The sequence below is a fragment of the Hymenobacter algoricola genome (assembly GCF_039539525.1).
Taxonomy (GTDB): domain Bacteria; phylum Bacteroidota; class Bacteroidia; order Cytophagales; family Hymenobacteraceae; genus Hymenobacter; species Hymenobacter algoricola.
Window position 1 is genome coordinate 1 of sequence record NZ_BAABDH010000024.1, and the last position, 57,671, is coordinate 57,671.

45 protein-coding genes and 2 riboswitches (1 of these 47 running past the window's edge) are annotated in these 57,671 nt (G+C 63.5%); of the genes, 28 read left to right on the plus strand and 17 right to left on the minus strand.

Features of this window, described 5'->3' with window-relative positions:
* Positions 1–649 precede the first annotated feature (649 nt).
* Together ABD842_RS07815 and ABD842_RS07820 are read left to right on the plus strand one after the other, a co-directional pair.
* Positions 650–961 (plus strand): hypothetical protein, encoded by a 312-nt coding sequence (locus ABD842_RS07815; RefSeq protein WP_345112335.1) that lies wholly within the window; start codon positions 650–652, stop codon positions 959–961.
* A gap of 264 nt (positions 962–1,225) precedes the next feature.
* Positions 1,226–1,597, plus strand: a complete 372-nt coding sequence (locus ABD842_RS07820; protein WP_345112337.1) for a TetR/AcrR family transcriptional regulator — start codon at positions 1,226–1,228, stop codon at positions 1,595–1,597.
* A gap of 443 nt (positions 1,598–2,040) precedes the next feature.
* Here the strand turns inward: ABD842_RS07820 and ABD842_RS07825 are convergent, their stop codons facing one another.
* The 5 genes from ABD842_RS07825 to ABD842_RS07845 form a co-directional block, all read right to left on the minus strand.
* Positions 2,041–2,616 carry a hypothetical protein gene (locus tag ABD842_RS07825; protein WP_345112338.1) on the minus strand — a complete coding sequence of 192 codons (576 nt, stop codon included), beginning with the start codon at positions 2,614–2,616 and terminating at the stop codon, positions 2,041–2,043.
* Between the two features lie 82 nt (positions 2,617–2,698).
* Complete coding sequence (locus tag ABD842_RS07830) at positions 2,699–3,013, minus strand: hypothetical protein (protein WP_345112339.1); 315 nt, start codon at positions 3,011–3,013, stop codon at positions 2,699–2,701.
* 70 nt (positions 3,014–3,083) lie between these two features.
* Positions 3,084–3,608, minus strand: a complete 525-nt coding sequence (locus tag ABD842_RS07835; protein ID WP_345112341.1) for a hypothetical protein — start codon at positions 3,606–3,608, stop codon at positions 3,084–3,086.
* A 55-nt stretch (positions 3,609–3,663) separates the two neighbouring features.
* Positions 3,664–4,164, minus strand: coding sequence for a hypothetical protein (locus tag ABD842_RS07840; RefSeq protein ID WP_345112343.1), 501 nt, complete (start codon positions 4,162–4,164; stop codon positions 3,664–3,666).
* A 193-nt stretch (positions 4,165–4,357) separates the two neighbouring features.
* Entirely contained in the window at positions 4,358–5,410 is a 1,053-nt protein-coding gene (locus ABD842_RS07845; protein ID WP_345112345.1) for a prohibitin family protein, read from the minus strand.
* A 230-nt stretch (positions 5,411–5,640) separates the two neighbouring features.
* Between ABD842_RS07845 and ABD842_RS07850 the strand changes: the two genes are divergently transcribed.
* The 5 genes from ABD842_RS07850 to ABD842_RS07870 all read left to right on the plus strand — a co-directional run bounded on the left by ABD842_RS07850 (position 5,641) and on the right by ABD842_RS07870 (position 12,822).
* Complete coding sequence (locus ABD842_RS07850) at positions 5,641–7,125, plus strand: NADP-dependent isocitrate dehydrogenase (protein ID WP_345112347.1); 1,485 nt, start codon at positions 5,641–5,643, stop codon at positions 7,123–7,125.
* 92 nt (positions 7,126–7,217) lie between these two features.
* A complete protein-coding gene (locus tag ABD842_RS07855) occupies positions 7,218–7,892 on the plus strand; it encodes a TetR/AcrR family transcriptional regulator (RefSeq protein ID WP_345112349.1) in 675 nt (224 codons plus the stop codon).
* Positions 7,893–7,982: 90 nt separating this feature from the next.
* Positions 7,983–9,713 (plus strand): peptidase domain-containing ABC transporter, encoded by a 1,731-nt coding sequence (locus ABD842_RS07860; RefSeq protein WP_345112350.1) that lies wholly within the window; start codon positions 7,983–7,985, stop codon positions 9,711–9,713.
* Between the two features lie 134 nt (positions 9,714–9,847).
* Positions 9,848–11,257 (plus strand): HlyD family secretion protein, encoded by a 1,410-nt coding sequence (locus ABD842_RS07865; RefSeq protein WP_345112351.1) that lies wholly within the window; start codon positions 9,848–9,850, stop codon positions 11,255–11,257.
* Complete coding sequence (locus ABD842_RS07870; RefSeq protein WP_345112353.1) at positions 11,254–12,822, plus strand: TolC family protein; 1,569 nt, start codon at positions 11,254–11,256, stop codon at positions 12,820–12,822. Before ABD842_RS07865 ends, ABD842_RS07870 begins: the two co-directional genes overlap by 4 nt.
* Before the next feature lie 322 nt (positions 12,823–13,144).
* On the opposite strand, the gene ABD842_RS07875 is transcribed toward ABD842_RS07870, so the two are convergent.
* On the minus strand, positions 13,145–15,802 hold the full coding sequence (locus ABD842_RS07875; RefSeq protein WP_345112355.1) for a cation-translocating P-type ATPase: 2,658 nt from the start codon (positions 15,800–15,802) through the stop codon (positions 13,145–13,147).
* A gap of 62 nt (positions 15,803–15,864) precedes the next feature.
* Complete coding sequence (locus ABD842_RS07880) at positions 15,865–16,683, minus strand: universal stress protein (RefSeq protein ID WP_345112357.1); 819 nt, start codon at positions 16,681–16,683, stop codon at positions 15,865–15,867.
* Between the two features lie 223 nt (positions 16,684–16,906).
* Here ABD842_RS07880 and ABD842_RS07885 point away from each other — a divergent pair, with 223 nt between their 5' ends.
* On the plus strand, positions 16,907–17,929 hold the full coding sequence (locus ABD842_RS07885) for a 2-hydroxyacid dehydrogenase (RefSeq protein ID WP_345112358.1): 1,023 nt from the start codon (positions 16,907–16,909) through the stop codon (positions 17,927–17,929).
* Between the two features lie 370 nt (positions 17,930–18,299).
* On the opposite strand, the gene ABD842_RS07890 is transcribed toward ABD842_RS07885, so the two are convergent.
* Entirely contained in the window at positions 18,300–20,162 is a 1,863-nt protein-coding gene (locus ABD842_RS07890; RefSeq protein WP_345112360.1) for a CHRD domain-containing protein, read from the minus strand.
* A gap of 204 nt (positions 20,163–20,366) precedes the next feature.
* Here ABD842_RS07890 and ABD842_RS07895 point away from each other — a divergent pair, with 204 nt between their 5' ends.
* Positions 20,367–20,843 carry a nucleoside deaminase gene (locus tag ABD842_RS07895; protein WP_345112362.1) on the plus strand — a complete coding sequence of 159 codons (477 nt, stop codon included), beginning with the start codon at positions 20,367–20,369 and terminating at the stop codon, positions 20,841–20,843.
* A gap of 149 nt (positions 20,844–20,992) precedes the next feature.
* On the opposite strand, the gene ffh is transcribed toward ABD842_RS07895, so the two are convergent.
* Positions 20,993–22,339, minus strand: a complete 1,347-nt coding sequence (ffh, locus tag ABD842_RS07900) for a signal recognition particle protein (protein ID WP_345112363.1) — start codon at positions 22,337–22,339, stop codon at positions 20,993–20,995.
* 225 nt (positions 22,340–22,564) lie between these two features.
* Between ffh and ABD842_RS07905 the strand changes: the two genes are divergently transcribed.
* Both ABD842_RS07905 and ABD842_RS07910 read left to right on the plus strand, forming a co-directional pair.
* Positions 22,565–23,863 carry a glycosyltransferase family 4 protein gene (locus tag ABD842_RS07905; RefSeq protein WP_345112365.1) on the plus strand — a complete coding sequence of 433 codons (1,299 nt, stop codon included), beginning with the start codon at positions 22,565–22,567 and terminating at the stop codon, positions 23,861–23,863.
* Between the two features lie 47 nt (positions 23,864–23,910).
* Positions 23,911–24,189 carry a hypothetical protein gene (locus ABD842_RS07910; RefSeq protein ID WP_345112367.1) on the plus strand — a complete coding sequence of 93 codons (279 nt, stop codon included), beginning with the start codon at positions 23,911–23,913 and terminating at the stop codon, positions 24,187–24,189.
* Positions 24,190–24,216: 27 nt separating this feature from the next.
* Here the strand turns inward: ABD842_RS07910 and ABD842_RS07915 are convergent, their stop codons facing one another.
* Both ABD842_RS07915 and ABD842_RS07920 read right to left on the minus strand, forming a co-directional pair.
* Complete coding sequence (locus ABD842_RS07915; RefSeq protein ID WP_345112369.1) at positions 24,217–24,969, minus strand: SGNH/GDSL hydrolase family protein; 753 nt, start codon at positions 24,967–24,969, stop codon at positions 24,217–24,219.
* Between the two features lie 6 nt (positions 24,970–24,975).
* Positions 24,976–26,067, minus strand: a complete 1,092-nt coding sequence (locus tag ABD842_RS07920; RefSeq protein ID WP_345112371.1) for a hypothetical protein — start codon at positions 26,065–26,067, stop codon at positions 24,976–24,978.
* A 178-nt stretch (positions 26,068–26,245) separates the two neighbouring features.
* Between ABD842_RS07920 and pseB the strand changes: the two genes are divergently transcribed.
* Positions 26,246–27,265: a UDP-N-acetylglucosamine 4,6-dehydratase (inverting) gene (gene pseB / locus ABD842_RS07925; RefSeq protein ID WP_345112372.1), complete on the plus strand. Its 1,020-nt coding sequence runs from the start codon at positions 26,246–26,248 to the stop codon at positions 27,263–27,265.
* Positions 27,266–27,334: 69 nt separating this feature from the next.
* Here the strand turns inward: pseB and ABD842_RS07930 are convergent, their stop codons facing one another.
* Together ABD842_RS07930 and ABD842_RS07935 are read right to left on the minus strand one after the other, a co-directional pair.
* A complete protein-coding gene (locus ABD842_RS07930) occupies positions 27,335–29,029 on the minus strand; it encodes a hypothetical protein (RefSeq protein WP_345112373.1) in 1,695 nt (564 codons plus the stop codon).
* Between the two features lie 1,422 nt (positions 29,030–30,451).
* Positions 30,452–31,873 carry a T9SS type A sorting domain-containing protein gene (locus ABD842_RS07935; protein ID WP_345112374.1) on the minus strand — a complete coding sequence of 474 codons (1,422 nt, stop codon included), beginning with the start codon at positions 31,871–31,873 and terminating at the stop codon, positions 30,452–30,454.
* Between the two features lie 218 nt (positions 31,874–32,091).
* Between ABD842_RS07935 and pseC the strand changes: the two genes are divergently transcribed.
* The 16 genes from pseC to ABD842_RS08015 all read left to right on the plus strand — a co-directional run bounded on the left by pseC (position 32,092) and on the right by ABD842_RS08015 (position 52,101).
* Positions 32,092–33,255 carry a UDP-4-amino-4,6-dideoxy-N-acetyl-beta-L-altrosamine transaminase gene (pseC, locus tag ABD842_RS07940; RefSeq protein WP_345112376.1) on the plus strand — a complete coding sequence of 388 codons (1,164 nt, stop codon included), beginning with the start codon at positions 32,092–32,094 and terminating at the stop codon, positions 33,253–33,255.
* Positions 33,252–33,989 (plus strand): cytidylyltransferase domain-containing protein, encoded by a 738-nt coding sequence (locus tag ABD842_RS07945; protein WP_345112378.1) that lies wholly within the window; start codon positions 33,252–33,254, stop codon positions 33,987–33,989. The genes pseC and ABD842_RS07945 overlap by 4 nt, the downstream gene beginning before the upstream one ends.
* Before the next feature lie 38 nt (positions 33,990–34,027).
* Entirely contained in the window at positions 34,028–35,035 is a 1,008-nt protein-coding gene (pseG, locus tag ABD842_RS07950) for a UDP-2,4-diacetamido-2,4,6-trideoxy-beta-L-altropyranose hydrolase (RefSeq protein ID WP_345112380.1), read from the plus strand.
* A 31-nt stretch (positions 35,036–35,066) separates the two neighbouring features.
* Positions 35,067–35,639 carry a GNAT family N-acetyltransferase gene (locus ABD842_RS07955; RefSeq protein WP_345112381.1) on the plus strand — a complete coding sequence of 191 codons (573 nt, stop codon included), beginning with the start codon at positions 35,067–35,069 and terminating at the stop codon, positions 35,637–35,639.
* 12 nt (positions 35,640–35,651) lie between these two features.
* Complete coding sequence (pseI, locus tag ABD842_RS07960; RefSeq protein ID WP_345112383.1) at positions 35,652–36,695, plus strand: pseudaminic acid synthase; 1,044 nt, start codon at positions 35,652–35,654, stop codon at positions 36,693–36,695.
* Between the two features lie 3 nt (positions 36,696–36,698).
* On the plus strand, positions 36,699–37,994 hold the full coding sequence (locus tag ABD842_RS07965) for a glycosyltransferase family protein (protein ID WP_345112384.1): 1,296 nt from the start codon (positions 36,699–36,701) through the stop codon (positions 37,992–37,994).
* Positions 37,995–38,063: 69 nt separating this feature from the next.
* Positions 38,064–39,437: a DUF7033 domain-containing protein gene (locus ABD842_RS07970; RefSeq protein WP_345112385.1), complete on the plus strand. Its 1,374-nt coding sequence runs from the start codon at positions 38,064–38,066 to the stop codon at positions 39,435–39,437.
* 63 nt (positions 39,438–39,500) lie between these two features.
* Positions 39,501–40,985 (plus strand): lipopolysaccharide biosynthesis protein, encoded by a 1,485-nt coding sequence (locus tag ABD842_RS07975; RefSeq protein WP_345112386.1) that lies wholly within the window; start codon positions 39,501–39,503, stop codon positions 40,983–40,985.
* 160 nt (positions 40,986–41,145) lie between these two features.
* Positions 41,146–41,240, plus strand: a riboswitch (SAM riboswitch).
* A 286-nt stretch (positions 41,241–41,526) separates the two neighbouring features.
* On the plus strand, positions 41,527–42,282 hold the full coding sequence (locus tag ABD842_RS07980) for a phosphoadenylyl-sulfate reductase (RefSeq protein ID WP_345112387.1): 756 nt from the start codon (positions 41,527–41,529) through the stop codon (positions 42,280–42,282).
* Between the two features lie 150 nt (positions 42,283–42,432).
* Entirely contained in the window at positions 42,433–43,344 is a 912-nt protein-coding gene (gene cysD / locus ABD842_RS07985) for a sulfate adenylyltransferase subunit CysD (protein WP_345112389.1), read from the plus strand.
* Positions 43,345–43,509: 165 nt separating this feature from the next.
* Positions 43,510–44,787 carry a sulfate adenylyltransferase subunit 1 gene (locus ABD842_RS07990; protein ID WP_345112391.1) on the plus strand — a complete coding sequence of 426 codons (1,278 nt, stop codon included), beginning with the start codon at positions 43,510–43,512 and terminating at the stop codon, positions 44,785–44,787.
* Positions 44,788–44,961: 174 nt separating this feature from the next.
* Positions 44,962–45,753, plus strand: a complete 792-nt coding sequence (gene cobA / locus ABD842_RS07995) for a uroporphyrinogen-III C-methyltransferase (protein WP_345112392.1) — start codon at positions 44,962–44,964, stop codon at positions 45,751–45,753.
* A 226-nt stretch (positions 45,754–45,979) separates the two neighbouring features.
* Positions 45,980–47,809, plus strand: a complete 1,830-nt coding sequence (locus ABD842_RS08000) for an assimilatory sulfite reductase (NADPH) flavoprotein subunit (protein WP_345112393.1) — start codon at positions 45,980–45,982, stop codon at positions 47,807–47,809.
* Between the two features lie 485 nt (positions 47,810–48,294).
* Positions 48,295–48,645: a carboxypeptidase-like regulatory domain-containing protein gene (locus tag ABD842_RS08005; RefSeq protein ID WP_345112394.1), complete on the plus strand. Its 351-nt coding sequence runs from the start codon at positions 48,295–48,297 to the stop codon at positions 48,643–48,645.
* A gap of 36 nt (positions 48,646–48,681) precedes the next feature.
* The gene (locus ABD842_RS08010; protein ID WP_345112395.1) at positions 48,682–50,397 is read left to right on the plus strand and encodes an NADPH-dependent assimilatory sulfite reductase hemoprotein subunit; all 1,716 of its coding nucleotides are present in this window, start codon (positions 48,682–48,684) and stop codon (positions 50,395–50,397) included.
* A 180-nt stretch (positions 50,398–50,577) separates the two neighbouring features.
* Positions 50,578–52,101 (plus strand): TSUP family transporter, encoded by a 1,524-nt coding sequence (locus ABD842_RS08015; protein ID WP_345112396.1) that lies wholly within the window; start codon positions 50,578–50,580, stop codon positions 52,099–52,101.
* Positions 52,102–52,326: 225 nt separating this feature from the next.
* Here ABD842_RS08015 and ABD842_RS08020 read toward each other — a convergent pair whose 3' ends face one another.
* From ABD842_RS08020 to ABD842_RS08035, 4 genes are all read right to left on the minus strand, one after another.
* Positions 52,327–53,787, minus strand: coding sequence for an amino acid permease (locus ABD842_RS08020; RefSeq protein ID WP_345112398.1), 1,461 nt, complete (start codon positions 53,785–53,787; stop codon positions 52,327–52,329).
* Positions 53,788–54,079: 292 nt separating this feature from the next.
* Positions 54,080–54,172, minus strand: a riboswitch (SAM riboswitch).
* 294 nt (positions 54,173–54,466) lie between these two features.
* Positions 54,467–55,216 carry an EcsC family protein gene (locus ABD842_RS08025; RefSeq protein ID WP_345112400.1) on the minus strand — a complete coding sequence of 250 codons (750 nt, stop codon included), beginning with the start codon at positions 55,214–55,216 and terminating at the stop codon, positions 54,467–54,469.
* Between the two features lie 47 nt (positions 55,217–55,263).
* A complete protein-coding gene (locus ABD842_RS08030; RefSeq protein WP_345112401.1) occupies positions 55,264–56,751 on the minus strand; it encodes a hypothetical protein in 1,488 nt (495 codons plus the stop codon).
* 38 nt (positions 56,752–56,789) lie between these two features.
* Positions 56,790–57,671 carry the 3' portion of a Gfo/Idh/MocA family protein gene (locus ABD842_RS08035; RefSeq protein WP_345112403.1) on the minus strand. It continues 207 nt past the right edge of the window, so the window shows 882 of its 1,089 coding nt (coding positions 208–1,089); its start codon lies off the right edge, out of view; it ends in the stop codon at positions 56,790–56,792.

Sequence of the window (57,671 nt, forward strand, 5' to 3'; positions counted from 1 at the left end):
CTTACGCGGCCTCACGCCACATGAATTTGTGTGTGCCCAGTGGCAGAAAAACCCCGTTAACTTTACCCAGGACCCGACCCACCTCACGCTGGGACTATACAGCTAAGTGTTGGGTGTGCTGTGTCACCCTACAGGTCGGGACACCGAGGATTTGTGGTTTGGCTTGTTAAGCGCGGCCGTTTTTTACGGCATGTTTTACTTAGCTCAACAGCGTGGCATAAATCTGATTGCTGCGTACCTCATTGTAGGTGTGGTGTGGCTCGGTTTGTATCTGTTATTCCGCTCCTTTCGGTGAACGGCAGGAATCAGCTCACACCTAGTGGCCAGCTTGGCCCCATAGCGCAGGGCGAGTTTAAGAAACCCGTCTACGATTCGTCGTTCACGAAATGCTCCGCAGAGATGCGTTTCGTAAACGCCCAAACCTGAAGCCTTGTCCCCGGCAAAGTACCACGGCGGACGCGGCGGCGCGTCTCGCCGGCTGCTGAAGGAAACCGCCGGGGCTGATGAAGCTCATACCGGTGGGTGATGTTTGTCATGTGGGGGACGAAAAGGGGTCGGTAGTTTTGGGTCCATCCAATGGCGGTCGGCAAAATGGCTTTCTGAACCAGTAAGAAAGCCGCTTCGGCCGACCGCCACCACTCACCAGCCCATGACGCAGGAACTACAATTCGACCTGGAGAACAATGCCAAGGAATGGCTGGCCCTGTCGCTGGCCGTCTCCTCGGCGGAGCGGGTGTCGTTTGGCAACATCCACGACCGGTTTTTTGCGCGCTACGGCCCCAATTTCATGGCCCACGTGTACCGCACGGCCCTGGAGGAGGTGCTGCCGGTCCTGCCCGAGGCCGCCCGCAGTCAGCTCCTGGATTCTTTCCAGCACGCCATGGGCGAGGCCATTCAGAAGCAGGCCTACGCCCTGCCCACGCTCTCGGACTGCGCCGCCTGCCACGCCCAGAAGTTCTGATAGCGCGGGTCTGCTGTTGAAACAACCCCGGCCCCGTTGCGAAAAAGGCCGGCCGCAAGTATTCGACACTGAAAAAGCCAACGACTGGGGCCTTGCTACCAAAATGGTAAGCCGTGACCCGGCCGCCGCCAGTGCAGGTTCGCGGTCCGGACTCACACTATTTTTTTGTGATAGCAAAACCATTAACTGCAAAAGCACTTGTGCCTTTACCGCGTTCTGCTTGTCAGTTTTCCCCTTCCATTAACAGAAGCGACTGCCACCTCTATGGGCACTTCTCTTCGCCTTGACCTTAACGAAAAACTCTACCTGCGCGACCCCCAGGGCACCGATTTGGGCCGCCGGCTGGTGGCCGAGAGCGTGCTGCTGATTGATGAAATCGGCTTCGAGCAGTTCACTTTCAAGAAGCTGGCCCAACGGATGGAGTCCACGGAGGCCTCGCTCTACCGCTATTTCGAGAACAAGCACAAGCTGCTGGTGTACCTGGTGAGCTGGCACTGGGCCTGGCTGCGCTACCAGATCCGGTTTCATACCCACAACGTGCCCGATGTCCGCGCCCACCACGATGACCCGGCCACCACGGCACAGACGGTAAGAACGAGCAGGTTGAGGAAGCGGTGCCGGATGTGGTCAGCGTAGCGCGGGTCGGACATAATGGCGAAGGAAGCGACTAGGCAGCTGAGCATAAATACCTTGGTGCTGCCTGCAAAGGCAAAGATTGGCCGCTAGCACGTTAGCCTCAGTTTGATGCGTAAGCCCTGCACCCCAGGTAGACCACAATCTGAGCCTAGTGGCCGTACCAGGTATTGGACCGGGTCCGGTAGCCGTCCAGCACCTCGCCTGGGAGCTGGATCTGTTGCACCAGCATCTGCACCACGATGGCTGGTAGCTGCGGTAAGGTCCGGCAAAAAAGGCCCCCAGGTAGCGCAGCGTACAGCGTTGCACGGCACTCCTCAGCTAGAAAATGCCTGCCGGGGGAGACTGAGGTCGAGAAACCGGGTGAGTTGCTCCAGGCTCAGGCCGGTGTAGAAATTTCCGCAGCGGGCGGCCTGCTCGTTACTGAGAAATGCCCCAGGCATCGGCTAGCTACTTATGGGTTTGGCACCTGCGAGTGACCCGGGCTGCCTTTGGGAAGGAACCGGTAGCCGGCTCGGCCCGACTGGCCAGCCCACCTCCGCCCCATTGGCGGGACGCAAGGCCCGGTGCGCCATGTAAATGGCCAGCGGCGCTTCCACTAGCAGCAGCCCTTTCCGCACCCAGTCGCTGCGTAGCAGGCGCTCCATCAGGTCGGGCGAAAAGCTGCCCTGGCTCAGCGCGCCCTCCAGGGGCCACTGTACCAACACCGTCGACAGCCAGAACACGACGTGGCACGCCACGGCCAACCACAGCGCGGCGCGGGGCACGGCGGGGGGCAGGTGCCAGTAGAGCAGCACCAGCACCCCGCTCAGCAGAATAGCCGGGACCGTCAGAAAGGGCACGGTGTACTGGGCGGTGGCCAGGTGCCAGGCCGCGAAATCGGCCGAGCTCAGGTACGGGCTGAGGTCAGCCCAGCTCTGGTACTCCACAAACTCGTTCATGACGGCCGCGCCCAGGCAGTAAAACGTGAGGACCAGGTAGGCCAGGAAAATCCAGTGCGGGGGAAAGGGGAAGGTTTTCATGGGAATAAGAGAAAAGGGGAAAGAGGGGTCGTTAGCGCCTGGCCGGTTTAGGGAACCAGGTCATTGGGTTCAGCAGGCCAAATCAAACGGCGCAGAGCTGGCGCACCCGGTCGGCTTCGGCGTCGTTGACGTGGGTGACGGGCGTGGCATAAATGCGGAAGTCATTGCCGGGGAAGCGGGTCTGCAGCAGCAGCTCGATGCGGCGGTAGAGCAGGGCCTTGGTCAGGAACAGCACCCGGTACAGAGGCTGGGTGCCGATGGTGCCGTCGGCGGCCAGGCAGTGGTTGCCGATGGCCTCGTCGACAAACACATCCGTGGCCAGGCGCTCGGTTAGCACCAGGTGGGCAGCGGTTTGCGCGTGCTGCGCGCTCAACGTGAGCAGGTTGAACAATATCATGGAAGGGGCAAAAAATGGGTATTCAATGAGCAGGGATAACCGAAGGCCAGGTTCGGCAGGAGCCCGGCCGCTAGCGGCCGGACTCCCGGCGGGCTTTGTAAGGGGTCAGGCTGTGCAGGATGTGCTGCACCAAGGGCTCGTGGGTCACAAAGGCGTCGGGGGTACCCGAAACGCACACCAGCAGCACATGGCCCCGGTGCCGGGCGGCCAGCGCATCGTAGCGCAGCAGCTGGCCGTCGCGGCTGCCCGTACCGGTCGTTTCCAGGAACTGGATGCCGTTGTAGGTGGTAGCGAACTGCTTATTGACCGTGACGCCAAACTGCTCGGCCAAGTGGTGGAGGGCCTGATCGGGCGTCATGCGGGCAGCGGCCCCACGCAGTTGACTGATGTAGAGCATCATGTCCCGGGTGGGGCTTAAGTGAGTAAGGGCCACCATAGTGTCGTTGGCTTGGCGCACCTGGTCCCAGCCGGCCGGCACATGGTACTGCAGCTGGTACTGGGCGCTATGCACCGACTCGTAATTTATTTCGGGTTCAGATTGGGCCCGCAGGCCCAGCGGCAACAGGAGGGCGAACAACAAGAGCAAATTTTTCATGGCAGTCAGGGAATAAGGAGGAAGAAAAAGTGCAAAAGCAAGCTGGATAGGGCACTCACTTGCCCCGCAGCGGCGTGAGACTATCCAGTACCTGGTGCAGCAGCGGGGCCTGGGTGGTAAAGACGGCGGGGGTGGCGTAGAAATACACCACCAGCACGTGGCCCTGGTAAGTGGTGACCCGGGCGTCGTAGCGCAGCTCGCGGCCCCCGACGAAACAAGTGCCGGTGCTTTCCAAAAAGTCGAGGCCGTGGGACGACACCCGGTGCTCCTCGTGGCGGGTGGCGCCCAGGTGGCGCAGCAGCCGCTCCAGGGCGCGGGCGGGCGGCAGCGCGGCGTGACGGCCCCGGAGCTGGCCCACCCACAGCCGGGCGTCGTCCTCGGGGCTGTGGTAGCGGAGCACCTCCACCGAGTCGGTGCGCTGGTGCGTCACGGTCCAGTGCGGGGGCACGGCGTATTTCACCTGGAAGGCGCGGTTCTGAACCGGTATCAGGTCCTGGGCCGCGGCGGGCAGTCCGGGCAGCAGCAACGCGAAAAGCAAAAGAAGCAAGCGGCACATGGCGAAAATGAAGTAGGAGGTGAAACGGAACGAATGACGGCCAACTCAGGACGCGCCGGGCGGGGCATTGCCTTCGGCATGGTGTTCGGGCAGGCTCAGCCCGAACACCGCCCCGGCCGCCGGGCCAGCGCGAGCCACCCCGCCGGGGCGGCCCCGGGATACCGGCGGGCTCCGGTGAGCAGAGCGGACCGCATCATTGGGCCAGCATGTTGACGATAGGCGTGCTGCCACCGCCGGTAATAATGGTTTTCGAGTTCTGCGACTTCGCCAGCTCCCGGAACGCCTCGATGGACTTGTACCGGAGCACGGCCGGGCTCAGGTCGCGGTTGATGAGCTGGTTGGTGAGGCGCACGGCCTGCGCCTCGATGCGCATGGCCTCGGCCTTGCCCCTGGCCTGGATGATGGCGGCTTCCTGCTCGCCCGTGGCCCGCACCACGGCGATACGCTTCTGGCCCTCGGCCTCAATCACGCGGCGCTCGGCGTCGCGGGTTTCGCGCTGCTTGAGAAACTCCATGCGCAGGGCCTCCTGCTCCGATTCGAGCTTGTCCTCGATGGCCTTGGCCAGGCCGGCGGGCAAAGCAATGTTCTTGAGCAGCACGTTCTCAATCTCGAAGCCCCGCGCGGTGAGTACCCCGTTCATCTGCGTGAGAATGGCCTTCTCAATGACTGAGCGCTCGGCGCTGTGCATGTCCTTAGCGAAGTAGCGGGCGCACACATCGGCGGCGGCCGAGCGGAAGACGGGCAGAATCAGGATGTTCTCGTACGCGAGGCCGGTGGTTTGCAGGATGTTGGGCACCTGATCGGCCTTCACGCGGTAGAGAATGGAAATATCGGAGGCAATGGACAAGCCTTCCTTCGAAGGCAGGCTGGAGCGGATTTCCAGGTTCTGGGTCGTGACGGGCACCTTGATGATGGTCGTCAGGAAAGGGTTGAACGCCTTCGGGCCCGACACCACGATTTGCTGGTCGAGGCGGCCGAGCGTGCGCTTCACGCCCACCTCGCCCTGGCGCACCGTGGTGCAGCTGCTCAGCGCCGTGGCCCCGGCCAGCAGCAGCGCGGCCAGCGGCCGGCGGAGCGTCATCAGGGAACGGTGCAGACTGTAGGAGCGGAACGTTTCCAGCAGCACGCGCACCTTCTCGCGGCCCAGCAGGTTGTGCGCGGCCAGCGCCGGGAGCAGAAGAGTGGGGCGGAGCGTGGCGAACGGACGCCTTGGTAAGCGGGGGCGGAAAACCGGCAACTGTATCATGGCGGATGGAAATTAAGTTAAACTACCATTATTAGTAGTTTTACTATTACATACAAGAGCCGATATGTTAAGGTTGCAGCAGGAACCAATTATTTTTAGTAAAGCTATCTAAATGCATTAATGAGCTTCTTTTTTAAGAAGTAAAACTATTATTTTGAAAAGTATGTATAGATTTGCAGCCGCCGGGCCCGATTGAGCCATGGCTACTCCTCCCCTATACTTCACCCTCCATGCAGCCCAAAACCCTCATCACGGTAGCCGTCGGCGACGGCATCGGTCCCGAAATCATGACCCAGACCCTGCGGATGCTGGAAGCCGCCGGGGCGGCGCTGGAGCCGGAATTCATCGAAGTCGGCGAGCAGGTGTACCACGCCGGCTACAGCTCCGGCATTCACCCGGCCGCCTGGGAGTCGTTGCGCCGCACGCGGGTGCTGCTCAAGGCCCCCATCACCACGCCGCTGGGCGGGGGCTACAAAAGCCTGAACGTGACGCTACGCAAGACGCTGGGCCTGTATGCTAACGTGCGCCCCAACCGCTCACTACACCCGGCCGTGGCGACCCGCCACCCAAACCTGGACGTGGTCATTATCCGCGAAAACGAGGAGGACCTCTACGCCGGCATTGAGCACCAGCAAACGCCCGACGTCGTGCAGTGCCTCAAATTGGTGTCGCGGCCCGGCTGCGAGAAGATTGTGCGCTACGCCTTCGAGTATTGCCGGCAGCACGGCCGCCGGAAGCTCACGTGCATGACCAAGGACAATATCATGAAGCTCACCGACGGCCTGTTTCACCGGGTGTTCATGGAAATCGGGCAGCAGTATCCCGACATCGAGCAGGACCACCAGATTATCGACATCGGCACGGCGCGCCTGGCCGACACGCCCGAGCGCTACGACGTGGTGGTAACGATGAACCTCTACGGCGACATCATTTCCGATGTGGTAGCCCAGCTTACGGGCTCGGTAGGGCTGGCCGGCTCGGCCAACATCGGCGACGGCGGGGCCTTGTTCGAGGCCATCCACGGCTCGGCCCCCGACATTGCGGGCCAGAACGTGGCCAACCCCTCCGGGCTGCTGCAGGCCGCCGTGCTCATGCTGGGCCACCTGGGTCAGCACGACGTGGCGGCCCGCCTCCACAACGCCTGGCTGTGCGCGCTGGAAGACGGCCTGCACCCGGCCGACATCTTCCGCCCCGAAACCAGCCAGCAGAAAGTCAGCACCGTGGAATTTGCCGATGCCGTGATTGCGCGCCTCGGCCGGGAGCCGCAGCAGCTGGCGGCCATGCCCGCGCGGGAAGCGGCGACGCCGGCCCCTACGGTTAGCCCCGCGCCCTTGCACGGCAAGGCCCCCGTGCAGCAGCAGCTGGTGGGTGTGGACGTGTTCCTGCGTTGGGACGGCAAGCAGGCCGACGCGCTCGGCCAGCAGCTGGAAAGCCTCACTGGCCGCCGCATGCAGCTCAAGCTCATTACCAACCGCGGGGTGAAGGTGTACCCCGACGGCCACCCCGAAACCTTTTGCACCGACCACTGGCGCTGCCGCTTTGTGGCCGCCGATGCCTTGGTGAGCGGCTCACAGCTGGAATTTACCCCCGTGCCCTTTATGGACGTGTTATTTCTGCTGCACCGCTTGGTCGATTACCAGTTGTACATCATCAAAACGGAGCACTTGTATCTGATGGACGGGCAACGGGCCTTTTCGCTGGGCCAAGGCGAATAGCACCGCGCTCGGAAAAAAGATACTCCCGAACGCGCAGTAAACCTTTCCTTTGAGGTGGGGTTTCCTCTCACGCACACTAGTCTTCCTTCCGTATGCACGCCACCCTCCGCATCGACTTAAACGAAAAACTCTACCTGCGCGACCCCCAGGGCACCGATTTGGGCCGCCGGCTGGTGGCCGAGAGCGTGCTGCTGATTGATGAAATCGGCTTCGAGCAGTTCACTTTCAAGAAGCTGGCCCAACGGATGGAGTCCACGGAGGCCTCGCTCTACCGCTATTTCGAGAACAAGCACAAGCTGCTGGTGTACCTGGTGAGCTGGCACTGGGCCTGGCTGCGCTACCAGATCCGGTTTCATACCCACAACGTACCCGATGCCCGCGAGCGGCTGCGGCTGATTCTGGGTATTCTCACCCGGGCCCACGAGGACGACCCGGCCACCACCCAGCTCGACGAGGCCGCCCTCTACCGCATCGTCGTGCATGAAGCGTCCAAATCTTACCTGACCCGCGACGTGGACGGCGACAACCGGGAGGGGCTGTTTCGGGAGTACAAGCAGCTGGCGGCCAGCATCGTGGCCGTGGTGCAGGAAATTAACCCCGCCTACGCCTACCCCCACGCGCTGGTGAGCACCTTGCTGGAGTCGGCGCGCAAGCAGCTGTTCTTCGCCCAGCACCTACCTTCGCTCACCGATGCCATCACCGGCGACAAGGACAAAAACACCCTTCAAGCCTTCCTGGCCCAAGTGGCTTTTGCTACCCTGGCCTAGCGGCCGCACCCGCGCTCCGGGCCGGCCCTGCCCGGCCGGGAGGCCCGGCTCCTTTCTAAGTACCTGACTACTCCGACTCCTCCTTCCTGCATGGCAGACCCCAATGCTTCCTTTCTCACGCCCGGCCAGCGCCTGTGGCGGCTGCTGGCCTCCGAGCGGCGCGACATCACCTACCTCTACGTGTACGCGGCCCTGGCCGGGGTTATCAACCTGTCGCTGCCGCTGGGCGTGCAGTCGGTTATCGGCTTTGTCAGCAGCGGGGCCGTGAGCACCTCGCTGGTCGTGCTCATCACCTTTATTGTGGTCGGGACGCTGCTGGTGGGTGGCTTGCAGGTGATGCAGGTGTATCTGGTCGAATTCATTCAGCAGCGCCTGTTTGCCCGCATCAGCCTCGACTTTGCCCTGCGCCTGCCGCGGGTGCGCACCGAAGCCCTGGACGGCCAGTACCTGCCGGAGCTAATGAACCGCCTGCTCGACGCGCCCACCCTGCAGAAAGGGCTGGCTACCATCTTGGTAGAGTTTTCGGCCGCGGCGTTGCAGATTTTGTTCGGCCTGATCCTGCTTTCCTTCTACCACCCCATTTTCATTGCCTTCGGGGTGCTGCTGGTGCTGCTGCTGGCCCTGATGATTCGCGTGACGGGCCCCAAGGGCCTGAGCACCAGCCTGCAGGAGTCGAAGTACAAGTACAAGGTAGTGGCCTGGCTCGAAGACGTGGCCCGCACCGTGCAGACCTTCCGTCATCCGCCCCGGCAGGAGCTGGCCCTGGACCGCACCGACACGCTGGTGGAGGGCTACCTGAGTGCCCGCCAGAGCCACTTCCGGGTGCTGCTCACCCAGTTCTGGGGCTTTGTAGCGTTCAAAACCCTGATTACGGCCACCCTGCTCATCATCGGCTGCTGGCTGCTCATCAACCGCCAGATTAACATTGGCCAGTTCGTGGCCGCCGAAATCATCATCATTCTCACCATTTCGGCCGTGGAGAAAGTGCTGCTCAAGCTCGACGTGGTGTACGACGCGCTAACCGCGCTCGACAAAATCGGCCACGTGCTGGACCTCCCGGTGGTGACTGGTACCGGCGGTACCATGCTGCCGCTGCCGGCCGTGCGCGGCGGCCTGCGGGCTGAGCTGCGCCAGCTCAGCTACCAGTACCCCAGCGGCCACCGCCACCCGCTCGACGAGCTCACCCTCACCATCGGTTCGGGCGAGCACCTGGGCCTGGCCGGCTACGACGGCTCGGGCAAAACCACGCTGCTGCGCATTCTGGCGGGCTTGCTCACCGGCTACACCGGCGTGGTGGCCTACGACGGGCTGGCCCTGCAGGACCTGGCGCCCACCTCCCTGGGCGAGCACGTAGGCGACACCATCGCCCCCCAGCACCTGTTCGACGGCACCGTGCTCGACAACCTCGCCCTGGGTCAGAACAGTGTGGCGTCCGAGGACGTGGCCTGGGCCCTGGAGCTGGTGGGCATGCGCGACGACGTGTACGGCCGCCCGCTGGGGCTGAACACGCCGCTGGGCATCGGTACGCCGCTGGCCGACAGCACCCGCCAGAAGCTGCTGCTGGCCCGCGCCCTGGTGCGCCGGCCGCGCCTGCTGCTGCTCGACAATTTCCTGCCCAATGTGGAGCCCGCCGAGCAGCTGCGCATCCTGCGCCGCGTGCTGGCCCCCGAACACCACTGGACCGTGGTGCTGGCCTCCAACGATTTGCGCCTGCTGGGCCTGTGCCCGCGGCTGGCCGTGCTGCGCGAAGGCACCCTGGTCGCCGATGGCGCGTTTGCCGACGTCGCCCGGCAGGCCGAGCTACAGGAGCTGCTGGCGTAAATTTCAATTAAGAATGACAGGCGAAAGATTAAAAACGGCCGTTATGGCCAGCTCCATTACCGCTGGCTCAACCGCTTTTTGCTTACTCCTCCTCGTCGCTACTTCTTAAGTACTACTTCTTAATTCGAGAATACATGCCTTTCGCCGAACATCCTCTGGACGAATCCAACCCGCTGACCGGGCGCTTTCGCTCCTATGCGCGGGTGCAAACCCCGCGGGCCGGCCGCACGCTGGCCCGCTGGACGGCCGGGCTGGGCCTGCTGGTGCTGCTGGCCGGCTTCCTGCCCTGGACCCAGAACATCCGCTCGACCGGCTCGCTGACCACGCTGCGCCCCCAGGACCGCCCCCAGACCGTACCCAGCACCATTGCCGGCCGCATCCAGCGCTGGCGGGTGCGCGAAGGCCAGCACGTGCGCAAGGGCGACACGCTGGTCGACATCGTGGAAGTCAAGGAAAAATACTTCGACCCCAAGCTCGTGCAGCGTACCGGCGAGCAGCTCGACGCCAAGATTGGCTCCCTGGGCGAAAACCGGGCGAAAGGCACCGCCCTCAGCGCCCAGCAGACGGCGTTGCGCGCCGGTCTGCAGGTCAGTCTGAGCAAGGCCCGCAACTACGTGGAGCAAAGCCGGCTGAAGGTTAATTCCGATGCCGCCGACCTGGTGGCCGCGCGCAACGACTTCACCATTGCCGAGCGGCAGCAGCAGCGGCAGGAAGAGCTGTATAAGCAGGGCCTGAAATCACTCACGGAGCTGGAGCAGCGCCGGCTCAAGTTTCAGGAAAGTACCGCCAAGCTCCAATCCGCCGAAAACAAGCTGGCCGCCAGCCGCCAGGCCCTCACCAACGCCCAGCTGGAGCTGGCCTCGCTGGCGGCCGAATACCAGGACAAGCTCGCCAAGTCAGAGTCGGACCGGCGCTCGGTAACGGCCTACCAGTTTGATACCGAAGGCCAGATTGCCAAGATGCGCAACGAGCTGGCCAACCTCAGCATCCGGGCGGGCTTCTACCAGATTACGGCTCCCCAGGACGGCTACGTGGTGCGGGCCCTGAAAGAAGGTATCGGTGAAATCGTCAAGGAAGGGGAGCCCATCGTGACGGTGATGCCCGACGCGCCGGCGCTGGCCGCCGAGCTCTACGTGAAGCCCATGGACATTCCGCTGCTGCGCGTGGGCCGGCGCGTACGGCTGCAGTTCGACGGCTGGCCGGCCCTGGTGTTCAGCGGCTGGCCCGGCACCAGCTTCGGCACGTTCGGCGGCGTGGTGGCCGTCATCGACAACATCGACTCCCAGGGTCAGTACCGCATCCTCGTCACCCCCGACCCAGGCCATGAAGCCTGGCCCAAGCCCCTGCGCGTGGGCTCCGGCGTCTACGGCTGGGCCCTGCTCGACGACGTGCCCATCTGGTACGAGCTGTGGCGGCAGGTGAACGGCTTCCCACCCAACTACGTGGGCGGCCCCGTGGCTGACGCCGGAAAAGCGGGCAAAGGTGGGAAAGACGCCAACAAAGCCGCGAAGGAAGAACCCTCCACCGAAGAAGACGCAAAATGAAGCACTTGCGCATTTTCGGGCTGGGCTTACTGCTGCTGAGTATTGCTGCCGGGCAGGCGGGGGCGCAAACTACCCGGCCGGCCGCCCCGCTGCCGGGGCAGTCGTCGCGCACCCAGCAGCAGCTCCAGCGCCAGGCCCGGCAGGTCTACCCCACGGGCCCCCTGGGTGCGCCCGCCCTGGTAACCCGCCCGGTGGAGCTGGCCGATACCGGCCGCGTATTCAGCCTGGCCGATTTGCTGACCTTCGTGACGCTGCGCCACCCCGTGGCCCGGCAGGCAGGCCTGCTGCCCGAAAGGGCCCTGCAGGAGGTGCGCTTGGCCCGCGGCCAGTTCGACCCCGCGGCGACCAGCAAGTACTACGGCAAAACCTTCGGCGGCAAGGAGTATTTCCACGACTGGGACTCCCAGCTGCGGGTGCCGCTCTGGTTCGGGGCCGACGTGAAGGCGGGCTTCGAGCGGGGCGTGGGCACCTTCGTCAACCCCGAAAACTACACGGCCCCGGCGGGCCTGAGCTACGTGGGCATTTCGGTGCCCCTGGCCCAGGGTCTGTTGATTGATGAGCGGCGGGCGGCGGTGCGCCAGGCGCAGGCGCTACAGGGCCTGGCCGAAGCCGAGCGGCGCGGGGCCCTGAACAAGCTGCAGCTGCAGGCCGCCAAAGACTACTGGGACTGGACGCTGAGCTACCAGCGGCAGGAGCTGCTGCGCCAGAATGCCGAGCTGGCCGAGGTGCGCTTCCGGGCCGTGCGCGAGCGGGTCCGCCTGGGCGACCTGGCCGCCATCGACTCGGTGGAGGCCCTCACGGAGCTGCAAAACCGCCAGGCCCAGCTGGTGCAGGCCCGGGTGCAGTGGCAAAACGCGACGCTCCAGCTCAGCAACTACCTCTGGGACGAGCAGCAGCAGCCCCGCGAGCTGCCCGCCGATGTGCGCCCGCAGGCCCTGCCCGGCCCCGCCGGCTGGCAGCCCCTGCCCCCCGATTCGCTGGCGGCCCTCACCGAGCTGGCCCGGCAGCTGCACCCCGACCTGCAAAAGAGCCGCGCCAAGCTGGTCCAGCTGGGTGTGGAGCGCCGCCTGCTGGCCAATAAGCTGCTGCCCAAGCTCACGCTCGACTACAACCTGCTGCAAGCCGGCCAACCCTTCAACCCCGAAACCGGCGCCAGCTTCCAGGGCACGTACCTGCAGAACAACTACAAGCTGGGCGTGAGCTTCGCCTACCCGCTGCTGCTGCGCCAGGAGCGGGCCAAGCTCCAGCTCAACCGCCTCAAGCTGAGCGAAACCGAGCTGGCCCTGCAGCAGGATACCCGCAACATCCAGACCGGCGTGGAGACCGTGGCCAACGACTGGGAGGCCCTGCGCGAGCAGCTGGTCCTGCAGGAGCAGGTGGTGCTGAACGCCGGGCGCCTGCGCCAGGGCGAGCAAATCCGCTTTGAGAACGGGGAAAGCTCGGTGTTTCTGCTCAACACCCGCGAAGCCAGCCTGGTGGCGGCCCGCGTGAAGCTGGTCGAGCTGCAGGCCAAGTATGCCCAAACCCGAGCTACGCTGCGCTGGGCGGCCGGCGGCGTCGAATAAGCCGCAGTTCCAGTCGGGCGCCTGCCCCGCACCTCTTGGTCCAGATTCCCGGCTCAGGCCAGGCGCTGGGGTTGTCCCTTCAGATGAGCTGCGGCCAGCGTGCAGGACCGCCAGGACCGCAACCGGTGAAACCACGCACAACTGCCCCGTCATTGGGGCCGCAAGGTCGGCAAAGCGGCCCTGCGGCCGGACTCGGGCCGTGGACAATGGGGGACGGGCCGTCTCGGCAGCGCCAGTCAACAATGGCAAGTCGTTAAGTCAGAATCAGCTACCAAGCGGATAGGCCTGGGCTGTAGCTTGGGCAACCCGTTGAAAGGGGTGTTTACTGGTGGGCAGCGTTTGAAGTCGCCGCCTTCACGGGCAGGGCCATGTGAACTGTAGCTTCCGGAGCCGGCACCATCGGCCGGCCCCGGCGGCGGCTAATCAGCTTTTGCAGCTCTACCGCCCAGAAAACCACGCTCGACGCCGCCACCGTGATGCCCAATTCAAGCCAAGTTAGCGGCTGGGTGCTGAACAGGTCATTGAAAAATGGTGTGTAAAGTATCAGCAGGTGCAGGCCTACCGTCAGCGCCACGGCCCCCAGCAGAGGCTTGTTGGACAGCAGGCCAATGCTGAAAATAGATTCCTGCCTGGACCGAATAGCCAGCGCCAGGCCCAGTTGGCTAAAGCAGAGCACCGTGAAAGCCATAGTCTGCCAGTGCGCCACGCCGTTGCGCAGGGCCCAGGCCTCCGTCCCGATGGTCAGGCCCCCAACGAGCATTCCGACCAGGACGATAAACCAGCCCAGGCCGTTGGCGAAGATGGTTTGGCGCGGGTCGATGGGCGGGCGCAGCATGCTGTGCTTCTCGGAGGGCTCGTAGGCCAGCGCCAGGCCGGGCAGCCCGTCGGTGACGAGGTTGATCCACAGAATGTGAATGGCCAGCAGCGGCACGGGCAGGCCGAACAAGGGCGCAAAAAACAAGGCGGCTATTTCGCCCGCGCTGCCGGCCAGGATGTAGCGGATGAACTTGAGGATGTTGTCGAAGATGCGCCGCCCGTGCCGCACGGCGTGCACGATGGTGGCGAAGTTGTCGTCGAGCAGAATCATGGCCGCCGCTTCCTTGGCCACCTCCGTGCCGTTGATGCCCATGGCCACGCCGATGTCGGCGTTTTTCAGGGCCGGCGCGTCGTTCACGCCGTCGCCGGTCATGGCTACGAACTGGTGTTTGGCTTGTAAAGCACTAATGATGCGCAGCTTCTGGGCCGGGTCGACGCGGGCGTACACCCGCACTTTTTCCACCACGGCGGCAAAGGCCGCCTCGTCGAGCTGGGTCAGTTCCGGCCCGGTCAGCACCAGCTCATCGGGCTTGGATAAGATGCCCAGCTGCTCGGCAATGGCCTTGGCCGTGAGGGGGTGGTCGCCGGTAATCATGACGGCAATAATGCCGGCCGCCTTGCACTCGGCCACGGCCTGCCCAGCTTCCTGGCGGGGTGGGTCGATCAGGCCCGCGAAGCCGATGAAGCTGAGGCCGGTTTCGACGGTGGCGGGCGTGACTTTGGCCGGCAGCTCGGGCAGCAGCTTGCCTGCGTAGCCCAGCACCCGGAAGCCTTTGGCCGCCAACTCATCCACGCGCCGCCGCAAGTCGGGGATTTCAGCCTGCTGCTGCTGCCCCGCGTCGAGTTGGTCGAACAGCGCGCTCAACGCTCCTTTGGTAATACAGAGCACGCCCTGATCGGTCTGGTGCAGCGTCGTCATGCATTTGCGCTCGGAGTCGAAGGGCAGCTCGCCGATGCGCGGAAACCGGCTTTCGAGGGCGGTGCGGGCGTGGTCTTGCCCGGCGGCGTATTGCACCAGGGCCACTTCGGTGGAGTCGCCCAGCCAGTGGCCGGCCGGGTCCTGGGTTACGTCGTTGTTGAGGGCCATGGCCGCCAGCAGACCAGTTTGGTTATCCAGCACGGGCAGGGCAAACGCCGGCGCGGCGTACGTGTCCTCCACCGTCATTTTGTTGAGCGTGAGCGTGCCCGTTTTGTCGGTGCAGATGTAGGTGACCGAGCCCAGCGTTTCGACGGCCGGCAGCTTGCGAATCAGGGCCTGGTCCTGTATCAGCCGTTTGGCGCCCAGGGCCAGCGACACGGTGACCAGCGCGGGCAAGGCTTCGGGCAGGGCGGCAATAGCCAGCGAAATGGACACCAGCAGCAGGCTGCCCAGCGGCTCACCCCGCAGCCAGCCCACCCCGAAAAAGAGGGCCCCAATTACCAGCGCCACGGCCGATAAATACTTGCCCAACGTAGCCAGCCGCTTCTGCAGCGGCGTCATCGTTTCCTCAGTTTGAATGAGCGTCGCAATCTTACCCAGCTCGGTATTCATGCCCGTGGCCACCACATAAGCGGTGGCCCGGCCGTTGGTCACGAACGTGCCCTTGTAGCCCATGTTCAGCCGGTCGCCGAGCGGAAAGTCCCCCGCGGGCAGTGCCGCCGGGCTTTTCTCCACGTTGGCCGATTCGCCGGTCAGCGACGATTCATCCACTTTCAGCGCGTGGGTTTCGAGGAAGCGCACGTCGGCCGGGATGACGTCGCCGGCTTCGAGCACCGCCACGTCGCCGGGCACCAGGTCGGCCGCCGCGATTTCTACGGGCTGGCCGTTGCGCAGCACCTGGGCCTGGGTGGCCGCCATTTTCTGCAGGGCTTCCATGGCCTGGTCGGCCCGGTATTCCTGCACGAAGCCGATGACGGCATTAAGGGCAACGATGGCCAGGATGACGTAGACAGATTTCCACTCGCCCACGGCCCCCGATACCAGGGCTGCCACCAGCAGTACCAGAATCATCACATCGGCCAGCTGGTGCAGCAGCAGCTGCCACACGGTTTTCTTCCTGGTGTCGGCCAAGACATTGGGGCCGTGTTCGGCCAGCCGCTGCTGGGCCGTAGCTGCGTCGAGCCCGGCGGGCGCGGATTTTAGCTCGTGCGCGACATCGGCAACGGAGGCAACGTGATAATCCATAGGGTAGCGTGTTGGGGAAACCCGATGGGCCATTAATTTCTGCCCGAGCAGGATTTTGCAGCCTACTCCGCGGCCGGCAGCACCAGCACGGGCACGGCGCTGTGCAGCAACACCTGGGCCGTAACGCTGTGGTGAAACAGCTCGCCCAGGAAGCTGCGCGGCCGGGCAATGAGCACCACCAGATCAAAATCGGCGGGCCGAGCGACCTGCAGAATGCCATCGGCCGGGGCCGGGGCCACCACGCTGCGGCTACGGATGGGCGGCACCAAGTCGGTAGTGAGACCAGTGCGCTGAACGGACTGCAGCGCGCCGTCAGCATCGGGGGCCGGGGCGGCGGTTACGTGCACTACCGTCAGCTCCGCGTGCAGGGCGTCGAGCAGGTGCCGCATGGCTCCCGCGTGCTGGCCCAGGGAGAATTCCTCCCCGTCCACGGCCAGCAGCACGCGGCGCGGCGGGTGCGTAAAAGGCACGTTGTGGGGCACCACCAGCATGGGGTAAGGCGCGGTGCGCAGGATGTCCAGCGCCGTGGTGCTGACCAGCTCGTCGGGCGTGGCCTCCGTGTCGGGGCGCCCCAGCACCACCAGCGTCGGCTGGTGGCGGCTCACGGCATCCGCCACGGCGTAGGCTACGCGGCCGTGGCCTACTTCCGCTACCACCGGCACGGGCAGATTGCTGGTGATACTGCTCAGAGCCAGAGCGATGGCTTCGCTATTGAGGTTCGACAGGCCACCGGTAAACAGGTCCGGGTCAGTGAGGGCGTCGCGGCGCACGTGCAGCAGCACCAGCCGGGCGCCAAGGGGGCCGGCCAGGTTGGTGGCGTAGTCGAGGGCGCGGTCAGCAGCCTGAAAAAAGTCGGTCAAGATCAGCAGGGAGGGAGTCATAAACAGACGTAGCAACAAGGATGAAAGGGACGGTAAGGTACGCCGGACGGACTTACCAAACCCTGCTGAGAATTGCCCCCGGGCATGACGTATGTCATACCGCCGGAGCCGATAGCACCGCACCTTTGTCCGGTGCCCTCGGGTAGTCGAAACCCACCCCCGTTCGGGGACGTCCGCTTTGACTGCCAGGCCGCTTTCGGCGACACCTTCTGCCCCCTTCCTCATGCATATTACTGTTTTTAGTGCTCATCCTTTCGAGCAGCCGTTTCTGCGGGCCGCCGCGCAGAACCGCCACGAGCTGCTGTTCGTGGACGAGGCGCTGAGTCTGGCCACGGCCGACCGGGCGGCCGGCAGCCCGGCCGTGGCCATTTTCGTTGGGGACGATGCCTCGGCCCCGGTGCTGGAGCGGCTGGCGGCGCTGGGCGTGCGCTACCTGCTGGTGCGGGCGGCCGGCTACGACCAGGTAGACCTGCCCGCCGCCCAGCGCCTGGGCCTGCGCGTGGCCAACGTGCCCCACTACTCCCCGTTTGCCATTGCCGAGCACGCGCTGGCCCTCATGCTGGCTCTCAACCGCCACCTGCACCAGGCCGATGCCCAGGTGCGCCACGCCGACTTCCGGCTGGACGCGCTGGTCGGCTTCGACCTGCACGGCAAAACCGTCGGCATCGTCGGCTGCGGCACTATCGGGGGCACCCTGGCGGGCCTGCTGCACGGGTTTGGCTGCCGTTTGCTGGGCGCCGACGTGCAGCCGGACCCAACGCTGACGCAGCGCTTTGGGCTGGAGTTCGTACCGCTCGATACGCTTTGCGCGCAGGCCGATGTCATCAGCCTGCATGCCCCCCTCACCCCGGCCACCCACCACCTGTTTAATGCCGGGCAGCTGGCGAAAACGAAGCGGGGCGTCATGCTCATCAACACCGGCCGCGGCGGCCTGCTGGACACCCAAGCGGCGCTGGCAGCGCTGGATTCCGGCCAGCTGGGCTACCTGGGCCTGGATGTGTACGAGCACGAAAAGGGCCTGTTCTTCCACGACCACTCGCAGGTTCTGCCCGCCGATACCCTGCTGGCCCAGCTGCTGGCCCGGCCCAATGTGCTTGTGACGGGCCACCAGGGTTTCCTGACCCGCGAGGCGCTAACCAACATTGCCACCACGGCCCTCGAAACCCTCGACCAGTGGCTTGCCGGGCAGGCGGTGCCCAACGAGCTGACCGCAGCACCTGGGGCGGGCATCAGAATACCAGGCTAACGCGCCGCGGTGGCTGTGCCCGGCGGGCGAAATGATCAACGCGGGCAGGCGCGGCAGCAGCGTGGTGCTGCCGCTGGAAATGCGCCGTTCGCGCAACCCCGCCGTCGTTACCCGCCTTACCGGTACCGCTAAGCGTTGCCCAAAGGCTAGCGCTTTACCGGCCGTGCCACCTGTTGGCAGGAGGCTCCGAAGCGGCTACCGTGAGCTGGTGCTTGTCAGGCATAAAAAAAGGACGCCGAATCGACGTCCCCTTTTCCACAACCAAAACACCTAAAAAACTATTCTTTCAAGCGGAATCATAACAAGGTCTGTGCCAGAATTTAGTCATTCGTCTGGCCAGTCAAACTTTATTTTTCCAGCGCAGCAGAGGCTACTCCTTCACCAGGCGGGTCATCAGCCGGGAGCCTGCCGCTTCTACCGTTACCAGGTACAGGCCCGGAGTTAGCTGGGGCAGAGCCAGCGGCTGCACATTGCTTCCGGCCCGGATCTGCACTACCTGCATAGCCACAGTTCGTCCCAGCAGGTCAGCCACTTGCACCGTGCCGGGGCCGGCCGTGCGGGCTTCGAACGTCAGCGTCACTGCGGTCCGGAAAGGATTGGGGTAGCTGGCAAAGGTTTCGGCCGCCAGCGCCGCCGCCGTGGTACTCAGCACAACGCGCAGATTGCGGGCCCCGCGAAATACCTGCCCGCGGATTTCGCCGCCCGGAAACTGCGCCGTGTGCAGGTTCACGTACATACTATCCTTGCGGAACTGCAGGGAGCGGCGCACCGTGAAGGGCTGTGCGGCGTTGTCGGCGCGCCAGTAGCCGTAGGCCGCCGTGGGCGTGCCGGCATTGTCGAAGAAAGGCACGAGGTTGAACACCACCGGCCCGACCTGATTGCGCAGGCCGGTATGGAAATGACCGCCGGTGGGCACGCCCGTCAGGCCGCCCCACACCAGCATAAAGTGGGCGTTGTTCTGGTCCCGGTCGATGCTGACCAGGCCCGAGGCCAGGCCGGCGCTGCTGCTGGGCGCGGGCTGCTCCTGCACGCCACTCAGGGCAAAGGTGTAGCCTTCGCGGGCTACGCGGTACACCTGCCCGCGGATTTCGCCCTCGGGGTTGGCCGCCGTATTCAGCACCAGATTTACCTGCCCCGCCAGAAACGCGTTGGCAGTGGCCGGATTCAACCCGGGGAAAGTGACGGAAAAGGCTTTGCTCGTCAGCGTGGTCAGCCCTACCCGACTCAGGCGGGTGGCCCCGGTATTCGACTGGCCGGCATCGGCCAGGTACAGGTCCAGACTGGTGGGCGGACCACTCAGGCCGGTAAAGGACACGGTGAGGCGCAGCGTATCGAGGGCCGGATTCAGCTCGCCCAGCGCCACGGCTTTGGCCGTGGTTGTAACGGCAGGCACCATCTGCGCCCCGTCGAGGCGGGCATCGTGGGCTACCACGCGGGCCCGGCTTACCAGCTGCCCCCTTATCTCGCCGCCGGGATTATTGACGGTGTACACGTTGATGTAGATGTTGCCCGCTTCCAGCGCCGCCAGAAAAGCCGGCGTGACGGGCACCTCGCCCTCGATGACGTTGCCCGCCAGATACGGCTGCAAGTCCAGGATAACGGGGCCCACCGCGCCCGGGGCACCGTTGTGGAAGTGCGTGGCCGTAATGGCGCTGGTCATGTTGTCGAGCACGGTGCGGAACTTCAGGCGGGACTTGTCCTGGGCCAGCACAAAGCTGCCCACGCCCAGCCCGGCGGGCGTGACGACGGGCACTTCCTGGGCCCCGGTGAGCGTGCCGGCATACAGGTATTCCGTCTCCATCTCAATCTGCCCGCGGATTTCCCCCCCGGGGTTGGCGGCCGTGTGCACGTTGAGGTAATAGTCGCCGCGGATGAAGCGCCGCAGCTTGGTGTTGTCGAGGTCGGGGCCGGTCAGGAACCCCTGCAGGCGGTTGCCGCGCACAAACTGCAGCAAGCCCGTCACGACCGGGCCCGACACCCCGCGCCGGCCCAGGTGGGTGTGGGCATTGGTAATGGGTCCGCTCAGGCCGCTGAAGGTGGCGGTAATAAACAGCGTGTCGCGGGTAGCATTCAGCACGCAGCTGGCCACGCCCTGCGCGGGGGTAGCAACGGCGGGCACTTCCTGCGCCCCATCCAGCTTGGCCGACAGCAGCAGGTGGGGCCGCAGGTGGTCGGCCCATCCCAGTCCGGGCGCCAGCAGCAAGGCCAGCACTAGCGTAAGTTGTTTGCGCATAACAGCAGGAGTTTGGTGAAACAAAAAGTCCCCGGTTGGCAACCGCGGCCATCCTCATATTCGGAGCCGCGGCGCATTTGGTTGCTTGCCCTCAGGCAATTAGCGGCCGGCCCGCGCCTCCCCCCGGACTCGGGCCAGTCGGCGCGTTTGGTGGCGGGCCGGCCGGCCGCGTATCTTGCGGGCTTTACCCCTACTTACCTTTCTATGGAAGCTCCCCGCGACGAATTCATGCGCGAAGCCATTCGCCTTTCAATCGAGAAAATGCAGGCCGGCCACGGTGGCCCCTTCGGCGCCGTGGTGGTCAAAGACGGCCGCGTCATTGCCCGGGGTTTCAACCAGGTAACCAGCACCAACGACCCCACCTGCCACGCCGAAGTCGATGCCATTCGCAAGGCCTGCCAGGCGCTGGGCACGTTTCAGCTCGACGACTGCGACCTGTACACCTCCTGCGAGCCCTGCCCCATGTGCCTGGGCGCCATCTACTGGGCCCGCCCGCGCCGCGTGTTCTACGGCAACACCAAAGCCGACGCGGCCGCCGTCGGCTTCGACGACCAGTTCATCTACGAGGAGCTGGACAAGCCCCTGCCCGCCCGCCAGATTCCGATGCAGGAGCTGCTGCGCGACGAAGCCCTGGCCGGCTTCGAGGCCTGGACGAAAAAGGAAGGCAAAACCGAGTATTAACAGCAGTTTTGCGGCTTTAGCGGGGCTTTTCAACGGCCCTGACCTGCATCGGCTACCTCGCCCCTGTCCCAAACAGCAAAGGCTACCCCACGAGGGTAGCCTTTGCTGTTTGGAGACAAATCATCCGGAAATCGGCGCGGTGCCTTCTGCTACATCTTGCCTTTCATGCCCATCATTTTGGCCATCTGGGCCATGCCGCCCTTGGTGGTGCTCATCTTGTTCATCGTGCGCATCACCTTGCGCATGTCCTCAAACTGCTTCATCAGGTTGTTGACCTGCTGAATGTCGGTGCCGCTGCCCTTGGCCAGACGGCGGCGGCGGGAGCCGTTGATAACATCCGGCGAGGCCCGCTCCTGCGGGGTCATGCTCTTGATGATGGACTCAATCGGCTTGAAGGCGTCGTCGTCGATGTCGATGTCCTTGATCTGCTTGCTCATGCCGGGAATCATGCCCACCAGATCCTTCAGGTTGCCCATCTTCTTGATCTGCTCGAGCTGGGAGAGGAAGTCGTCGAAGTTGAACTGGTTTTTGCGGATCTTCTGGTTGATGCGCTTGGCCTCGTCCTCGTCGAACTGCTGCTGGGCGCGCTCCACGAGCGAGATTACGTCGCCCATGCCCAGAATCCGCTGCGCCATCCGGTCGGGATAGAACATATCCAGGGCTTCCATCTTCTCGCCCGTCGAGATGAATTTGATGGGCTTTTCAACCACGGCCCGGATGCTCAGGGCCGCGCCGCCGCGGGAGTCGCCGTCGAGCTTGGTGAGCACCACGCCGTCGAAGTTGAGGCGGTCGTTGAAGGTTTTGGCGGTATTCACCGCGTCCTGGCCCGTCATGGCGTCCACCACGAACAGGGTTTCCGACGGGTTGATGGCCCGCTTCACGGCCTCAATCTCCTTCATCATCTGCTCATCGACGGCCAGGCGGCCGGCGGTGTCGATGATGACGACCTTCTTGTTGTTTTTCCTGGCGTAGGCAATGGCATTCTGCGAAATCTCGACCGGGTTCTTGTTCTCCGGCTCCGAGTACACCTCCACGCCCACCTGCTCGCCCAGTACTTTTAGCTGGTCGATGGCGGCGGGCCGGTAGATGTCGCAGGCGACGAGCAGCACCGTGCGGTTCTGCTTTTTGATGAACGTGGCCAGCTTGCCGGCGAAAGTCGTTTTGCCCGAGCCCTGCAGGCCCGAGAGCAGAATGATGGCCGGGTCGCCCTTGAGCACCACGTCCTCCTTGGTGCCGCCCATGAGCTGGGTCAGCTCGTCGTACACGATTTTGGTCATCAGCTGCCCCGGCGACACGGTCGTCAGCACGTCGCGGCCCATGGCCTCGTCCTTGATCTTGTCGGTGACTTCCTTGGCCACCTTGTAGTTCACGTCGGCATCCACCAGGGCGCGGCGGATTTCCTTGATGGTGGCCGCCACGTTGATTTCGGTGATGCTGCCCTGGCCCTTGAGGGTTTTGAAGGCTTTATCGAGCTTGGTACTGAGGTTATCAAACATCGGTAGAGGTAGTGCTTGGTTGCGTGGGAATTGGGCCGCCAAGGCTGTTCAGCCCCGGGCAGCCCGCTGGTTGCGGGGGTAGCAAGGCGGCCAACCCGGCCGTTCTTGCCGACGGAATCCTCGAAATGCCGCCTTTTCGCTCCCAAAATTAGCCAGAAAACCGCGAAAGCCGATACCTGCTTACCTTCGCGCCGCCAAACGGTCTTAATCTGTCCCCAAGTTCTCATGCGCCTGCTCGTCATTACGTATTATTGGCCGCCTTCCGGGGGCGCGGGCGTGCAGCGGACGTTGAAATTTGTGAAGCACCTGCCCTCCTTCGGCGTGGCGTGCACCGTGATTACCGTCGACCCCGAGCAGGGAGCGTATCCGGTGCTGGATGCGTCGCTGGCGGCGGAGGTGCCCGCCGCGGTGCGGGTGATTCGCACGGGCACTTCGGAGCCTTTCGGCTCCTACAAGAAGCTCACCGGCCGCCGGCAGATTCCCTACGGCGGCTTCGCCAACGAAAGCCAGACCAGCTTCCAGCAGCGGTTTTTCAAGTTCGTGCGCGGCAACGTGTTTATCCCCGATCCGCGCCGGGGCTGGAACGCCCACGTGCTGCGGGCCTGCGCCGAGCTGTTTGCCGCCGGCGAAACCTTCGACGCCGTGCTCACCAGCAGCCCGCCCCATTCCACCCAGCTCATTGGCCTGGAGCTTAAAAAGCGCTATGGTCTGCGCTGGCTGGCCGACATGCGCGACCCCTGGACCGACATCTACTACGCCAAGGCGCTCAACCAGACGGCCCCCGCCCGCTGGCTCGACGCCTGGTACGAGCGGCAGGTGCTGGAGCAGGCCGACGAGGTGCTGGTGACCAGCCCCGACACCAAGCGCCTGTTTCTGGGCAAGTCGGCCAAGCTCACCGACGCCAAATTTCACGTGCTGCCCAACGGCTACGACGAAAGCGACTTCCGCGAGCCTTCGGCCCCGCCCACCGACGCGCTGCTGATAACCCACACGGGCACCATTTCCGAAATCTACCACATCGAGCTGTTTCTGGCCGCCTGCGGGGAGTGCTGCCGCCGCCATCCCGACGTGAACCTGCGCCTGCGCTTCGTGGGCCAGGTATCCCGGGGCGTGCAGACCTTGGTTGAGGACCACGAGCTCAGCGCCCGCACCGAGTTTATTGCCTTCGTGCCCCACGAGGCGTCGGTGGGCTACCTGCTGCGCTCCACGGTGCTGCTGATGGCCATTCCCGACGTCGACCACAACTTCGGTATTCTGCCCGGCAAAGTATTCGAGTACCTGGCGGCCAACAAGCCCATCATCTGCGTGGGTCCGGTGGGCTCCGATGCCGACACGCTGCTGGAAGAGTGCGGCGCCGGCCACGCCTTTGCCTACGTGGCCTACGGCGACATGCTCGACTACCTCGAAGCCCAGGTAGCGGCCTGGCGCCTGAACCCGAACCTGGATTTGCCGGCCCTGAACCACTCCCGCTACTCCCGCCGCGCCCTCACCGAAAAGCTGGCACGGCTGATCCAGCGCGCCTAGCCCACGGCTCAATCAGGCGGCGGCGGACAAAATTCATCCGCGCCCGGATGAAATTAACGGCCGGGCGGGTGAATTTCAAGGCAGGCGCCATGATTTTCACGGGAGCTCCTATGAAAATCATGCGAGGCCGGATGAAATTTATGCGGCACCGGGTGAATTTCACGGGAGGCCGGGTGAATTTCATCTTCGCTCGGATGAAATTCACCCGACCTCCCGTGAAATTCATGACCGGCTGGGTGATTTTTATCCGACTGGTCATAAAATTTATGACCAGTCGGATAAAAATCACGGTGGGGGCCTTAAACTTCATCCGGCTGCTCCTCTGAATTTTATCCGAGGCGGCGGCGGCCGGCCTAGCGCAGCTTCTGCCACACCCCGCGCAGCTTGCCGGGCACGCGGCTGGCCAGCTGGGCGCGGAAGTCGGCCCAGGCGGAGCGGGGCAGCTGGCGGCCCTGCCAGGCACTGAGGGCCGCGGCCACCCGCTGGGCCAGGGTGCGGTAGTGGGGGCGCTGGTAGTGGCGCAGGTTGTTGGTCACGTCGGCCGGGGTGCGCACAAAGTCGCGCACGTCGATGACAAAGCAGTTTTCGGCTTCGGCCACAAACTCCGCCAGGGCCTGGTTCATTGCGGCCTGGCGCTGGGCGGCACCGGTTTCGCCGGCGCCGGGCACGTCAATTTCGGCTCCGTTGAGGAAGAAGATGGGCACCGGGGCCGGCACCTGGGCGCGCAGCCAGCGCAGGTTTTCCCGGAAGCGGGCCGGCGTAATCTGGCCCTCACAGGTGAATTCGCGCTGAAACCGGCGCAGAAAGGCCTCGTCCATGCCGCGAAAACGGCGCTGGGCGTAGCGGGCGGCCTGGGCCCCGGGCTCCACGGCGGTCAAATCCTGGTAGCCGCCGAAGGGAATTTCGACGCCGGTCGCTTTTTCGCGGTACAGCTCCTGGGTGTAGTCCATCAGGGGGCTGTATACCAATGCATCAAAGTCGTGGCCCCAGAGCCTGGTGTCGAAAGCTTCGCGGCCCAGAAACGGCAGCTGCCCGGCCAGGCGCTGCTGCTCGGTGGCCGGCAGCTCCCGGCCCTGGCGCAGCAGCGCCGTATGCTCGACGTGCACCGGAATCTAGTTTTCATTCACGAAGTTGAACTCCTCGGCCACCTCCAGCTGAAAAGCCTGCAGAAACGGCGTCAGCTGGCCCAGGTCGCAGCCACCCTTGAGCAGCACCCGCAGCCGGCCGGCCACCGGCGCGGCGGGGTCCGCCGTCGTGGGGTCCGCCGCGGCTACCGCTATCCAGTCGGGCTGGTCGGTGGCGTTCAGCGCGGTGGCTACTTCGCCCTGCACCTCCAGGGCCGGAAAGCCCAGCCAGGCATAGGTAAACTGCTCGACGCCCAGGTGCAGAATGCGGCAGGAGAAGACGAGCTGCACCAGCCGGTTTTCGGGCCTGCTGATGCCGTACACGCCCACCAGGCCGTAGTTGCCGAACCGGTCGTGCACCCGCACGGTGCCCCAGCGCTGGGTGTCGTCGGCCAGGGCCGCGGCCAGCCCGGCTTTGGTTACGCGCTGCTTGGTGAAGTTGAGCTGATTGGAGCGGTTGATAAGCTCCTCGATACGGTCCAGGTCGGGCACCACGGCCGCGCCTTCCCGAAACTCGATGCGCACCTGGGCGTCGCGCAGAAAAGCCCGGTTGTCCTGATAGGTGGAGCGGGCCTGCTGCTGCCGTTCGAGCAGCTTGTACTGTTCCAGGCGGCCAAGCTGCGGGTCGGGCTTGCCGCTGGCGCGCAGCAGCGGCGCCAGCGCGGGCAGCTCGGCGGGGTCGGCTACCTGCAGGCCGGGGTTGTAGAACCGGGCTTCGGCCCGGTTGATGGGGTTGTCGTCGAGAAACAGGGCGTTGGGCGCCCGCAGCTGCATCTTCTCCAGCAGCTCCCGGATGATGGGCCCCTTGGGCTGCCAGCTGATCTGGGGAAACACGAACAGCTCCCGGATGCCCAGCGCCGTGAGCTGGGCCTCGGCGGCGGCAAAATCGTTCTTCGAGACGATGGTGTGCACGATGCCCCGGGCGGCGGTGTCGCGCACCAGGGCCAGGTTCGCCGCCACCGCTGCCACGGCGCCTTCCGAGAGCGTGCCTTGCCAGAAGGTATCGTCCAGGTCCCAGATAACGACCTTAACGGGCTCGGAGGATGGTTTTTCGTTTTTCGTTGGTGGTTTTTCGCTCATCGGTTGCCCTGAACAGCGGGCCGGCTTTCATTAGTTAGGGCAAAGGAATTGGCTTAGCCGGCCAAAAACCAAAAACCAGCCGGCTAAGAACCAACCACGCACAAAAGTACGGAAGCTCAACCCGGAATGCCTACTTTTGCGCTTTGCCAGCCCGACTGGCAACGGCATTCATTCCTCTATGGCCCTCGACTTAAATCACAAATCCATTCTGGTAACCGGTGGTACCGGCTCCTTTGGCAAGCAGTTCGTCGCCACCGTGTTCGAGAAATACCCCGACGTGAAGCGCCTCGTGGTCTTCTCCCGCGACGAGCTGAAGCAGTACGAAATGTCGCAGATATTTCCCCACAGCAAGTTTCCCGCCATCCGTTACTTCCTCGGCGACGTGCGCGACGGCGAGCGGCTCAAGCGCGCCTGCGAAGGAATCGACGTCATTGTGCACGCGGCGGCCCTCAAGCAGGTGCCGGCGGCCGAGTACAACCCGATGGAGTGCATCAAAACCAACATCTTCGGGGCCGAAAACGTCATCAACGCGGCCCTGGACTGCGGCGTGAAGGACGTGGTGGCCCTGAGCACCGACAAGGCCGCGGCGCCTATCAACCTCTACGGGGCCACCAAGCTGTGCTCGGATAAGCTGTTTGTGGCCGCCAACAACATGAAGGGCGGCCGCGACCTGCGCTTTTCGGTGGTCCGCTACGGCAACGTAATTGGTTCCCGGGGCTCGGTGGTGCCGTTTTTCCTGCAGCGCCGCCATTCCGGGGTGCTGCCCATCACCCACCCCGACATGACGCGCTTCAACATCTCGCTCGAGGAAGGCGTGGATTTGGTGCTCTACGCGCTGGAGCACGCCTGGGGTGGCGAGATTTTCGTGCCCAAGATTCCATCCTACAAAATCACCGAGGTAGCCGAAGCCATCGGCCCCCACTGCCGGCAGGAAATCGTGGGCATCCGACCCGGCGAAAAGCTGCACGAGGAAATGATAACCGAAACCGACGCGCTGAGCACGGTGGAGCTGAGCAAATACTACGTGATTCTGCCCTTCACCTCGCGCTGGAACGTGGAGGACTTCATCAAGCACTTCAACGGCAAGCGTGTCGCCGACGGCTTCCACTACAACTCAGCCAACAACGATGAGTGGCTGTCGGCCGAGCAGATCCGGGAGGAAATCCGCCTGCACGTGGATGCCGAGTTTAAGGTTTAGCCGCCGCCCTGTCAACCTGAAAAAAGCCTTCCGCACGGTGCGGAAGGCTTTTTTCAGGTTGACAGGGCCTTAGGCAGAGTACCGCAGGCGGCGGCGCTGGTTCATTCTGCCCAGCGTACTCAGCATCTGCACCACGTAGATGCCTTCGATCAGGCCGGCCAACGACAGCTCCAGCGCCGCCGTAGCCTGGGGCGACAGGGTGTAGTGGCGCACGGTTTCGTCCAGGAAGTTGTAGAACTCCACGCCCACGGCCTTCTTCACCAGCGCGGCCGGATCCGCAAACCCCGGAGCCTGGGCGTTGGATAGGTCGGCCAGCGGGCGCGGGGCAGTAAACAGCAGCGAGAAGCGCGGGCCCAGGGGCCGGGCCGGGGCCGAAAAAGAGTAGGCCGGCTGCTGCTCCAGGTTGATGCGGGCGCCGGTTTCGGCATCCAGCAGGTAGGCGATGGTGCCCGCGGGCAGGTGGAGCAGCTGCGTAGCCCGCAGCGTGTAGCGGCCGGCCCGCGGCACCAGCACCAGCAGCGGCACGGGTTCGTCCTGCGCTGTCAGCAAGGGCAGCGCCTGCACGGCCAGCGGCTCAGCGCCCCCGGCCACCGCCAGCTGCGCAACATCCTGGCCCGGGAGCTGGTAGGCATCGAAGGCGGAGTCGAAGCGGCGGGTGGCGCCGGCTTCGAAGTAGACCGCCACCTGACTGGCCCCGCCGCTGCCCTGCACTTCCAGCGTGAGCAGCGTCCGGGCTTCGGGGGCGGCCTGGGCTGGCGGACTGGAGTAGGTGCTCAGGCGGGCGGCATTGGTAAAGCGCAGGCTGGCCGTGGTTCCGGGCCGGCTGTTGCGCACGAAGAATGCCTGGCCCAGCGGAATGATGTTCGAGCCCCCATTTACGCTTACGCCCCGCACAAAGCTGGCGTACGTGCCCTCATAGCGCCCGGCCGATTGCAGGGTATACAGGGCGGCATCGAGGCCCGTAGCCCCGGGCAGCGTCTGGTCCCAGGCCAGGGGCGCCGGATACGGGTTGCCCAGCAGCCACCACCCCGAGGGCGTGGCCGCGCTGCGGGCAAGCCCCCCGGCCAGGTAAGGTCCATTGCCCAGCTCGCCGGTGAAAGTCAGTGTGGGGGGTGCCCCCGGCGCGGCATAGCCCACACCACTTACCAGCGGAGTAGCCGTTGCAGCCGGCAGGCTCCAGCCCGCCTTGAAATCAGCGGCGCTGCGGTAAGCAGCCACGGTGGTCCGGGTAGTAGCGGGTTCTGGTTCGGGCGCAGCGTCCGGCGTACCCAGGCCGCCTACCGTGGGTTGCTGCACCGGCGTGGCTACGTGGACGCGGCCGGTGCGGCCCGCCGGCTGGTAGCGCTGCACCGTCACGGCGCCCGTTGCCGTGCCCGCCCCATTGACCACCATGGCGGTACCATCGGCGTCGGCGAGCAGCGTGAGGGCGTGGCCGTCGGTGGTTAGGTTGCCATCGAGCCGCAACACGTGCTGCACCTGTACGGGGCCGGTCAGCCGGATGGTGGCGGCGGGGCCGGCCGTGAGGCTCCCGATGCGAAGCAGCGTGCCGCCCACCCGGTGCGGGCCGGCCCCGGAGCTGCGCAGAGTACCCGTACCGCCGAATGTTCCGTGGTTTATCAAGTCGCCCAGCACTGTCAGCGCCCCGTTGTCGGTCATCGTGGCGCCGGCTTCCACGGTAAACTTGCGGGCGGCGGCAGCGGCCGTGAGGACGGGCATCCGGGCGGCCCCGGCCGGAATGAATACATCATCATTGGCGGCGGGCACCGTCTTTTTGCTCCAGTTACCGGCTTCCGTGTAGGCAGTGTTTACGATGCCTCGCCATTCGTTGACAGGAAATGCGTTCGGAAAGTTAGGTAGCCCCAGTTGGCAGATGCTAGCACCTAAATTAACGCCGTAGTTATGATATAAGCAGGCCTGACCCAGGGCATTGGGGGCGTCAATAGCTCCTAAAAAATCGTGGTTAAAGAGAGCAGCATATATTTTACCATCAGGACCAGTCTGCAATGCCCCCATGTAGGCATTCTTAGGGCTGGTTCCCACTACAGTAGCCGAGGCGGCAATGGCAGCATCTGACCCGGCCAACAGGTTAAACTGGTATATATTATTACCATTCAGAGTAGTACCATACAGCCGGGAGCCATCAGGCGAAAATTCAACGCCGTAGCTACGATAAAACTGCGGCAGGGCTACATAGTGCGAAAATTCCCCGGTAGCAATATCAAAGTCGAAGAGTTCAAAGTTACTGTCCCGCTTGGCTACTGCCAGTCTACTGCCATCGGCTGAGGCCTTCATGTATCCGACGGCATTGGCATTGAAAAAGGCCCCGCTACCGCCTTTGTGTACCGAACCGATATTCGTTACAACTGGATTGGTGGCAACCCCAGCCCCCGACACCAGATATGAATAGAAGGTATTGGTTTCCCACCCATGTACTATCACCCAAAAGTCATAACCATTGGCATGCCGCACAGCCGTTACTTTTTCCGTCAGGGAAACGGCTGACAACTGATTATCCCGGGAAACTACTTCCCCTAAGTTATTCTGCCGGGTCAGGTCAATGAGGGCGTACTTTAAGCCGCCGGCCAGTTTATTATCGCAGCCATCTACAATAAACAAAAAGTACTGTCCGGCCTTACCGGGATGCGGCACAACGACAACGCCCTGCGTGGTGGACTCGTGGCCACCGAGGTTGTGACCGTTCACCATCACCTGATGGTCCCGGTTCCAGACGTCAACGCTGTTGGTGTAGAATTGCAAGTTGCCCGCCGCGTCAGAAACTGTAGCAGCGGCCTCGTATCCTACTCTGGCACCTCCGAGTATAGCCCGAGGCGTACCACCTGCGAAGCTCACGCCGGCGCCGGTCCCGAAGTACCAGTTTTGGCTCTCACGCTGAGCGAAAGCCGTGAAAGAGAGCAAGCAGCAGCACAGAGTAAACCATTGCTTCATAAGCCTTCTTTCTCTAATCACTTAACTACCACCTGGCGTAGCGGCAGTTGCCCGTCCAAATTTAAGGGTAATCCAGGGGCTTTGCCAACTACAATGAATATCATATTAATCCATGTCATTGATTACTATCTTTCCACAGCTTGCCACGCAAGTGTAGTAGCGCGCTGTTCCACCTTGTGGCAACCATAAAAAAAGGCCTCGTATTGCTACGAAGCCTTCGCTTTTATGAACCAGGAGTTGTTATTCGACAACCAGTTGCTTCATGACCACGCCCATGGTCCCGCTGATGCGCACTGTGTAGAGCCCTTTGGCTAACCCGGAAACAGGTATGGTCAGAGCTTTTTTATCATTCTGAGAGGCTCGCAAGGTGTAGTCCACAACCTTTTTCCCCAGGGCATCAGTTAGCGTTACCGTCACATTCTGCCGAATCATGGCATCCGGCAAAACAAGAGTAGTCTGGAATTGCGCGGGGTTAGGGTACAACTCAGCCTGCTGGTTTAGCGCAACAGACGAATTGGCAGCCGATACAATGGAGACAAATGCATTGGGAAAGTTAGGCAAACCCAGTTGGCTTAATTTGCCCCCCAGACTAGGCCCCGCATTACTGTAAGCACAAGCCGAACCCAAGGCGTTGGGGGCATTGATTATTCCCAACGTGGAGCTGTTGTATACAGCCAGGTAAATTTTGCCGTCTGGTCCTAGCTGCAACGCGCCAGCGTAATTGATAGGGTTTGTTGTCCCTCCCACCCTCGTGGCCGACGCTACAATGGCTGAAGCGGAGCCCGCCAACAGGTTGAACTGGTAAATTGAGTTGCCATCCAGCGTGGTACCATACAGGCGTGACCCATCCGGGGAAAACTCCACACCATAGCTTCGATAATCCTGAATCAGAGCAACGTTGTTTGAAAGCTGGCCAGTGGCCGTGTTGAAACTAAAAAGCTCGAAGCGACCGTCGCGCTGGGCTAGGGCCAGTTTGCTGCCATCTGGCGAAGCTTTCATGTAGCCCACCGCATTTGCATTGCCCAGGGCACCTCCTCCACCGCTATGAATGGAGCCAATGTTGGTTACAACCGGAGTAGAGCTAATCCCGGTGGCGGAAAGAAGGTAAGAGAAGAAGGCGTTGGTCTGCCAGCCATGAACGATAATCCAGGTGTCGGTACCATTAGCATGGCGTACGGCGGTCAGCTTCTCCGTTAGTGATACGGTGGAAAGCTGATTAGCCTTTGAAACTACGCTACCCAGCCCACCTTGCTGCGTCATGTCAATCAGCGAATACTTAAGTCCGCCCAGCAGCTGGTTGTCGCACCCATCCACAGCAAACAGGAAGTAGTGTGAAGCATTGCCCGGATGGCGCACGATGACTGCTCCCTGGGTGGCGGTTTCCTGCCCGCCTATACCTTGCCCATTAGTCATCAGCTGGTGGTTCCGATTCCACACTTTGTCACTGTTGGTGTAGAACAAAGTGGTGCCGGTTGGGTCCGAAACTGAGGCAGCCGCTTCGTAGGTAACCATGCTGCTACCAGTTAGCGGAGCGGGTGTGCTGCCGGCAAAGCTCAGCGCGGCGTTGTTGCCAAAGAACCAGTTTTGGTTTTCCCGCTGCGCGTACAAGGGGCTGGATACCAGAAAAAAGAGAGTTGTTAGGCCAGTAAACAGGTTTTTCATACTAAATGACTGAAAGGTAAACGTTTAGAATAAGCAGAGGAGATAGGGCAACTTGGCAGCTACTAGAGCAAAAGTAACCATTTAAAAGATTCTGCGGTTGTTTAGCTGCTTGGTTTCTGCGTGGTGCAGGAGCCGCGGCCACTATATTTGCGCGGTCAATACAGGTATTTTACCAGCGTTGCCCCAGCACCCTTTCTTTCATTTCTTCAGGTCTGTGAATGCCTTTTCAACCCGCTCACCCTATTCCATATGGCCGTCAGCACATTACTGATGAGGATATTCAGGTAGTCGCGGAAACGCTACGCTCCGATTTCCTGACTCAGGGTCCCAAGGTCTTGGAGTTTGAAGAGAAATTTGCCGCCTATATCGGGGCGCAACACGCCGTAGCCGTCAGCAACGGCACTGCCGCGCTGCACCTGTGCGCCCTGGCCCTGGGAGTACAGCCTGGCCAGCGCGTTATTACCACACCTATCACCTTTGCTGCTTCCGCCAACTGCGTGCGGTATTGCGGCGGCGAAGTGCACTTTGCCGATATTGATCCGGCCACTGCCCTAATCGATCTGCGGCTGGTGCGCAAGCTGCTGGAAAGCCACCCCAAAGGCTACTTCCACGGGCTGATTCCCGTTGATTTTGCCGGCCTGCCGGTCGACCTGGAGGAAGCGCGCAAGCTAGCGGACGAGTTCGGGCTCTGGATTATCGAGGACGCCTGTCATTCCCCGGGCGGCTTTTTTCAGGATAGTACCGGGCAGCGGCAACGGTGCGGCAACGGGCAGCTGGCAGATCTGGCCATCTTCTCCTTCCACCCCGTCAAACATATTGCCACCGGTGAAGGCGGCATGATTACCACCAACCGGCCCGACCTCTACGAAAAATTGCTGCTGCTCCGCTCCCACGGGATCACGAAGGACCCGGCTAAGATGCACCGCCACGACGGTGGCTGGTACATGGAAATGCAGACACTGGGCTATAACTACCGTATTTCTGATATCCTGACGGCCCTGGGTATCAGCCAGCTCGGGCGCGCCGAGGCCGGGCTGGCCCGCCGCCGGCAGCTCGCGGCCCGTTACGACCAAGCCTTTGCCAAAGTGGCGGCCATACGCCTGCTAGCCACCACGCCGGGCAATGCCTATCACCTGTACGTGCTCCAGGTAGAAGACCGCAAAGGTCTGTACGACTTCCTGCGTACTCGGCAGATTTTTGCCCAAGTACACTATATTCCGGTGCATACCATGCCTTACTATCAGCAGTTAGGCTGGCAACAGGGCGACTTTCCCCATGCCGAGGCTTACTACGACCATTGCCTGAGCATTCCGATGTTTCCGGCTCTCACGGACGACGAGCAGCAGTACGTTATCGACTGCATTCTGGAATTCGTAGCATGAGCAAGGTTGGTATCATCACGCAGGCCCGTATGGGCAGCACCCGCCTGCCGGGCAAAGTATTGCGGACGGCCCGCGGTATCAGCATGCTCGAATACCATATCAGGCGGCTACGGGCCAGCGGCCTGCCAGTGGTTATTGCTACCACCCGCTTGCCTGAGGATGATGCCATTGAGCAAGCCGCCACTCAGCTTGGCGTAGCCTGCTACCGCGGAGACGGGGAGGATGTCCTAAGCCGCTATTACGAAACTGCCGTGCAGTTCCAGCTCGACACCATCGTGCGTGTTACCTCCGACTGCCCCCTTATTGATGGGTCTCTCATTCGCTCGGCGGTCGACCAGTATGTGACGGCGGCCAATCCGCAGCAGTATATTTCCAATGGAATCCAGCGCACTTACCCCCGCGGGCTCGATTTTGAAGTATTTTCTTTCCAGCTCCTGGCTGAGGCGCAGCACCACGCGCGTAGTGCCTCCGACCGGGAACACGTTACCCCCTACATCCACCAGAACCGCTCCGGCTTGGTTGAGATTGAGCAGGTCGTGCGGGCCGCAGATGCCAGCCTCTACCGCGTTACGCTGGATACGGTCGAGGATTTTGCCTTGCTGAAAGTGCTGCTAGAGCAATATCACGCCGATACCCTAGCGACGGATGAGTTGATCAGGCTACTGGAGCAACACCCCGAGTTGGTAGCCATAAATGCCGCCACCGAGCAGAAAAAGTATGATTTTACAACGTAAAGGCTAGTCACTCATTCGCCTGTTATCCTAACCACTGCATGCGCATACTCTTCCGGGCCGACGGCAATGCAACCATCGGGTTAGGCCACGTGATACGCTCGCTGGCACTGGCCGAAATTGTACACTCGGTGGGCGAATGCTGGATGGCTATTCAGGAACCGTCGGCCGCCGTACGCAAGCTGGTTCAGCACGCGCGGGTAAAGCTGTGGGAGCTACCGGCACAGACTCCGACTGCGGAGGCTGACTATCTGCGGCCCCTGCTCCTGCCTACGGATGTGGTAGTTCTGGATGGCTATAGCTTTGCTACCAGCTACCAGCAAACATTGGCTGCCAGCGGCTGCCAGCTGGCGGCCATCGACGATCTACGGGCTTGGCCCATGGCCGTTGACCTTATCATCAACCACTCGCCCGGTATCACCTCGTCGATGTACCAGGTCGCTGCCACTACCCGCTTCTGCCTGGGGCCGGAATATTCGTTGCTGCGGCCGCCGTTTCTAGCCAACTTCCGCCTGCCTGAGCAACCTGCCGCCATTGAGCGAGTACTGCTCTGCTTTGGTGGCGCCGATCCGCTGCAGCTTACCCGCCGCTGCCTGACGATTCTGCTGGCGCTGCCAGCCCTGCGGGAAGTAGGGGTACTGACCGGTAGCGCGAATGAGCACGCCGACTCCCTGCAGCAATTGGTGGCGGCTTCGACCACGCAGCGCCGGTTTTACCAGAGTGCTTCGGCCAGCGAAATGGTGACGCTCTTGCAGCAGTACGATGCCATCATTTGCCCCGCCAGCACCATCTTGATTGAGAGTTTGGTCTTGGGCAAGGCTGCCCTCACCGGCTATTATGCCCTAAACCAGCAGCCCTTGGCGAACTACGTGCATCAACACCAGCAAGCGCATTCACTTGGCAGCTTCACTGCCCTTTCCGACGCGGCCCTTCAGGAAGCGCTGACCCGGGGCCTGCAGGCGCTGGCCCACGAACCCCGCCAGCCCTACGTGCAGCAGTTAATGCCCCAGAAGCTGCAAGCGGAGTTTGCATTGCTGCGCCAGGGCTGATTATGCCTGAGACTCGGTTATCTTTACCGGTATGGAAGAAACAGATCTGGTTCCGCTCAGCAAAGCCTACGCCTCCGCGCGGCTAGTGCTGCGCAGCCTCAAGCCCTCCGATATCGATGCTTCGTTCCTGAGCTGGTTTCAGGATGACGAACTAATGCGTTTCTACACCAATTCCCGCCAGACTCACTCCCGCGAATCGCTGCTGCAGAACATCAACCAGGGCATCCAGGCGGGCACTTCCTACGTTTTCGCCATTATTGGTCGGGAAACGAATGCGTGCATTGGTACCATCAAGTTGGGCCCCATCAACCATGACCACAAAATTTCTGATCTGGTCGTGCTCATCGGGGACCGGCGCTTTCATGGCCAAGGGCTGGCTATTGACGCCATTCGACTGGGCAATGCCATTGCCTTCGAGGAGTTTGGTATTCGTAAGCTGTTCGGTGGGATGTTCGAAACCAACCAGAGTTCCTTTAAAGCCTACACCCGCGCTGGCTGGGTGGAGGAAGGCCGGCTGAAAGGGCATTACCTGGTCGATAACCAGCCCGTGGACCGGATTCTGGTAGCCTGTTTCAACCCAGCATTCTTTCCTGAGCGCGCTTAAGTTTTCTTTTTCATGGCTACTCACTCCATTGGCGGCCGCCTTGTCGGCCCCGACCAGCCCCCTTTTATCATTGCTGAGCTTAGTGGCAACCACAACCAGGACTTGAGTCGCGGTTTGGCCATTGTCGATGCCATGGCCGCTGCCGGTGCGCACGCCATTAAGCTGCAGACTTACACGGCCGACACCATGACGCTGCCCGGTGTGCACCGCATTGAAGATCCTAACTCTCTCTGGTATGGCCGTGAGCTACACGATCTGTACCAAGAGGCCCACACGCCCTGGGAGTGGCATAAGCCGCTGTTCGAGCGCGCCAAAGCGCACGGCATGCTTGCTTTCAGTTCGCCATTCGATGAATCAGCAGTGGATTTTCTGGAAACGCTGGACGTGCCGGCCTACAAGATTGCGTCGTTTGAGAATACCGACTGGCCCCTGCTGCGGCGGGTGGCGGCCACCGGCAAACCCGTCATCATGAGTACTGGTGCCAGTACGCTGGCCGAAGTGGCGGAGGGCGTAGCAATTCTGCGCGAGGCGGGCTGCCACGATCTGACTCTGCTCAAATGCACCAGCACCTACCCTGCTACGCCCCAAAACACGAATCTGCGCACTATTCCCCATTTGGTGCAGCTTTATGCAGATTGCGTTATTGGCCTCTCCGACCATACCATGGGCGTGGGAGTGGCCGTAGCGGCTGTGGCACTGGGCGCAAGCGTGATAGAAAAGCACGTAACACTTCGTCGCGCCGATGGCGGGGTGGATTCTGCCTTTTCCTTGGAGCCAGCAGAGGTAGCTTCTCTCGTGGCCGAAACCGAGCGGGCCTGGCAGGCCTTGGGGCAGATCCAGTATGGCGTTCAGCGAGCCGAAGAAAACAGCCGCCTCTATAAACGCTCATTGTATGTAGCTCAGGATATTGCGGCTGGTCAGCTCTTCACCAAAGAAAACCTGCGGGTAGTGCGCCCCGGCGACGGGTTGCCTCCCCGCTATTTCGATCAGCTCCTCGGCAAGCCTGCCCGCCAAAGCTTGAGCGCCGGCAAGCCGCTGACCTGGGATGCCCTGTAGCCAATGAGCTCTGAAGCTGTCTTCGTGGCCCGCATCCGCAACCAGCTCCAACTGCGGTTCACTGACCTGTTTTTCTCGTTGCCCGAGCCGGTACTGAGTCCTATTTCACCCACCAGCCCCCTGCGCCGGCTCGCCAAAGTTGTCGGCTACGCGGCCCTGCGGCTCGTTGGCAACGTGTTCCGGCCCATCCGCAACCCCGAGCCACTGCGGGGCGCGGTGTGGCTGTACGTGGTGAGCCAGAATAACTACGAGGCGCTGCAGTTCATCCGCACGGCCCGGGCCGACAGCGTGCTGGTGGCGGGGCAAAGCAAGGAAATCGGGCGCTACAACGCGGCCGTCAACCGACTTTCGCTGCGGCGCAAGCTATTATACTACTGGCAGTTTCCGTTGGTACTGCTGGGCTTGCTGCACACCGAGGGCCGGCGGGCCTGGCGGTTTTTCGACCTGATTTTCAACGCCGTCGGCTACTACGAGGTGTACGGGCGGGCCCTGCGCCACTACCGGCCCCGGGCCATCATCTTCGCCAACGACCACAACGACGACAGCCGGGCCCTGCTGCTGGCCGCCCGGGCCTGCGGGGTGCCCACGGCCTACGTGCAGCACGCCAGCGTGAGCACCAACTTTCCGCCGCTGGGCTTCGATCTGAGCCTGCTCGAAGGCCAGGACGCGCTGGACAAGTACCGGCAGTGCGGCCCCGTACCCGGCCGGGTGGAGCTGGTGGGCATGCCCAAAGCCGATGCTTTTCTGGCCAAAAAGAACCTGAATCCCACCGTGCAGCGCGTGGGAATAGCGTGCAACTCGCTCGATGCCACCGCTGCCATTGCCGCCGTCGTAGACCACCTGTTCCGGGATTTTCCCGACCTCACCTTCACCTTCCGCCCCCACCCCGGCGACCGGCGCGACTTCCGCTTTCTGCGCCAACACCATCCGCAGTTGCTGGTTTCCGATGCCCGGCAGCAAAACGTATTCGAGTTTCTGGGCCAGCAGGACGCCCTGATTGCTGCCGACACCAGCACCCACCTTGAGGCCACCCTGCTGAACGTAGTCAGCCTCTACTACCGCTTCGGCACCCACGGCATTGCCGACGACTACTACGGCTACGCGGCCCACGGCCTCGTGGACCGCGCCCACTCCCTGCCCGGGCTAACGGCCCTGCTGCGCCAGTACCAGCACCACAAGCCCGCGGAGCACTACCGCCGCGCCGCCTACTACAACGCTACGCTCGGCACCCCCGACGAAGGCCACAGCCAGCAGCGGGCATTACGGTTGCTGGACGAATGGTTGAACCCCACTCCGTAGGAACAACTCTGCGTCCTCTGCGGGAACCATCGCCGGAACGCAACCGGCGCCAGAACCTTACTTTGCACCATGCTGCCGCCCCTGTCCGCCACCGCGCCCGTTACCGCCGAAACCCGACTGACCTACGTGCTCCGGCATTTCCGTCAGGCCTACGCCGACGTGCCCACTGTTTCGATAGGCTACCGGGACGCGCAGATTCAGGTAGCGGAAGCTGCCGGGCAGTTTTTCAGCCAGATCAACCTTTACCCGCCCGAGCCGGTCTGGCGGGACTGGCTGGGCCACCCAATTCCCTTCTTCTTCGGCCCGGCCGCCGACCAGCCGCTGCTGGAGCTATTGCCCGATGGCCGCGCCCACATCCACGCCGATATCATTTCCGCAGCTTTCTACCTGCTCAGCGGCTGGCAGGAATACCACTGCGACGAGCGGGACCGGCACGGCCGCTTTCCCTTCGCGGCCAGCGTGCAGCACCGCTACGGCTTCGTGGCGGTGCCCGTGGTCAACTACTATTTCGACCTGCTGAAAACGGCCGTGGAGCACGTCAGCGGCCAACCGTGTCAACTGCGCCGCTGGGCGGCTGATGCCCCTTTTGCGGCCTTCATCACCCACGATATCGACAACCTGTACAGCGCCTGGAAAGCGCCCGCCAAACGGGCCTTAAAGCGACTCGACGCGCCGGGTTTCGGTCGGCAGCTGTGGCAGCACTGCACCCGCTCCGACGCCTGGGACAACCTGGCGCTGGTGCAGCAGATAGTGGCGGAATACGGCGCGAAAAGTACGTTCTTCTTCCTCCTCAATCATCAGCCCACCAACGGCACGCCCAATGCCGACTACCGGCTGACCCCTGACTTAAAAGTCCGGATAGAAAAGTTAGCGGCGGACGGGGCGGAAATAGGTGTCCACGGAAGCTTGGGTACTGCCCGGCGAGCTAACGACTTGCGGCAGGAAGCGCAGCAGCTTCCCGTTGGGGCCCTTGGCAACCGGTTTCACTACCTGAGCTGGGAGCCGCGCCTTACGCCATCTGCTCTTGCCGCGGCAGGCCTCCAATACGACACCACCCTGGGCTTTGCCGAGCATTTCGGCTTCCGTAACTCCTACTGTCATCCGTTTCACCCGTTCGACTTCACGCAGAATCGGGTCACTGATTTCCTCGAAATCCCGCTCAACGTGATGGACGCCACGCTTTACCATCCTAACTACCTGCAGCTGACCCCCACCGAAATTCTGCCGGCCCTCACGCCGATGTTCGGGGAAATCGAGCGGTTCGGGGGCGTGTGCACGGTACTCTGGCACAACGAGAACTTCGACCCGGCCAACCTTCACAACGGCCCGCAGCAGTTCCACGTCCTCATGGACTACCTTCGCAGCCGCAAAACAGCCTTCGTCAACGGTCGGGACATTTGTTGCCGGTTGCCAGTTGCCGGTTCCCAGTTCGCTCAGTCCTGAAACCAGTAACTACCAACTCACAACCGATGACCGGCAACTGGCAACTCATAACTGACAACTGATTTGGGTATCGTTCAGCGGCAGGGGCTGCGCAACACCATTATTTCCTACCTCGGGCTGGCGCTGGGCTTCGTCAACACGGCCCTGGTGCTGCCCCACCTGCTGGCTCCCGAGAAGTTGGGCCTGACGACGCTGCTGGTGTCCAGCGCCACGGTGTACGCGCAGTTTGCCGCTTTTGGGTTTGCCAGCGTGGGCATCCGCTTTTTCCCCTACTTCCGCAACCGCGAGGCCGGCCACCACGGCTTTCTGCCCCTGCTGCTGGGCCTGCCCCTGCTGGGCTTTCTGCTGGTCACGCTGTTCTACGGGCTGGCCAAACCGCTGCTGCTGGCCCGGTACGCTCCCCAAGACGCGGCGCTGCTCGTGCCCTACTACTGGTGGGGCAGTGCGCTGGCGCTGTCTACGCTGCTCTATTCCCTGCAGGATGCCTACCTGAAAGGGCTGTACCACACCGCCTTTTCGGGCTTTCTGCAGGACATTGTGCTCAGGGTACTTATCGTGGGACTGGCTCTGCTGTATGGCAAAGGCTATATCGACTTTCACGAGTTCGTGCTCGGCTACATCGGGCTCTACGGCATCATCCTGCTGCTGCTGACGGCCTACCTGGGCTATATCGGGGAGCTGCACCTGCGGCCCACCCGGGCGGCGCTGCGGGTGCGGCCGGTGAGCGAAATTGTGCGCTTCGGCGGCTTTGCCCTGCTTTCCAGCCTCTCGGGCAGCATCCTGGGCTACATCGACTCGTGGATGGTGAGCGCGCAGCTGGGGCTGGCGGCGGCCGGCGTGTACGGCATTGCCTACAACATCAGCACGGCCCTGACTATTCCGGCCCGCTCGCTCAATAAGATTGCCTTCCCGCTGCTGGCCCAGTACTGGAAAGACCAGGACCTGGCCAAGATGGCCGACTTCTACCGCCGCACCACCCGCCTGAACACGGCCCTGGGCTGCTACCTCGCGCTGGGCATCGGGCTGAACCTGGACTTCATCTACTCCCTGATCAAAAACCCGGTGTACGCCACCGGCACCACCGCCGTGCTGCTGCTGCTGGCCGGCCGCCTGTTCGACGGCATCACCGGCGTCAACGGCCTCATCGTCGTTACCTCGCCGCGCTACCGCTTCGATTTGATTTTCAACCTGTTTCTGGCCGGCAGCACGGTGTTTATGAACTGGCTGCTGATTCCACGCTACGGCCTTACCGGCTCGGCCCTGGCTACGCTCCTGGCCATCGTCAGCATCAACGCGGCCCGCACCTGGTTTGTGTGGTATTCCTACCGCCTGCAGCCCTTCGACCGGCGCATTCCGCTCATCATGGCCGTGGCTGCCGTAGCTGGTTTCGCGGGCTGGCTGGTACCGTTCACCCACTCGTTTCTGGTCACCATGCTGGTGCGCTCCGTGGTGCTGACCATTGGGTACGCGGGGCTGGTGCTGGGCACCAATGCGGTGCCCGAAGCCCGGGATTTACTGCTCGGCCTGAAAAAACGTTTATTACCTTAGGTAATCAGGTATTACCTTAAGTAATTCATTATCAGCTACAAGAATTCCTTACCTATTCTATTCAACTAGCTTGTTTTAAGATAGATAAAATAATAATTAGGAAGTTCCAAAATCGGGCTACTACATTTGCAGCACCAATTCTTTACCCCCCAAAGGATTGTTTTTATACAGAGGCGTGGAGAGACAGGCTCGACGAAACGCCGGCAACCATCCGCAAACCCGCGGAAACGGTGCCAAGTCCTGACCATATAAAAACAAGTTGCCGTGAAAACTTCTGCCAACCCCCGCACCACCACTGCCACCCTCTCTGCTCTACAGCATGGATGTTGGGGCATGCTGCTGGGCGGCCGGTGTTGTTAGTCCGGCTCACCCCCGCCCTTTTTCCTGCCCGTGCCCTGTTCTTAGCTAGCTAAGGCAGTTTCCCGCACCTCTTTTTCGGCTCCCGCAGGACAGCCGGCCCGGCTTTGCGCCGCCTTATGGCGTCCGGGCGCTTCGTGTCGTCGGCCTTTTCTGCCCGGAAAAGCCCCATCCTTCCTTCATTATGCAAGTAGCCTCCCAGGCGCTGGTCCTCGACCTGCGCCGGCAGCTCGCCGGGCTTTCCGCGGCCGAAGTGCTGGCCGTCGTCGCCGCGCAGTTCCCCCAGCAAGCCGTTTTCTCGACTTCCTTCGGCCTCGAAGACCAGATCATCACCCACCTGATCTTCGAGCACAACCTGCCGATTACCGTCTTCACCCTCGACACGGGCCGCAACTTCCAGGAAACCTACTCCACCTGGAGCAAGACCCTGCGTCGCTACGGCCAGCCCATCGACACCTACGCTCCCCGGCCGGCCGGCGTGGAGCACCTGCTGCGCGAAAAAGGACCCAACAGCTTCTACGACAGCGTGGAAAACCGCAAAGAATGCTGCGGCATCCGCAAGGTGGAGCCGCTGAACCGGGCGCTCCAGGGGCAGCAGGCGTGGTTTACCGGCATCCGCGCCGAGCAGTCGGCCAACCGGCACGACATGCACGCGGTGGAGTGGGACGACACGCACAAGCTCCTCAAGTTTCACCCGCTGTTCGACTGGACTTTCGCCCAGTGCTGGGACTATGTGCACGCGCACAGCATTCCGTTCAATCCGCTGCACCAGCAGGGCTTCGTGAGCATCGGCTGCGCGCCCTGCACCCGGGCCATCAAGCCGGGCGAGGATTTCCGGGCCGGGCGCTGGTGGTGGGAAGACCAGACGGCCAAGGAATGCGGCCTGCACGGCACCCACAGCAGCCCCGATCCGGAGGTGGAGCCGATAACGGCTAACTAAAACCGACTGTCATCCTTCATCTGGCGTCCGCTTGCGAAGGACCTTATGGGATATGAACGATGGGTGTGACAACGACTCGCTCCAACGTGATAAGGTCCTTCGGCTTTCGCCTCAGGATGACAGGAAATCAAATACTGACATCCCGACCATATGAGTATCCTGCACTTCGATTACCTCGACCGGCTGGAAGCCGAAGCCCTTCACATCCTGCGGGAAGTGGCGGGCCAGTTTGAGCGGCCGGCCCTGCTGTTTTCGGGCGGCAAAGACTCCATCGTGCTGACGCGCCTGGCCGAAAAGGCCTTCCGCCCCGGCCGCTTTCCCTTCCCGCTGGTGCACGTCGATACCGGCCACAACTTCCCCGAGGTGCTGGCCTTCCGCGACGCGCTGGCCGCCGAGCTGGGCGAAAAGCTTATCGTGCGCAGCGTGGAGGATACCATCCGGCGGCAGCGCCTGCGCGAGCCGGGCGGCAAGTTCCCCAGCCGCAACCCGCTGCAAACCTACACCCTGCTCGAAACCATCGAGGAGTTTGGGTTCGACGCCTGCATCGGCGGGGCCCGCCGCGACGAGGAAAAGGCCCGGGCCAAGGAGCGCATCTTCTCGGTGCGCGACGAGTTTGGGCAGTGGGACCCCAAGCGCCAGCGTCCCGAGCTCTGGAACATCTACAACGGCCGCATCCAGCGGGGTGAAAACGTGCGCGTGTTCCCGATTTCGAACTGGACCGAGCTGGACGTGTGGCGCTACATCCAGCGCGAGAACATTGCCCTGCCCAGCATCTACTTCGGCCACCCGCGCACCTGCGTGGTGCTGCCCAGCGGCCAGCTGCTGGGCCTCAACGAGCACCTGCGCCTCGACGACACCGACGAAATCGTGGAGCGCCAGGTGCGCTTCCGCACCGTGGGCGACTCGACCTGCACCGCCGCCGTGGAGAGCGACGCGGCCACCATCGACGACATCATCGCGGATCTGCTGCTGGCCAAAGTCAGTGAGCGGGGCGCCACCCGCCTCGACGACAACATCTCCGAGGCCGGCATGGAAGACCGCAAGCGCAACGGCTATTTCTGAGTGGTGAAGATTTTTCAGAACGTCATGCTGAGCGAAGCCGAAGCATCTCGCCAGCGTGGTAATCATGAAGTACCAACCTGCCATCAGCACGCGAGATTCCTCGGCAAGCTCGGAATGACGTTCTGCAAACGCACCATTTCACAACCTCCCCAAGACCCCAAACCCATGGACCTTCTCCGATTCATTACCTGCGGCAGCGTCGACGACGGCAAGAGTACGCTGATCGGCCGCCTGCTCTACGACTCCGACTCCGTGTCCTTGGACGTGCTGGCGGCGCTGGAAAACCGGCCTACCGTGCACGGCACCGTGGATCTGGCCCTGCTCACCGACGGCCTGCGGGCCGAGCGCGAGCAGGGCATCACCATCGACGTGGCCTACAAGTACTTCACCACGCCCCGGCGCAAGTTCATCATCACCGACGCGCCGGGCCACGTGCAGTACACCCGCAACATGGTCACGGGCGCCTCCACCGCCGATCTGGCCATCGTGCTGGTCGATGCCCGCCAGGGCGTGGTGGAGCAGACCCGCCGCCACTCGCTGCTGGCCGCGCTGGTCGGCATCCGCCACTTCGTGCTGGCCGTGAACAAGATGGACCTGGTGGGCAACGACGAGGCCGTATTCGACCAGATCGTGGCCGACTATGCCGCCGTGGCCGACCAGCTCCGGCTGCCCCACGTGACGGCCATTCCGCTCAGCGCCCTGCTCGGCGACAACATCGTGGCGCGCGCCAAAAACCTGCCCTGGTACGCCGGCCCCAGCCTGCTCGAGCACCTGGAAAGCGTGCCGGCCTTCGAGGAAGCCACCAGTGGCGAGCCGCGCTTCCAGGTGCAGTTCGTCATCCGGCCCCAGACCGACGACTACCCCGACTACCGCGGCTACGCCGGCCGCATCCAGAGCGGGGAGTACCGCCGCGGCGACCGGGTATACGTGCTGCCCGGCGGCCGCGAGTCGGTGATTGAGGCCATCGAAGTGGATCAGCGGGAAGTGGAAGCTGCCGCCGCGCCCCAGGCCGTGATCCTGCGCCTGCGCGACGAGCTCGACATCAGCCGCGGCGACGCCATCGTGCCGGTGGGCAGCGCGGTGCGCGTGGCTAAAGAATTGGAAGCCACCGTGTGCTGGATGGACGAGCGGCCCCTGTGGCCCGGCCGCAAGCTGCTGGTCCAGCACCACTCGGCGGTGGTGAAGGCGGTGGTGTCGGCCATCATCTACAAGGTGAACGTGCGCACCTACGGCCGCGCGGCCACCGAGTCGGCCCAGCTCAACGACATCGTGGGCATCCGCCTCAAGACGGCCACCCCGCTCGTGGTCGACACCTACCAGCAGAACCGGGCCACGGGAGCTTTCATCCTCGTCGATGAGCTCAGCGGCGACACGCTGGCCGCCGGCATGGTCGAGGCCGTGCAGCACAGCTTCGTGCCCGAGCCGCCGGGCTTCACGATTTAGGACTGAGCTTCAAAAAAGAACGTCATGCTTGATCTGGCGTCCGCGTAGTCGAAGCATCCCGCGTGCTGACGTCTGAGTGGTAATCCAACATCAGCACGCGAGATTCCTCGGTTCCTGGCCTGAGGCGCCACGTGCTCGGAATGACCGCCGGTTTAAACACCCAATCCTTTCCCCATGTCCACCTTTTCAACCTCTACGCCCCGCCTGACCGTGCTCGGCGCGGGCCCCGGCGACCCGGAGCTGTTCACGCTCAAAGGCGTGCGGGTGCTGGGCGAAGCCGACGTGGTGCTCTACGACGCGCTGGCCAACAACGACCTGCTCGGCTTCGTGCGGCCCGGCGCCCCGCAGGTTTTCGTGGGCAAGCGCCGGGGCCTGCGCAGCTACGCCCAGGACGAAATCAACGCCCTCATCGTGGAAAGCGCCCGCCAGTACGGCCACGTGGTGCGGCTCAAGGGCGGCGACCCGTTCGTGTTCGGGCGGGGCCGGGAGGAAATGCTTTTCGCCGAGCAGCACGGCCTGCTGACCGACTACGTGCCGGGCATCAGCAGCGCCGTGGCCGCGGCCGGCAGCGTGGGCATCCCGGTCACGCACCGCGGCAGCAGTGAAGGCTTCCGGGTGATTACGGCCACCACGGCCACCGGCGGGCTGTCGGCGGCCGTGACCGACGCGGCCCGCTCCCGCACCACAACGGTGATTCTGATGGGCCTGAGCCAGCTGGCGCGCATCGTCGACATCTTTGCCCGGCACGGCCAGGCGCAGACGCCGGCGGCCATCATCCAGAACGGCACGCTGCCCACGGCCCGGCTCGTGACGGGTACCGTGGCTGAGCTGCCGGCCCGGGCGGCGGCGGCGGGTCTTGGCGCCCCGGCCATCATCATCATCGGTGAGGTAGCCCGGCTGGCCACGGCTGAGGCGGCCGGGCCCGCGGTATTTTCTGACCTGCTTTCCTACGCTGAGGTGGCGTAGATCCAATAAAAAAGAACGGCATGCCGAGCGAAGCCGAAGCATCCCGCGTGCTGACGAATGAGCCGTAACTATCCTGCCCAGCAATGTTGTGCATCTCTGCTGCTTCGTCTGATTGGCAGGCCAACGACGCCACGCGGGATGCTTCGGCTTCGCCTCTGCCTGACGGCCTTGTTTCAGCAACGGCCGCCCGCCGCCACTCCCGACACCCGACTATCCCTCCACCACCATGAGCCTTCTTCCCCAAAACCAGACGCTGCCCCTGGGCTTCGACGACGACACGCTGCAGCGCCTGACCACGGGCCTGTCTGACCAGCAGCTGACCTGGCTCAGCGGCTACTTCTACGGCCGCACCAGCGCCGGGCGCAGTGAAGTGCAGCAGGCGGCGCTGGCCCAGGCTGGGGCCCGCCCCGCGGTTGCCGCCCCCGCCCCGAAGCTCACGATTCTCTACGGCTCCCAGACCGGCAACGGCAAGAAGGTAGCCCAGCAAACCGCCGACCAGGCCCGGCAGCGCGGGGTGAAGGTGAGCGTGCAGGACGTGAACGACTACGCCACCCGCTCGCTCAAAACCGAGCAGCAGCTGCTGCTGGTCGTCAGCACCCAGGGCGAGGGCGAGCCGCCGGTGGCCGCCGAGGAGCTGCACCAGTTTCTGCTCAGCAGCCGCGCCCCCCGCCTGCCCGACCTGCGCTACTCGGTGCTGGCCCTCGGCGACCGGAGTTACGTACAGTTCTGCCAGACCGGCCGCGAGTTCGACGAGCGCCTGGCCGAGCTGGGCGCCCAGCGCCTGCTGGCGCGCGTGGAGTGCGACGTGGACTACCACGAACCCGCCCGGCAGTGGGCCGAGCGGGTCCTGGACGTCATTGCCGCCGCCGCCGGCCCGGTTACTTCCGGCAGCAGCAGCTACGTGGCCGCTGCGCAAACCCTGGCGGAGCCGGCCCCCGAGCCCTACACCAGCCGCCACCCGCTGGGGGCCACCGTGCTGGAGAAGATTCAGCTCAACGGCTGCGGCTCGACGAAGGAAACCTACCACCTGGAGCTGTCGTTGGCCGACTCCGGGCTGCACTACGAGCCCGGCGACGCACTGGCGGTGGTGCCGCGCAACGGGGAGGCGCTGGTGGATGAAGTGCTGCGCGCAGCCCGCCTCGATGCTGCGGCCCCGGTGCAGCTGTCGGGCCTGGAGCTGGAGCTGGGCCTGGCCCTGACCCGGCAGCTGGAGCTGTCGGTGCTCACGCGCGACGTGCTGGAGCGCTACGCCGCCCTGGCGCCCCACCACTACCAGCTCCGGGAAATCGTGGCCGACCTGCCGCAGCTGCAGCACTACCTGTACGGCCGCGACGTGGCCGATCTGCTCACCGAGTTTCCTGCCGAGCTGTCGGCCCAGCACCTGGCGGCCGTGCTGCGGCCCTTGCCGGCCCGGGCCTACTCGCTGGCCAGCAGCCTGCTCGTGCACCCCGACGAGGCTCACCTCACCGTGGCCGCCGTGCGCTACGCCGCCCACGGGCGCCGCCGGCACGGCGTGTGCTCGTCGCACCTGGCCGACCGGCTCGCCCCCGGCGACGCGGCCCAGGTGTACGTGGAGCGCAACGAGTACTTCAAGCTGCCCGCCGACGGGGCCACCGACATCATCATGCTGGGCGCGGGCACCGGGGTGGCCCCGTTCCGCGCCTTCGTGGAGGAGCGCGTGGAGCTGGGCGCCGCGGGCCGCAGCTGGCTGCTGTTCGGCAACCCGAACTTCACCACCGACTTCCTCTACCAGGCCGAGTGGCTCCAGCACCTCAGGCGCGGCACGCTCAGCGCCCTCGACGTGGCCTTTTCGCGCGACCAGGCCGAGAAAGTCTACGTGCAGCACCGCCTGCTGGAAAAGGCGCGCGACGTGTACGGCTGGCTCGAAAACGGCGCCCACTTCTACGTCTGCGGCGACAAGGCCCGCCTGGGCACTGCCGTTCAGGAAGCGCTGAAGCAGGTGGTGCAGCGCGAGGCCGGCTGCTCGGCCGAGGCGGCGGCGGACTACCTGCGCGCCCTCAAAAAGCAGCGCCGCTACCTGGAGGACGTGTATTGAACGACTGTAGAGACGCGTATTCGCGTCTTCCGCAAGAACGACCCACGCCGCGCCAACCCAGGCCGCCTGAACAACATCAGCAACGACGAGGCGCGAAGGGCCGTGCCCCTACGTCGTTCAGAATGACGTGGGCAATGGGAGGATGTCTCAGTCTGCCCTTTGCTTCGGTTTGAACTCAGGTGATAAGTTTTTGACACCCTCAAAACTTATCACCACCCTGGTCTGCCTGCACCCTGATTATAAATTTTCGGTACCCTCAAATTTTATAACCACTCTGGTCTGCCTGCACCCTGGTTATAAATTTTTGGCACCCTCAAATTTTATAACCTACCCCGCCCTACTCTTCCCCAACCAACGCCCCTGTCCTGCTCCATGAACGCCCCGGTCCCTGCGAAACGATGTTGATAGCCGCGCCTGAGTCCAGACGCCGCGCGGCCCCGCCCTTCCCGCTACCAACCGCCTTTCCATCCTCCGCTTACCTGATCATGCGCCAGCCATACCCCACACTTCTGCTCATCCCGCTGCTGGCCGTGGGCGCGGCGCTGCCGGCCTTCGCCCAGGACGACGTGGTGGCCATCAGCGGCGCGGTGCGCGAGGCCGGCACCCAGCAGCCCCTGCCCGGCGTGAGCATCAGCGTCAAGCACGGCCCGGCCGGCGTACTCAACGACGCCGACGGCCGGTTTGCGCTGAAGTCCAGGCTCCGGTTTCCCTTCACCTTAGTGTTCAACATGCTCGGCTACGACGCCAAGGAAGTCCGTGCTGACGTCTGGGTAGTACTCCAACGAGGCCACGCGAGATTCCTCGGCAAGCTCGGAATGACAACGATTTTGTTCTGACTGCCGGCACCTTCTCATTACCAACCCGCCCCACCAATGGCCGACCCAATAAAACTCTCCGAAGTTGAACTCGTCAAGGACGCCAGCAACTATCTGCGCGGCACCATCCCGGCGAGCCTGCGCAACCGCGTGACGGGCGCGCTGAACCCCGACGACACGCATTTGATCAAGTTTCATGGCTCCTACCAGCAAACCGACCGTGACCTGGAAAGTGAGCGGAAGCGCCAGAAGCTTGAGCCGCTCTACTCCTTCATGATCCGGGTGCGGGTGCCCGGCGGCGTGGCCACGGCCACCCAGTGGCAGCAGATGGACGCGCTGAGCGACGAGTACGCCAACTCCACGCTCAAGCTCACCACCCGCCAGACCTTCCAGCTCCACGGCGTGCTCAAGCGCGATTTGCAGCAGACCATTGCCGGCTTCAACCACGCCCTGCTCGACAGCATTGCCGGCTGCGGCGACGTGAACCGCAACGTGATGTGCAGCGCCAACCCCCAGGAATCCGACTTGCACCGGCAGGTGTACGAGGCTTCGGTGGCCATCAGCCACCACCTCACGCCCCGCACCACGGCCTACTGGGAGCTGTGGCTGAACGGCGAATCGACCTACTCCAGCGCCGTCAACGAGGGTGAGCAGGAAGACTTCGAGCCGATTTACGGCAAGACCTACCTGCCCCGCAAGTTCAAGATTGCCCTGGCCGTGCCGCCCACCAACGACGCCGACGTCTTCGCCAACGACATCGGCCTGGTCGCCATCGAGCAGGACGGGCAGCTGCTGGGCTTCAACGTGGCCATCGGCGGCGGCATGGGCATGACCTTCGGCATGAGCGAAACCTACCCGCGCCTGGCCGACGTCGTCGGCTTCGTGCCCGCGGCCCAGGTGGTAGAGGTGTGCGAGCAGGTGCTGACGATTCAGCGCGACTGGGGCAACCGCGAAAACCGCAAGTTCTCCCGCCTCAAGTACACGATTGACAGCGTCGGCCTCGCCGTGTTTGTGGCCGAGCTGCACCAGCGCCTGGGCTACGAACTTGCTCCGGCCAAACCCTACCGCTTTGAAACCTCCGGCGACGCCTTCGGCTGGAGCGGCGGCCCGGACGGCAAAGCCCACGTCACGCTGTTCATTGAGGGCGGCCGGGTAGCGGACCAGGAAGGCTGCATGCTGAAGGCGGCGCTGCGCGCAATTGCCGGCTTCCACACCGGCGAGTTTCGCCTGACCGGCAACCAGAACCTGGTTATTGCCAACATCAGCCCCGCTCATCGGGCCCAGATTCAGACGCTGCTGGAAACCCACGGCGTGTGGAGCCGGACCGAGAAGCAGACCGCGCTCCGCCTGAACTCCCTGGCCTGCGTGGCGCTGAACACCTGCTCGCTGGCCTTCGCCGAAGCCGAGCGGTATCTGCCCCAGCTGCTGGACCGCCTCGACGCCGTCATCCGGGCCAACGGCCTGACCGACGACGGCATCCTGATCCGGATGACGGGCTGCCCCAACGGCTGCGCCCGGCCCTACCTGGGCGAAATCGGGCTGGTGGGCCGCGCCATCGGCAAGTACAACCTCTACCTGGGTGCCAACCACGCCGGCGAGCGGCTCAACAAGCTCTACCGGGAGCAGCTCGACGAAGACGGCATCCTGCGCGAGCTGACGCCCCTGCTCGAAGCCTACGCCCGGCAGCGCGGGCCGGCCGAGCGGTTCGGGGACTTTGTCGTGCGCCACGGTGTTGTGGCGGCCACCACGCACGGGCAGAACTTCCACGCGTAGCGGGCAAGCACGATAAAAGAACGTCATTCCTCGACTCCGCTGCGCTGCGCTCGGAATGACGTTCTGGTAAATGAATGGCCAAGGCCCTACCCTGGTAACTCCTGATCCGTCAGCATCTTATTGCATTTCTGACTATCTTTTCCCCCCGGCCTCGGCTGGTCCGCCCTCCACAACCCAACCATGACCCCGTCACCTTCCTCTGCCACCGGCCTGCCGCCGCCGGGACCGGTGCTGGCCGCGCCGCCGGCCACCAACTCCCTGTTCCCGGTTTTTCTGAAGCTGGAAAACCTGCGGGTGCTGCTCGTGGGCGGCGGGTTCGTAGGGCTGGAGAAGCTCACCGCCATTCTGGTCAACAGCCCGGCTACGGCCATTACGGTGGTCAGTGAAACCTTCCGCCCCGAGATTCTGGCCCTCCCCGCCACGTATCCGCACCTGCTGCTGCGCGAGAAATCATACGACCTGCGCGACCTGCTCGGCCACGACATCGTGTTCGTGGCCACCAACGACCCGGCGGTCAACCGCCTGGTCAAGGCCCAGGCCACGGCCCAGCGCCTGCTCTGCAACGTGGCCGACACCCCGGCCGAGTGCGACTTCTACCTGGGCTCCATCGTGCAGAAGGGCGACCTGAAAATCGCCATTTCCACCAACGGCAAGTCGCCCACGGTGGCCAAGCGGCTGCGCGTGGTGCTGCACGAAGCCCTGCCCGACGAGCTGCACAGCGTGCTGCAGCACATGACCGCCATCCGCGGCCGGCTGGCCGGCGACTTTGCCCACAAGGTGAAGTCGCTGAACGCCGTGACGGCCGAGCTGGCCGGGGAGCCGGCCTACGAGTCGCCGGCGGCGGCCAAGTGGCGGCGGCTGGCCACCTGGTCGCTGCTGGCCTTTGCGGCCATGCTAAGCTTCAACATCCTCTCCTACTACGTCACCTGGCAGCAGGTCTGGGACGTGGCCGCCGACTCGCAGCTGTTCTACCTTTTCGTGGCCATCGGCTTCGGCGCGCAGATTATAGACGGGCTGCTGGGCATGGGCTACGGGGTGGTGACGGCCATCAGCCTGATGAGCCTGAACATTGCCCCGGCGGCCGTGAGTGCCAGCATTCACACCGCCGAAATGTTTGCCAGCGGCGCCTCGGGCTACCATCACTACCGCTTCGGCAACGTGAACAAGCGCCTGTTTAAGGTGCTGCTGATTCCGGGCGTGCTGGGCGCCATTGCGGGCGCCTACCTGCTCTCGCAGTTCGGGGAGCAATACGCCGGCTACGTCAAGCCCCTGCTGGCCGTATACCTGCTGCTGCTGGGGCTGCGCATTCTGAGCAAGGCTTTCCGCAAGCCCGGGCCCCGTACCAAGCACACCAAGCTGGGGCTGCTGGCCGCGGCCGGCGGCTTCCTCGACTCGTTCGGGGGCGGGGGCTGGGGGCCGCTGGTGACCAGCACGCTCATTGCCGGGGGCCGCACGCCGCAGTACGTCATCGGCTCGGTGAGCGTGGCCGAGTTCTTCGTGACCTTCGCCAGCGCCCTCACCTTTTTCGCCACCATCGGCATCACCCACTGGCAGATTGTGCTGGGCCTCATTGTGGGCGGCGTGGCCGCCGCGCCCCTGGCCGCCCGCCTGGCCGGCCGCATCCCGGTCCGCTGGATGTTTGTGGGCGTAGGGCTGATGGTGATTGTGTGGAGTTTGTGGGCCTTGCGCAAGCTGTTTGTGTAAGTCAGCTGGCAGGTAATAGGTAGTCCTCTTCGGCTGTCATCCTGAGCGCAACGAAGTGCAGCGAAGGACCTGCCTCGAATTCTCTGCCGAACGTAGTTCAACACAAAAAGCCCTTTACCATCCGCTGGTAAAGGGCTTTGCTCATTTATCGGGCTTAGCAGTGGCGAAGAGGCAGGTCCTTCGCAAGCGGACGCCAGATGGAGGATGACCGGCGTGTTTTTCTTGTTAGCTGCTTGTCTGCTCCGCTTCCGCCTGCTGCCGCAGCTTGCTGTGCTTCTTGCCGTAGCCGTAGTAGATAGCCAGCCCGATGGCCAGCCACCCGAACAGGCGCAGCCAGGTATCGAGCGGCAAGGACACCATCATCAGCAGGCAGGTCAGGATGCCGAGGATGGGCACCACGGGCACCCAGGGCGTGCGGAAGCCGCGGGGGGCATCGGGCTCCTTTTTGCGCATGATCAGAATGCCCAGGCACACCATCACGAAGGCCAGCAGCGTGCCGATGCTGGTCATCTCGCCGACCACGGAAATGGGCACGAAGCCGGCAAACAAGCTGATAAACAAGCCCAGCAGCAGGTTCGACTTGTGCGGGGTGCGGAAAATGGGGTGGATTTCGGAGAAGATCTTCGGCAGCAGCCCGTCCTTCGACATCGAGAAAAACACCCGGCTCTGCCCCATCAGGTCCACCAGAATCACGGAGGTGTAGCCGATGAGAATGGCAATGATGATGGCCGAGCTCAGCCAGCCGTAGGGCGTCTTCTCGATGGCAATGGCTACCGGCGCGGCGCTGTTCTTGAACTCGGTATAGTTGGCGACGCCGGTCAGCACGTGGCCGAAGAGCACGAACAGCACGGTGCAGACCAGCAGGGAGCCGATGATGCCGATGGGCATGTTCTTCTGCGGATTCTTGGTTTCCTGGGCCATGGTGGCCACGATGTCGAAGCCGATGAAGACGAAGAACACCACCCCGGCCCCGCGCAGGATGCCGCTCAGGCCGAACTCGCCGAAGGTGCCGGTGTTCTGGGGGATGTAGGGCTGGTAGTTGGCCGGGTCGATGTACTGCCAGCCCAGGGCGATGAATACCAGCACCACGGCCACCTTGAGCGTAACCACCAGGGCATTAAACCACGCCGAGCCCGAGGTGCCGCGGATGATGATGGCCGTGATGGCCAGCACAATCAGCATGGCCGGCACGTTGACGACCCCCGACACCACCGCGCCGTCGGCCAGCTTGGCGGTTTCAAACGGCGACATCACCAGCTGGGGCGGAATGTGCAGGTTGAACTTGTCGAGCACCCTGACCAGGTACTGCGACCAGCTGATGGCCACCGTCGCCGCACCCACCGAGTATTCCAGAATCAGGTCCCAGCCGATAATCCAGGCGAACAGCTCGCCCATGGTGGCGTAGGAATAGGTGTAGGCCGAGCCTGCCACCGGCACCATGGAGGCAAACTCGGCGTAGCACAAGGCCGAAAACGCGCAGCCCACGGCGGCCACCAGAAAGGAGAGCGTGACGGCCGGGCCGGCGTTGTTGGCCGCGGCAATGCCGGTGAGCGAAAACAAGCCCGCCCCGATGATAACGCCGATGCCGATGGCAATCAGGCTAAAGCCGCCCAGGCTGCGCTTGAGGGTATTCGCCCCCGTTTCGGCCGCTTCCCGCTGGAGCAGCGCCAATGATTTTTTAAGCATAACAGGGAGTAACGCGAAGTTTCACTTCGCGAATCGTGGAACGATGCCCCGCCCTACGCGCCAATGTGCGTCGCGCGCCAAAGGCGCCGGGCAGCAGCGGCCGCGCCGGGGGCGGGCATCATGAAAAAAGAAAACAGAGGAAAAGCGGCCTCGGGCTCAGCCGGCCGCGCAGCACTCTACCGGCGCCTCAACAACAGCAACAACACCCCGGCAGCTGGCCCGCAGACGCGGCAGATACGGCGGCAAAAACGACTCGGACGGGGTGGTTGGGGAAGCAGTCCACGGCAACTTGTTTTTATATGAGCAGGAATTGGCACCGTTCCGCGGCTTGCGGGTGGTTGCCGGCGCTTCGTCGAGCCTGTCTCTCAGCGCCTCTGTATAAAAACAATCCTTTGGGGGAAAGAATTGATGCCGCAAAGGTAGGTTGAGGCCAGCCGGATTTGCAAGCCGGGGCCAAATTCAGGAATTGAGAGGTACACAGAACGTCCAGCAGAGGTGCAGCCGAAGCATCTCGCGTGCTGATGCTGGAGTGGTAATCACTACCATTTTGCAACGAAGCGGCAGAGATACTTCGGCTGCGCGGACGCCAGATAAAGCATGACAATACTGTTGCGACATCCGCACGCGAGATACTTCGGCTGCGCCTCTGCAGGACGTTCTTTCGGGGCGTTGTACTTCGCTACTCCTTCTCCAATTGCTTTGGCGGCTGGGCAGCGAAGTAGCGCAGCCGGTAACAGTTCATGGCCGTGTCGCCAAGCTGCTCGAGGAGGCGGTAATTGGCCACCGCACCCACCGCCGCACCGATGACGGGCACCAGCTGGGCCAGCTTGGCCAGGTCGATGTAGTCGCGGTACTCCTGCTGGAAGGTGCGCCAGTCGAACGCGTGCACGTCGGTGGGCAGGGTGTGGCGGTAGGCGTCCCAGTCGGCGAGGCGGCGGTAGGTTTCGTTGCGGGTGTGCTGGCTGCTGAAAGCCAGCTGGAAGATGTGCAGCAGGTAGAGCCGCTCGGAATAGTCCTGCACGTCGTAGCCGTACTGGGCGGCCACGTCGAAGAGCAGCTTGAGCTTGAGGCCCAGCAGCAGGGGAAAATCGGCCAGGCCCAGCAGGAAGCCGCCCGCGCCGGTTACGGCGCCTTCGGCCGCGGCCGTGGTGCGGTAGTAGCGGATGTGGCGGCGCACCGCTTCCTCGCGGGCAGCCAGCGGGGCGTCCCGCACCGGCTGGCGGGTGGTGTGGCTGGAGCCGAACAGCACCCCGCGCACCATCTGCTTGATGGCGGCCGTCAGGGCTACATGCACTTTCTCGGGCAGCAGGGCATTGAGCCGCGTCTGCACCCGCCGGGCCACGCGGTTCAGCAGCGACGGGGGCCGCTGCATCTTTTGCTGCCAGGCTTGCAGCTCGGCGTAGGCTTGCTGGTCGGAGGAGAAAGACATGAAGCGGATACGGTGCGGCGGGCGTCAGCGGTTGCCCGCAGGCCCGCTTAGTGAAAATTAACTTCTACCCCTTCGATATGGCGCTGCTGCACCCGCAGCGAATCAACCTGAAACCAGCCGGCAACGGCCCGGTTCAGCTCGGAGGAGGCATCTTCGCTGAGCGGATCGCCGAGCACGAGCAGGTAGTGGGGAGTCAGGTTTTGCAGGCCAGTCACTTCTACCGTGCGCTGCCCCTGCGCCTGGGCCGCCTGAATAGCGCGGGAGCGGGCCTCATTTTGCTGCTTAAAGGCAGGAGCCGTTTCCAGCCACTCCCGCCAGGCGGCGCGCTGGTTGCCGCCGGCTGCCAGCAGCAGCGCGTAGGCCAGCGCCGGTACCCGCAGCGAAGCCAGCCAGCGACGCCCGGGCGCCCCGGGAGTTGTCGGCAAGGCGGCCCACAACGCCAGCAGCCAGCCCGTCAGCAGCCAGAACCACAGGAAGTTGAGCGACCGGACCGCCGGATACCCGGGCCACGTCCGGCTCAGCAGCAGGAAGCAGGCAAACAGGCCCAGCGCCACCACGCCCAGGCCCAGGGGCAGCGGGCAGTGTAAGCCGGCAGGCCGCCAGCGGCGCATCCGGTAGCCCAGCCCGGACACCAGCACTGGCGCCAGGGCCAGGGTCGTCAGGTTGATGGGAGTCGTTACAAACATTCCCATGTAGGCCACTGCCCGGCCTACCACGTGCCCTATCCCCGCCGATTCTGCTTTGCCCGCAAAGGCCATGCGCGCGAAGTTGCCGGGCGCCAGCAGGGCAACGGCCCCGGCGGCCCCGCTAATCAGCAGCAGGCTCAGCCACCGGTAGCGGCCGCCGGATGCTGCCCGCCGCCAGGTGGCCGCCGTGAGCACCAGCAGCAGCCACAGCAGCAGTACCAGCGCCAGCTCGTTGGAGCCGGCTACTCCCAGGGCAGCCACTACGGCCAGCGCGTACCACCCTCCCCGCACCCCGGCGGCCCGGGCTTGCCCGGCCCGCAGGCCGGCCACCGGTACCAGCACCAGCAGCACGGCCGCAATCTGGTAGGTGACGGTGCTGGCAAACCAGTAAAACCCGGAGTTCACGCTGGGCATAGTGTAGAGCTGGCCCAGCAGCCACGCCCCCGACCACGCCCAGGAGGCCCGCCAGCTCAGGTGCCCCCGGGTGAGCGTGCGCAGGGCCAGGGCCTGCACCCCGCCCGTGACGACAAAGAGCCCGAAGGCGAACAGGCCCACGCCGGCTTCCCAGCCGTAAGACAGCGGGTTGAGGCCCGTCAGCCACAGGGCGGCAGTGTAGCGCCCGGTCCAGTTGGTGTACAGATGCGCCACCGCGGCCGGCCAGCCCAGGTTGCGGGCCAGCACGGCGTTGCCGTAGTCATCCCAGTACGGTTGATTGTAATAGCACAATGCCAGATAGGGCAGCAGCAGCACGGCCAGCGTCAGGCCAACAAGCCAGACCTTGCGGGCTACCGCCCAGCTCAGCCAGGCGCGGCGCGGGGTAACGTAGCGTATCCAGGACAGGGTTATCATAAGATGGAACTCTATATGGCGGGTAATCCGAACAAGGGTTAGCGGAGGGAGTATATCCGCTCGATAATCTCGACTACCTTCAGTCCTTCCAGGGCGTTGGTGGTGGCAAAGCTGCGCTTTTGCACCGTATCCACCACGTTTTCGATGACCTGCACGTGGTTGGCGGCGCTGCCCTGGTAGGGGCCGTAGTCGTTGGCGGGGTTGGTGGCCGCGAGTTCGGGCATCTGGTAGTCGCGCAGGTGGCAGTACTCGACTTTGTCCATGTACTGCCCGCCGATGCGCAGGCTGCCGTGCTCGGCCACCACGGTCAGGGAGCTTTCCAGGTTTCGGTCCCACACGGCGGTGCTGTACTGCAGTGTGCCGCTGCCGCCGCGCAGCAGGTCGAAGGTAATGAGGCCGGAGTCTTCGAAGTCGGTGAGGGCTACGTGGTTGAAGTCGCGGAAGCGGGCCGAGATATTGGTGATGTCGCCGAACACCCAGTAGAGCAGATCGACGAAGTGGCTGAACTGGGTGAAGAGCGTCCCGCCGTCCTGCTGCTGCCGGCCCTTCCAGCCGCCGGGCTGGTAGTAGCGGGCGTCGCGGTTCCAGAAGCAGTTGATCTGCACCAGGTAGATCTGGCCCAGCCGGCCTTCCTCATAAACCTGCTTGAGCCAGGCGGCGGGTGGCGAGTAGCGGTTCTGCATCACCCCGAACACCAGCCGGCCGGTTTGCAGGGCCGTGTGCACAATGGCCTCAGCGTCGGCCTTGCGCAGGGCCAGGGGCTTTTCCACTACCACGTGCAGGCCGTGGCGCAGCCCCTGCACGGCCTGGGGCGCGTGCTCATGGTTGGGCGTGGCCACGGTCAGCACGTCGGCGGCCGGGCCGTGGGCGAGGTAGTCTTCCAGAGAAGCGAAGAAGGGCACGCCGGCAAACTCGGCGGC

Coding starts and splice junctions, on each gene's coding strand:
- ABD842_RS07880 (WP_345112357.1), bottom strand. CDS start 16,683: ATGACTCCCTCCCTGCTGATCTTGACCGACTTTTTTCAGGCTGCTGAC.
- ABD842_RS07970 (WP_345112385.1), top strand. CDS start 38,064: ATGCTGCCGCCCCTGTCCGCCACCGCGCCCGTTACCGCCGAAACCCGA.
- ABD842_RS07935 (WP_345112374.1), bottom strand. CDS start 31,873: ATGAAAAACCTGTTTACTGGCCTAACAACTCTCTTTTTTCTGGTATCC.
- ABD842_RS07820 (WP_345112337.1), top strand. CDS start 1,226: ATGGGCACTTCTCTTCGCCTTGACCTTAACGAAAAACTCTACCTGCGC.
- ABD842_RS07855 (WP_345112349.1), top strand. CDS start 7,218: ATGCACGCCACCCTCCGCATCGACTTAAACGAAAAACTCTACCTGCGC.
- pseI (WP_345112383.1), top strand. CDS start 35,652: ATGGCTACTCACTCCATTGGCGGCCGCCTTGTCGGCCCCGACCAGCCC.
- pseG (WP_345112380.1), top strand. CDS start 34,028: ATGCGCATACTCTTCCGGGCCGACGGCAATGCAACCATCGGGTTAGGC.
- ABD842_RS07980 (WP_345112387.1), top strand. CDS start 41,527: ATGCAAGTAGCCTCCCAGGCGCTGGTCCTCGACCTGCGCCGGCAGCTC.
- ABD842_RS07860 (WP_345112350.1), top strand. CDS start 7,983: ATGGCAGACCCCAATGCTTCCTTTCTCACGCCCGGCCAGCGCCTGTGG.
- ABD842_RS08030 (WP_345112401.1), bottom strand. CDS start 56,751: ATGATAACCCTGTCCTGGATACGCTACGTTACCCCGCGCCGCGCCTGG.
- pseB (WP_345112372.1), top strand. CDS start 26,246: ATGGCCCTCGACTTAAATCACAAATCCATTCTGGTAACCGGTGGTACC.
- ABD842_RS07990 (WP_345112391.1), top strand. CDS start 43,510: ATGGACCTTCTCCGATTCATTACCTGCGGCAGCGTCGACGACGGCAAG.
- ABD842_RS08000 (WP_345112393.1), top strand. CDS start 45,980: ATGAGCCTTCTTCCCCAAAACCAGACGCTGCCCCTGGGCTTCGACGAC.
- ABD842_RS07815 (WP_345112335.1), top strand. CDS start 650: ATGACGCAGGAACTACAATTCGACCTGGAGAACAATGCCAAGGAATGG.
- ABD842_RS07835 (WP_345112341.1), bottom strand. CDS start 3,608: ATGAAAAATTTGCTCTTGTTGTTCGCCCTCCTGTTGCCGCTGGGCCTG.
- ABD842_RS07870 (WP_345112353.1), top strand. CDS start 11,254: ATGAAGCACTTGCGCATTTTCGGGCTGGGCTTACTGCTGCTGAGTATT.
- ABD842_RS08015 (WP_345112396.1), top strand. CDS start 50,578: ATGACCCCGTCACCTTCCTCTGCCACCGGCCTGCCGCCGCCGGGACCG.
- cobA (WP_345112392.1), top strand. CDS start 44,962: ATGTCCACCTTTTCAACCTCTACGCCCCGCCTGACCGTGCTCGGCGCG.
- ABD842_RS07965 (WP_345112384.1), top strand. CDS start 36,699: ATGAGCTCTGAAGCTGTCTTCGTGGCCCGCATCCGCAACCAGCTCCAA.
- ABD842_RS07830 (WP_345112339.1), bottom strand. CDS start 3,013: ATGATATTGTTCAACCTGCTCACGTTGAGCGCGCAGCACGCGCAAACC.
- ABD842_RS07910 (WP_345112367.1), top strand. CDS start 23,911: ATGAAATTAACGGCCGGGCGGGTGAATTTCAAGGCAGGCGCCATGATT.
- ABD842_RS07945 (WP_345112378.1), top strand. CDS start 33,252: ATGAGCAAGGTTGGTATCATCACGCAGGCCCGTATGGGCAGCACCCGC.
- ABD842_RS08005 (WP_345112394.1), top strand. CDS start 48,295: ATGCGCCAGCCATACCCCACACTTCTGCTCATCCCGCTGCTGGCCGTG.
- ABD842_RS07845 (WP_345112345.1), bottom strand. CDS start 5,410: ATGATACAGTTGCCGGTTTTCCGCCCCCGCTTACCAAGGCGTCCGTTC.
- ABD842_RS08025 (WP_345112400.1), bottom strand. CDS start 55,216: ATGTCTTTCTCCTCCGACCAGCAAGCCTACGCCGAGCTGCAAGCCTGG.
- ABD842_RS07875 (WP_345112355.1), bottom strand. CDS start 15,802: ATGGATTATCACGTTGCCTCCGTTGCCGATGTCGCGCACGAGCTAAAA.
- ABD842_RS07955 (WP_345112381.1), top strand. CDS start 35,067: ATGGAAGAAACAGATCTGGTTCCGCTCAGCAAAGCCTACGCCTCCGCG.
- ABD842_RS07825 (WP_345112338.1), bottom strand. CDS start 2,616: ATGAAAACCTTCCCCTTTCCCCCGCACTGGATTTTCCTGGCCTACCTG.
- ABD842_RS07895 (WP_345112362.1), top strand. CDS start 20,367: ATGGAAGCTCCCCGCGACGAATTCATGCGCGAAGCCATTCGCCTTTCA.
- ABD842_RS08010 (WP_345112395.1), top strand. CDS start 48,682: ATGGCCGACCCAATAAAACTCTCCGAAGTTGAACTCGTCAAGGACGCC.
- pseC (WP_345112376.1), top strand. CDS start 32,092: ATGCCTTTTCAACCCGCTCACCCTATTCCATATGGCCGTCAGCACATT.
- ABD842_RS07920 (WP_345112371.1), bottom strand. CDS start 26,067: ATGAGCGAAAAACCACCAACGAAAAACGAAAAACCATCCTCCGAGCCC.
- ABD842_RS07865 (WP_345112351.1), top strand. CDS start 9,848: ATGCCTTTCGCCGAACATCCTCTGGACGAATCCAACCCGCTGACCGGG.
- ABD842_RS07885 (WP_345112358.1), top strand. CDS start 16,907: ATGCATATTACTGTTTTTAGTGCTCATCCTTTCGAGCAGCCGTTTCTG.
- cysD (WP_345112389.1), top strand. CDS start 42,433: ATGAGTATCCTGCACTTCGATTACCTCGACCGGCTGGAAGCCGAAGCC.
- ABD842_RS08020 (WP_345112398.1), bottom strand. CDS start 53,787: ATGCTTAAAAAATCATTGGCGCTGCTCCAGCGGGAAGCGGCCGAAACG.
- ABD842_RS07840 (WP_345112343.1), bottom strand. CDS start 4,164: ATGTGCCGCTTGCTTCTTTTGCTTTTCGCGTTGCTGCTGCCCGGACTG.
- ABD842_RS07905 (WP_345112365.1), top strand. CDS start 22,565: ATGCGCCTGCTCGTCATTACGTATTATTGGCCGCCTTCCGGGGGCGCG.
- ABD842_RS07850 (WP_345112347.1), top strand. CDS start 5,641: ATGCAGCCCAAAACCCTCATCACGGTAGCCGTCGGCGACGGCATCGGT.
- ABD842_RS07890 (WP_345112360.1), bottom strand. CDS start 20,162: ATGCGCAAACAACTTACGCTAGTGCTGGCCTTGCTGCTGGCGCCCGGA.
- ffh (WP_345112363.1), bottom strand. CDS start 22,339: ATGTTTGATAACCTCAGTACCAAGCTCGATAAAGCCTTCAAAACCCTC.